Origin of the sequence: Companilactobacillus insicii (genome assembly GCF_003946015.1) — a bacterium.
GTDB lineage: Bacteria > Bacillota > Bacilli > Lactobacillales > Lactobacillaceae > Companilactobacillus > Companilactobacillus insicii.
Map to the genome: position 1 here is coordinate 1 of NZ_RHNU01000007.1, position 57671 is coordinate 57671.

Here is a 57671-nt window from a genome sequence, read left to right on the forward strand (position 1 = left end):
GCGAAAATACCTAACCAATTCCATTTAAAATGGCAAAAAAATAGTAGAAATAACCGTATATCAGTTATTTCTACTAAATATTATCTGAGATATTAGTTTTGTCCCAGACTCTTTTAAATAAACTATCAATACTTTAATTGTCTTAATTATGCAGCACCGTTACCGCCGTCAGTTACAGGTGTAGCTGCCAATGTCCATGTAATTGTTGATACATATGAAGTTGATGATTTACCACTTTGAGCAGCGTCTGCTGGAACATTCAATGTTGCATCATCTGCACCGTTGAATTGTGATCTTAATGTACCTAACTTATATGTATTTGCAGCAAAGTCCATAACATTTGGTGTATTTGAACCATCTGATTGTAGAATTGCTTGTTGTGTCATAGCCTTAGTTGATTGACCTTCTGCAGCAGCAGTTTGACCATCATTACCTAATACAGGTGTTTGGTTAAGTGTCATAACAAACTTACTGTTACTTACTGGTTTACCAGTTGTTGCATCATTTTCAGTTGTTTCGAATGGTGACAACTTAGCATTAAGAGTAAATCCTGTTGGTGCTGTACGTGTATCAAGGACTGTTAAGTATCCTGATTCATTACCATCTTCTGCTAAACCGTTACCCTTTAAGTTATCAACAAGCTTTGCTTCTGTATCACCTGCTGAAACTGCACCGAATCCAAAGTCTGGAACTTGTTTAAGTAGTAGAAGACCTGATACAACATCTACGTTTACATTTGATTCTGCAGTTGCATTTGTTGTTGTGTCCTTGTTACCATTCCAATCAGCAATTGCTAAATATCCTGATTTATTTAATGAACCTGTTGTGCTTTCAGCTTTGATTGTACCATCATCTTGTACACTAGCTGAACCTGTTGCAGCGAATGCTGTTGTTGCTGGTGCAACCAATCCTAATACCATACCTGCTGAAGCTAAGCTACCTACTAATACGTTTTTTGATAATTTCATGTTTATATCCTCCCTGATATAAAAATTATTTTTTTAAGTTCTTCTTGATTACGGTTACTATGTTATCAGATTTTTCATCTTGTACACTTCAGATTTTGTAAAGTGTATTTTCGAAATCTGAACTTTTTTGTAACTCTTAATCAGTGGTGAAACGGTGGAACTTCTTCATATAAAAAGCGAACAGACCAATCAAAATTGAAAAGCCCATAATAACATATCCATACTCGTGCGCATCTCCCGTTTGCGGATAAGATGACATGTTATTCACATTTACCGATGGGGTATAACCTACATCTTTAACTGTAGGACCTGTACTATCACCCGTGTTATCATCTGTTACTAAAACATGGGCATCTGAAGCACCCGGACTATCGTCGCTACCTTTGTTGGCAACAACGGCTTCTGATCTAGCTACGCCCCCAGAGTTATTAGTAGACTCAGCGATAACATGGTTAATACTGAATCCGCCAACAACTCCTAGAACAATTACGGCAATTGCAAAATAACCGACTATTCGCTTTTTCAATGAAAGACTTTTTCTAGTTCTTTGTCTTTTTTTCATATCGAAAAACCTCTCATCAAAATCAGTCTATTATCTCCTTACCGATTACTAGTTTATCATCTATTTTCTTCCCACAAGTTCGGATTTGTTAAGAAATTCTTACGAGAAATGAAACTATGGCTTGAGTAAGTAGTACTCAAGCAGATCATCACTATTGTCCAACAGGCTGAAATCCTGATTTACTTCGTAAATATACTTGAAATTATGTTTGACAAGTAGTTTTTGTGGGGCAATATTGTGTTTTTCTGCTGCAGCCCATAGTTCTGTCAGCTTTAAATCCTCAAAACCATACTTGATCATCAACTCAACTGCCTCACTAGCTAGATGTTGTTGACGATATTTTTCTTCTATTATAAAGCCCAGTTCTCTGGTAGATTCCAAACCACCTGTCACACCACGTTCATTTAATTCGATTATCCCAACCATCAGTGAGTTTTCTTTTAAAGATATACAATAGGAAGTTTTTAGTTTCAAATACCGATTAAAAATGTGCTTGGCTTCATTAATATCAACGGTATACTCCATCCCTGACAGTTCATGATTACGTTTATTCTTAACTAAACTATAGAAGGAATCGAAATCCTTCTCTTCAAAATTACGTATTACTACTTTATTCCCAACTAGATGCATTTGATCTTCCTCAATTAATTGATTTTGTTAACACTAATTATATCAAAGTGATATCATACAGATATGGCAGAGAAAAAGTTTTTGTTAAGACTAGACGAGGATCTCTACCAAAAAGTCGCTAAAAAAGCTGAAGCTGATAATCGAAGTGTTAATAAGTATATTGTGCATCTTTTACAACAGAACACAAAAGAAACTACCTTCGAGAACCGCCAATTTGTAGGACAAACAATCAAAGGGAGTGAAATTCTAACAGACAGTGGATTGGTTAATGTCAGCGGTATTTACTATCGCTACATAATTTCCGACTCCACTCCAGTTGATCCTGCAGGTTTATATACAATACTTGAAGCAACCGGTAATATCCTCACCTTGCAACAAATAAAATAACAAAGGATGGATCATAATGTTTGGGATAAAAATAGTTCATCAAAATCACAAAGGTCTGGTGGAGTTATTGGGTAAATACCACCACAGTGTCGATGCAGGTCTACACTTCTATATACCTATAATAGAAAGAATCTACTCAGTTAGTTTGGCAATGAACCCATTAAGACTTCCTGATTATTCTATTATTACCAAAGATAACGCCGAAGTTCGTGCTAGTTTGACATTAAATTACCACACAACTGACGCTGTGAAGTATAAATATGAAAATACCGACTCCGTAGAGTCAATGTCGCAACTAGTTCGTGGTCACTTGCGTGATATTATAGGTAGAATGAATCTGAATGAAGCTCTCGGCTCCACTTCTAAGATCAACCAAGAGCTCGCTTCCGCAATTGGAGATCTAACTAACACCTACGGTATCAATGTTGATCGTATTAATATCGATGAGTTGAAGCCATCCACTTCAATTCAAGATTCAATGGATAAGCAATTGAAAGCTGACCGTGAGCGTATTGCGGCCATTGCCAAGGCTGAAGGTGAAGCAAAAAGTATCGAACTCACTACCAAAGCTAAGAATGATGCCTTGATTGCGACAGCTGAAGCACAAGCCAAGGCAACACGCACTCGTGCAGATGCTGAAAACTATCGTATCTCACAAATGAATAAGATTCTAGATGAGGCAAAAGATGGCTACTTCGAGAACCAAAGCATTGAAGCATTCAAAGAATTAGCTAATTCTTCTACTAATACAGTTGTCGTATCAGGTAATCAAATCGGTGAACTTGGTAAGATTCCTGTCATTAAGAAAATGCTGGAGTAAGAAAATGGCTTCTACACTAAAAAAAGTGCAGAAGCCATTTTATTTACATAAATTGTTGCCTTTTTCATTCAACGGATAAAATATTATTAACTGCCAACATTAATTTTTTTAGCATTTTATTATTAACTTTACCTACAATCTGACCATTTTTAGACTTAAAATCAAAACCTGATAAATTGATTGTAGAAACATATCCATGAATTCCACTTTTTTGATCCATTATAGGGACCATTAATGGATTATCTTGAAATTTTTTAGATGCAGATGTAATTGCAAGTCCTATCACTAAACCCGTCTTTTTATTATAAATACTGTTCGACAATACAACCATCGGACGTCTTATATTTCCTGAATCTGGATTATGACCTCCATATTCATGACAAGAATGAGGCTCAAAATCTATATATGATAGAGACTTGTTCAATCTTCAATATTTTACCCTCATAATTTAAGTATTATATATTCTCTTTACCAATGGGAGTACCACCATCCATTGGTATATCCATTGCATCTTTCATTTCTTCAAAATCAATATTATCGAATTTTCCTGAAAACCACGGATTATCCTCGATGGGTTCATAATTCAAGCTACCATCTTCTTCTTTAACAACTCGTAATTTTTGATTCTCTACAAATCCGGCTTGTTTAGGAACAGTTATAATTAATGAATTACCATTTTTTCTAACTTTATATTCTCCATACATTTCTTCCAAAATATCACCTCGTCATCTATAGATAATCATTCATCAAAAACTTGTAAACTTAAACATTTTATTTTCTTATGTCCAATATATTCTTAACATCAGTACGATCAGTCTTAATGCAATTCAACTTACTATCATCTGGATAACCCATGGCAATACCCACAACCAATTCTTGATTGTCCGGTATCAACAATTCCTTCTTCAAAATATCTGGATAAGTTACCAAACTATATGCAGGAATAGTGCCAATTCCCCAGCTGGCCGCAGATAACATTAATGTCTGACCAAAGGCACCTAAATCAAACAGTGTAAATTCACTTGCCTTGTTGCTGGCAGTCAAAAATGCAATGGCTGGTGCATGGTACAAGTCGGCTCTTGCATCTTGAAATTCTTCATCAGCAGTTCCTTCTGAACCAACTGCATCCCTAACGGAATCACCCCAATGGTCAATATTAGCCAGTGATAATTCTGAACGATTAGCACGATGTGGTGTAGTTAAGTCTGGTTCACTAGGAAGATTATTCTTGTGTGCATTTTTATATTCAGCTTTAATTCGCTCTAGAACTCCATCTTTAGCCACATAAACATGCCATGGTTGTGAGTTCTGCCACGAAGGTGCATGACTTGCATCTTTAATTATTTCTTCTATTAAACTATCAGATACTTCTTCATCACTAAATGAACGAATCGATCTGCGTTTGTAAATCAAGTTTTTCCCCAAAACAATACCCTCAATCTTATTCTTAGGACTTCAATCCATTTTAAACTATAATGGAATTATTAACACGTAAACTATCGGAAAGGTGTGAATTTTTATGGACTTAGATTTCAAAGGTAACACAGTTACTACTATTGGTACTCCTATGATTGTAGGTGACCAATTCCCTGACTTCACTGTACTCGACAAGGATGGCAACAAGGTTACGCTCGACAGCTTGCTTGATAAACCACTGCTAATCAGTGTTGTACCTGACATTAACACTAGTGTATGTAGTATTCAAACAAAACACTTCAATACGGAAGTTGGTGGACATGGTGAAATCAACTTCGTAACTATCTCAAAGAATACAGTTGAGGAACAGTCACACTGGTGCGCAGCTGAAGGTGTCGAAAACATGAAGATGTTGTCAGACGTTAACCAAGACTTCGGTAAAAAATCCAACTTATTAATTCCCGATTTAGGTATTTTAGCACGTTCCGTTTGGGTTGTGGACACAAATAAACAAATTCTTTACTCAGAAATTTTAAAAGTTCAAACTAACGAGCCAAATTATGACAAAGTATTAGATCAAGTAGATCAAATGAGCTAAACAAAAAGCCGACTAGAAATAGTCGACTTTTTTTATACTCTAAATACTATTAGTTAATGTCCAAGTTAAGACCGTGGAGTAATTACCATCTTCAGCTTGTTTATCATTATTCATATCTAACAAAATACCATGACCACTATCCCACGATATGACATTAGAACCATTATTAATATCACCAGAATAAACTTCAGTATCTGTAGGGGACAAAATTTTCTCAATATTATTCTTTCCTTTATAAACTAAAACATTAGAAAGAACTTTTGAAGAATCCAAAACGTCAGTCAATGGTTTCTCCATCGAGACTTCTAGTTTAGATGGTATCGAGTCAGTTGGATAACTATTATTCTCAATATTCACTGAAAGGTCTCCCTTACGTGTTACTAAACCTGAATATTTGGTTGCTACTCCAAAATCAATGTCAGGAACTGACATCTTCATATTGATTTTGGTATGTTGCTGCCATACATAGGTAGTAACAGGATTGCCAGTTGTCGAAAATTTACTGATTATATTACTTATCGACATCAAATCACCAACTGGGTTATGATCAGTACCACCATTTGCCGGATCAACTTCTTGCCACTTATCACTTATAGCTGAATATCGATCAGAAGTTGATTCATCATTAATTGCAGTTCCTGATTTAGGATCGTGCAAAGATACACCATCATTCAAAACTGTCTTGGGACCTAAAGTAATCTTCCAGAGATCTGGATTACCACCAAACATAGACTGAATATTCTTGGCAGCAGTTGTATCAAAATGAGATAAATCTATAGATTCAAGACTTTGCATATTATTAAATACTCGATAAAAACTCGAAACCTTCTCAGTATTCCAATTGCCCAAATTCAAATTTTCAAGACCAGACCCAGAAAACGCACTTTGCATATCTGTAACGTTAGAAACATTCCAATCTTGTATAGGCAAATCATTCAACACTATCGTGCCAGCAAAAGTACTATTCATATTCGTAACATTAGAGACGTTCCAACTACTGATAGGCAAACTCTCGGCAGAAACGTCGCTAAACGTTGAATCTAAATTCTTAACATTTGACACATTCCAATTTTTGAGAAAATCAAAATTAGTGATATACGATCCGCGAAAAGCAGCTTGCATATTCTCAACTTGGGAGGTATCCCAATTACTGATATCATGGAAGTCACTTGCAGCGTTACCCGCACCTGAAAACATACTAGACATATCTTTTAAGGAACTAGTATCAATTTTATCACCAATAATTCTTTTCAAATTAGTATCACCATAAAAAAGGCCATTGAAGCTTTTTACTTTAGAAGTATCGTACTTGGATAAGTCAATGGTTCCAAAATGAGTAGATGCGAACATATTCGACATATTCTGAACTTTATTAGTTACTAGGGTCTGATAACCTTTAAGATTGTTTTCATCAAGTAATTTTGCCCCAGAAAACATACCATCAACACCTTCCAGTGATGGAGTGTGCCAATTTGACAAGTCCAGTGACGCCAAATTACTACAATTAGAAAACATACTTGACATATTAGTAACTTTAGAAACATCCCAATTAGCAATTGATGTCAAACTATTAGTGGATGCACCCTGGAACATCGAAGACATGTCAGTAACGATTGAAATATTCCAATCAGCTATACCTTTAATTTGATCAATGTTTCCTATACTATCCGCAAACATATGTGACATGCTTCCAACCTGTGAAAAATTCCAACTACTTAAATTCAATGAATTAAATGTGGCACCTTCAAAAGTGAAATTCATATTTCCTACTTGCGAAGTGTCCCAAAAAGCTATATCTTCAGGGTCCGTCTTAGTAAAGTCAACTCGACTAAAAGTATATGATAAATCGCTAACTTTTGAAGTTATAAAGTGGTCTAATCCATTTATAGTACCACCTACACCTTCGAACATAAAGCTCATATTCCCAACGCCTGCTGTATTGAAACTAGATACATCTAGATCAACTAGTGAAGTACATTCAGCAAACATACTCATCATACTTGTAACTCGGGATGTATCAAAGTTGGATAAATTTATGCTTGTTAGGGAATTGTCTCGATAAAACATACTAGACATATTATCTACACTTGATGTGTCAAAATGGGATAAATTCAAACTGGTTAGGGACGAATCGTTGGCGAACATCCCACTCATATTTGACACATTAGCGGTATCCCATTTATCCAAACCAATTATTTCTTTCAAGTCAAAGTCCATTCGAAACATCTGATAAAGACTGTGCGCATTAGAAACATCCAAATTGGTTGCGTCGATACTAGTTACATTTGACAAACCGGAAAAAAGTCCTGCATCTGAAAGATCAGTAGTGACATTCGGATAGGCCACTCCAGGATCAACGTAAACTTTCTTTACAAGGTTACTATATGTGCTCCAATTACCAATCCCACTGGCAAGAACTCCAGCATGAATCGTCAACAATCCATCACTATCAATATCCCAATTAGCGGTACCATCTACACCGCTGTGAGTTATCGTCGATTCAGAAACCGCTAGCGGCATAATATTATTATTTTTTACATCTCCCATTGTTGCAGTCGCATTTTGATTCAATACTTGCTGCATATCGGAACTAGTATCAGCTCTTGCCACCAAAAATTGACCACACAAAATAAGACTTACACTAATTAAAGTTCCTAATACTATCTGACACATGTATATTATTCTATAATTCAAACCCCTTTGCATACTATATCCCCTCAGCATAAAAACGATAATTTATATATATAAATATTATAATATCACAAATACGCTACGGTCTATCCCAATTTAGATAATCTTTTCTTACAGCAATTGGTATAAAATAAAAACTATATATTCATATCATATATAGTGTTAAAACATTTATAAAAAAATAGACCGCCAACTATATTGAGTTAGCGGTCTATAAGAAACCTTTAATCATTATCTTCTACGATGTTTGACAAATGTTACAAAATGCAAAATAGCTCCCAATAATACAAAGAAAATAATCGTAAAGCTTATATAATCAGTCCAAAAATTAGCAGGCATAACTTGCTTTAGAGGTAATTGGATTCCCATAGTAATCAGAGCCATCACGGCAATCATAAAGAATAACTGTATATATCTTTTCAAAGTCGAATCGTCCTTTCGTTTGCGTTGAGAGATTTTGTGTCCGTATTTAGCACACAACTTTAACTTACTATCAGGTATTTCTTTCATTCCAAATGTTCCTGGTAGAACTATCTCTCCAACTTTAATCACACCTGATGCAGACATTACTCGATCAATAGTCTTGAAGCTTTCATCCGTAACACCAGTTATGAAGTTCTCTAGTGTACTAACGTAACAAGATGTGATACTTAAGTAGTGCTTATCTTTGAATTGTCCTGGGATAGTGTCTCCGTTTTGTTTGAAGTAAACAAACTTTGGACGCATACAATCAAAGAAGTTCTTCAACACTCCAGACAGTTCCCGCCAATAAGTCGGTGCCGCAAAGACCCAAACGTCGCTTTCTGCTAATTTCTCAGAAAACTCATCAAGTACTGCATTCTTCTCATGATACTTATGTGGAGTAATATCATAGTCTTCCAAAAAAATAGTTTCAGTTTCCACCCCTGAATCAACGTTACTCAGAACGGCATCTAACAACTTAGCATTAATACCATGTTCTTGATGAGATGCTAGGATTCCTAATATTTTCAATATAGTATAACCTCCCTCTGCGTTACTTAATATTATAGACAAATTCATATCAGTGGCAAAATATAATTAATATTGGTATGGTTAGTTTAACGGTAACATATCAAAAGGAGGAATTATATCAATGAAAGTCCTAATAATTGGTGCCCACGGAAAAGTTGGGCATCTACTAATTGGCGAATTACAATCTAACAACATCGATTTTGTCGCTGGTCTACGTAGTCAGAAACAAATCGATGCCTTCGAAGCGAATAACATCCCTACTCAATTCATCGACTTAACTGCTTCACTTGAGGATATTCACAAGTCGATCAAGGATTCAGGCGCTGATGTTATTGTCTTCTCAGCTGGTGCCGGTGGTGCTGGATATGACATGACACTTCAAATTGACCTTGACGGTGCTGTCAAAACAATGATGGTTGCTGAATCTCTTGGAATCAAGCGTTACATTATGGTAAGTTCGATCTTCAGTGACAATCGTGATAAGTGGGATGCTTCTGGTATCAAACCATACATGATTGCTAAACACTACGCTGATGAACACCTTCGTGGAACCGATTTGGATTATACAATTATTCATCCAGGTGCCCTAACTGATGATGAAACAACTGGAAATGTTAAATTACTTAGTGACGATGAGTCAGGCAGTATTCCAAGAATCGACGTTGCCAAATCATTGGCCGCAATTATCAAGAATCCTAACACAATCGGAAAAGAATACAATATTGCTAGTGGAGATACACCAATCAACAGTGCCTTCAACTAGAATAGACAAAAGGAAGCCTCTTAATGGCTTCCTTTTTTTGCGCTAAATCAATGATACATCGGCAGCTGAAACAAATTCGTTAATTGCAACACGATAGTACTTTTGACCATTGATCATTGTATATTTATCCGTAACCCAATCAGTATCTGATTTCAATGCACGGTTTGTTATCTTATCTCCCTTGTAATCGACCAAATATCCTAATTGATTATTGTGAACATGTACAACACGTTTATCAGCTACATAAACATAGACATCACTGACTTTAACGTATTCATCGGTTGCAACACGGTAATATAGCGTTCCATTTAGCTTGTATTCTTGATCACTGAGCCAACCGGTATTTTTGCCTAAGGCTCTGTTAGTAACTAACTTGCCCTTTCTGTCGTACAAATTAACAGTCTTAGTAGTTGTTCCAACGGTTTGTTTTAATTTAGTAACAGTACCATTGTTGTCGTCAGAATTATTATCTTCATTGTTATTATTGTTACTGCTGTTTCCACCAGAACTTGAGCCACCACCACTGGTGCTGTTCTTTGTGTAGACTGCATTAACAGTTATTGGAGTTTGACCGCCATAACTATCACCAAGAACACCTGAACTATTCTTCAAACTATCAATTGCTTTTGAAAGAATCGAATTAAGATCTGTTCCAGAATTGTAATCCTTGAACGAAACAGCATCTTTATCGCCAACTTTGATGGTTGATTTATCTAGGTCAATTTTTGAATTCGATGGATCATTAATATCGGTGTATTTGTATGCAGTATCGTTAACAGGAATTGTGAATGATACATCTTTTGCATCATCATTGCCGATTTTTTGGGATACTGATATGTTTACTGGTTTTATATCTGGTACACGAACAACTGCAACCAAATTGCCATTCTCATCTTTAGTAACTATCCCTGTTTCATTAATAACCTTATCAGCAGAATACCCAGCAATTAAATGTCCTATGTTGGATAGGTTCAATTGTAGTGAAGTAAGATTGAAAGCATCATTTAATACTCCGGGATATACAGTATCAGTATCGTTAAATAGTGGATTCCCATCTTTATCGGCATATTGAATATAATAACTTGATGCTACTTCATCACCAACTGGTGTCCATGTTATATTGGAGTCTTGTGTGTTATCAGTAGTGTATTTACCTGCCATACCCTCTGGAGTTAATACGTCACTAGGATCACTAGTATTTTGCCACCCTGAGACTTTATATATTTTATTATCTTTTTTATAAGTAGTTGACAAATCATTAGCGCTCAAAACACTATGCTTCCCGAGAGTTATAGAAGTTATTCCACTATTTGCAAAATTTTCTCCAGTCGTAGCACCAGACATATCCCAACTAGATATATCTACTGACGTTAAATTAGTATCGCCTTGAAAGAATTGACTCATATTTGTCACTTTAGATGTATCTATATTGTCAAGTCCCTTAATCTCCTTTAGATTAGGCAGATCACTGAACCAGCCAATAAAATTTTTAGAAGGCTCCAATTTACCTATAACATCAATTTCAGTTATATTAGCAGAATATTTACTCCATTCAGTGGTATCAGTAGCATCCGCACTAATGTTTGAAAATGTAGTACCATCTTTACCTATTACTAGCTTCAAATGATTAGAATCATGATTGATTTTATAGACTGCCCAATCATAAGTAATCCAACCATCTGATGCTTTTTCACCATCTACTCTATCACTTTCATCATAATCATCATTCTGTGAACTAACAACAGAACTACCATTGCCGCTATCAGCCTGTACCGGTACACCTCCTGAACCTAACAAAACAATTCCACTAGCAATTGCAATGCTAGACATGACTACCCATTTCCTACCAGATTTATACAATTTCTTTTTAACAACTGTATTCGGATCACGTTTCAACTGTTCAAACCTCATCATGAATACCTCCCCAACCTAAGGAACCTTGTTTTTTAGAAAATTAAAAGAGAGTTTATGAAAACTCTCTCATAATTAACTCAATTATCGTTTTGTTTATAAATAAATGCAACAATTTGTCGTATTACCTGAATATTAAATCAATGATACATCGGCTGCAGAAACAAATTCGTCAGTTGCAACACGATAGTACTTTTGACCATTGATAATTGTGTATTTATCTGTAATCCAATCAGTATCTGATTTCAATGCACGGTTTGTTATCTTGTCTCCCTTGTAATCGACCAAATATCCCAATTGATTGTTGTGAACACGTACAACACGTTTATCAGCTACATAAACGTAGACATCACTTGCTTTAACGTATTCATCGGTCGCAACACGATAATATAATTTTCCATTTAATTTATATTCTTGATCACTTAGCCAACCAGTATTTTTACCTAAGGCTTTGTTAGTAACTAACTTGCCCTTTTTGTCGTACAAATTAACAGTCTTAGTAGTTGTACCAACAGTTTGATTCTTCTTAGTTGCTATTCCTGTTTGGTTATTATTATCTTCATTGTTATTGTTATTACTGCTGTTTCCACCAGAACTTGAACCGCCACCACTGGTGCTGTTCTTTGTGTATACTACGTTAAATGAAATTACAGTTCTGCCTGAAGCATTCTCATCATAGAACCTTCTTGTTGTCGTAGTTGTAGCTCCAGGTAAAATAACATCACGTGATACCATAGCAATATCATTATTCATAGCACTCTTCATAATGGAATTTAAATCAGTTTTAATATCTGAATGTTCTTTTACATAATCGGCAAACGTAACGATGTGTCCATAATTGTTATATATTGTTGATTTTTCCATATTCAGAGTAGCATTGGAAGGAACACTAACATCCTTATACTGATAATTAGGATCATTTACAGGTAAGTCATATGATTCATCAATGGGCTTGTCCTTACCAACATTAATAGTCACACCTATATTGGTATCTTTAACAGGATCAACTTTTACTTTTACAACTCCAATATTAGATCCATCAACTTTTTCAACCTTACCAGAAACTAGTTCAGCTGTTTTATATGTATATCCCTTTACATATCTGTCCATATCTTGCAACGTTTTAATATTTTTCTGATCAACAGTCCCACCTTTAGCAATTTCGCCTATTTTAACATTATTAATATCCGCTCCAGTTGGATAAAGAACTTTATCTGGATTATCCGATGCAACATACTCAATATAATATTTTTCAAGTTGTTGGGGATTTGCCGCTAACCAAGTAACCGCACCATCGTGAGTGCTACCTGGCTTATAATCAGCAGTTAAATCACTTGAAGATACAACATTTTTAGGATCATCACTACGAGTCCAACCGTTGGATTCATAATCAATGCCATCACTTGTAAATTTATGTGGATCTGTAATTCCATAAACTACGCTCTTTTTACCTAGAGTTAGCGATTGAATTCCACTACCACCAAAAATTGCATTTGCAGAACCAACACCAGGTACAGCCACATTAGACATATCTAATGAAGAAATATCCAATTTACTAAGCTCAGGGTCATCAGAAAACATTGTTCTAAAAGTATAAGTACCAGATGTATCAAGATTTTCCAGTCCACTTATACTAGTCAGTTTGCTGTAGCCACTAAAAAGTCCATCTTGATAAGGTGATGCTTTAATCTTACCAACAAGAACAATGGACGAAATCCTATCTGAATAATCTTTCCAAAAGCTTGGGCCATAAGTTTGTGATGTTTCTAACTCTTGTGGAGTATTCGGATTATTCGGATCGCCAATACGTAACTGCAAATTATTCTTATCACCATTTATAGCGTACAGATTCCATTCAACTCTAGAGTCATTGTTCGGATCATCTTGCGACTCACTTGTAACAAGACCGTATTTATCTTCACTAGCAGAAGTAACCTGTGAATTACCAGCACTATCACCAGAAATACCTGCAGCATTCACTGTACTTCCACCAGAACCTAACAAAATAAGCCCACTAAGTAAGGCAATGCTAGACACACATACCCATTTCTTGGCAGACTTATATCCAATTTTTTCAGTAATTGTATTTGGATCATGTTTTAATTGTTCAAATCTCATCATGAATCCCTCCTCAATAAAGAAAAAAGAAATTAAAAAAGAGCCACTAGGAGGCTCTCTTTCATACAACCCAATTATCGTTCCTTTTTATCATAATTTCAATAGCTGTTTAAACGTTATTTTAATAAAATTTCTGATGCGGCAACAAAGAGCTCTTCAAAAAACTCTTCATTAATTACTTAATTATCATTAAATTTACCCATAATTGAAACCGTAGGTTGGATATTAATAAAAGCATTCTCGTCAATTTGTAGGATTATCTTCTTTGCGAAGAATAACTCATATTTAGTCAATACCATCGTCAATGATCCAATCGGTTCTCCTGAATAGGCACCAGTTAATGTATGATCGAGTGTGATACCACGGTTGATTGACTTCATCAATTCTTTAGACATCTCATCAACCTTATGTGAGTAAACCACAACTGTGATCTTTTGTTGCTGCAAGTACATTTTATCGACAATCATATTACATACATAGATTGAAACAATACTGTACAGTGCCAATTCCCAACCAAAGACAATTCCAGCAATAGTAATAATAAAGGCGTTAACTACAAAACTAACTTGGCCAACCGTTCGCCCAGTACTCTTCTGAACTATTAGAGCAATAATATCAGTTCCTCCTGTGGAAAAACCAGCTCTGAAACAAACTCCGATACCAATACCAGTCATAATTCCACCAAAGATTGATGCCAACATTGGATCATTAGTAATTGGGTGTAGTGGTACAAAGAGGATAAAGACCGAAGCTGAAACAATTGCTATCATTGACAATATAGTAAACTTCTTACCTAGTTTAAACCACGATAACAAGACCAAAGGAACATTCAAAATTGCATACCAGAAATAAACCTGTGTATTAGTATGTGAAAATTGCTCTATTAAGTTAACGATTAACTGTGAAGCACCCATAACTCCAGCAGTATATAGCTTTGCCGGCTGCAAAAGTAATTGGATTCCTAACGCGGATGTCACCCCATAGAGTACCGCCGCAAAGATACTTTTATAATAGTTTTTGATGAATTCCATGGAATCACCCCTACTTCATTTTTCTTCTTAAATCTGATTATATATCACGCCAACACAAAAACCTACCATTATTAATGGGCTATAATAAAACTAACAACTAAATTATAGGAGGTTTCTTGTTTATGCAAAAATTAGGGTTTATTGGAACTGGTGTTATGGGTTCAGGAATTATCAACAATCTGCTGAAGGCTAACTACGCTCTTAACATTTATACTCGGACAGAATCAAAAGCTGAGCCTCTACTAAAAAAAGGTGCTAAATGGTTCAGTAGTCCACAGGAAGTAGCAGAAAATTCAGACATTATCTTCTCAATGGTTGGTTTTCCACAGGATGTCAAAGATGTCTATTTCAAAGATAATGGTATTTTTGCCGGACTAACTGAAGGCAAGATCATCGTTGATATGACGACAAGCACACCTACACTTGCCAAGGAAATCGGTGAAATGGCAGAAAAAGTACACGTCAAAGCTCTAGATGCTCCTGTATCTGGTGGAGATGTCGGTGCCCGTGATGGCAAATTAACAATTATGGTTGGTGGTTCCAAAAAAGCATTTGACGAATTAGTTCCAATTTTTGATATCATTGGTCAAACTAATCATTACTTCGGATCATACGGAGCAGGACAACACGCCAAAATGGCTAACCAAATTATGATTGCTGGAACAATGACTGGTATGACTGAAATGTTCGTCTACGCTAAGGCGGCAGGATTAGATATGAAATCAATCTTGAAGACGGTCAGCGGTGGCAGCGCCAATAACTGGAGTCTAGATAACTATGGACCACGTGTCTTGGATGGTGATTTCAAACCAGGATTCTATTCCAAACATTTCTTAAAGGATCTGCGTATTGCCTTAGATGAGAGTGAAAAGATGCATCTAGACCTACCAGCTACCAAGCAGGCAAAAGCCTTATACGAAAAATTAGTCGACGAAAAAGGCTTAGGTAATGATGGTACACAAGCATTGATTAAATTATGGTGGTAAACAAAAGAACTCGCAAATATTGCGAGTTCTTTTTAATTATCCAAAGATACCCAAAATATCAGTTTGAATAGCATTTATAGCTTTTATAATAATTACACTATCAACGTGTTCAACATATTTCCATCCTCTAGCAACATAATCTAAAGTATAAAACTGAAGAGTATCAATATAACCATTAATATTTTTCCCATCATATTTAATCAAACTAGGAACTTTAACTCTATCGTTCGCATGTGTGATTGGCATCACAGCAACTCTGTTAGTGTATTTATTATATTTAGAACTTGATACTACAAGTGCAGGTCTTACTTTCATTATCTCATTTCCGCGCTGTGGATCAAAATCGATCATTATAATATCACCTTTTTGAGGGTACACTAATTATTCAACTCACTTTCCAATATAGTTGGCCCTTCTTCACTTGGGATAACAAAATCCTTTTTATCAAAATTTGGATTATCAAAGACACTTTTTCTATTAGGTATTAGTGTTAATATACCCTCTTCATCAGAATAAATTCTATAACTTTTATTTCCATTAATTAATTCCTTTGGTAAAATAACGCCTTCAGAATTTCCAACTTTTCTAACTTTAATCTCTTTACCAGATAAATTCATCATATCGATACCTCCAATCTCGTATAACATGTTATAACATAATTTTAAGTCATAATCATTTATAGTGCTTATAAATTAAATAGAACTCGCAAATTGCGAGTTCTATTTTTGTTACGAATATTCTGGATTTAACAACGGTTTGCCATCTTTATCCACAAGCACAGTCATACCTGAACCCATATTAGTGTACATCCCTAACAAATACTGCACACCAGTGGTTTTATCAGTAATTACTTGCATCATATGTGCTCCGTTTGATTCTTCAACACTAACTTCAAAGCGTTTGTCTTTTTTGTTCTTATTAAACATATTGATCATCCTCCACAAACTTTGCCCAATTGTTATTTTCGTTACGCTGAGGTAAACATGTCAGAACTATCATGATAATTTCACCAATTATAGGAATAACAAAACTCAATATCCACCATCCACGAAGATTTCTATCATGCAAACGACGAATCGAAGCTGTCCAAATCGAAATAATATAATAACCCAATGTCATGATCATTGCGATGGACCAAACTGCACTCCAGTAGAAGTCAGTAGCTGGCATTTTGGTCACCAACCATCCAAATAATCCCATTAAAACGGCCGCAACTAGTGTCATACCAAAGAACCCCCACCAAAAATCAGCACGACTCATCCGTTTTGCACCAACAAACATATCTTGAAAATATAACTTAGTTGAATTGACCAAATTAGGTCTGTTGCTTTCATTCCAAATTTCTTTATTTTCCATTTTTTTCCTTCTTAAACACTAAATATGAATTCCAATTATAAATCCTAATATACCAATAATATACGTTAATGCAAAATATAAGAAGCAGCTAAAAAATCTTCTTTGGAACCACAATTGACTCAATTCCATATTTAACGTACCAAAAGTAGTAAATCCTCCGCAAAATCCCGTACCTAAAAATAATAATAATCCCCCGTTATGCACATGAGCTGTGAATATTCCCAAAATCAACGCTCCTATAATATTTATCAACAAAGTTATAATTGGGAAGTCTATTTTGATTTTTTGCGATAACAAAGTTAGCTCATTACGAATAAATGCACCAATGCTGGCACCAAATCCCACTAATAGAAATGTCATTAGTCCTTACTCCTTCCAGCACAGTCCATGAAGGCACGGGTTGCAGCCCAATAATTCCCAAGCAATGCACAAATAAATCCACCAACAATAGTAATTGTTAGATAAGTTATCAACAGAGTCCAATTTCCAGATTGATAAAGTTTGTATGTATCAGCCGTAAATGTGGAAAAAGTTGTGTAAGATCCCAATAATCCAGTACTCAAGGCTAGAATAATTCTTGATGATAGATGATAACGATCCTGCAAGTAATGAATTAAAAATGGCAGTATAAATGCGCCTGTCAGATTGGCTACTAACGTTCCGTACGGAAAACCATTACTAGATTTGAATAATAATCCTTCTCCATAACGGAGATTACTTCCTATAAAGGCACCAATAAATATAATTAGAAAGGTTTTTACTTTTTGCATTTTTTCACCCCAATTCTTATAGAATAGCACAAAAAAAGCTGGGACTTGTGTCCTAGCTTTTTGGGTTTTTGCAAATTATGTTTGTTGTTGAAATATCGTTCTATGGATTTTTGGTTTTCCAAAACGAGTTGCACAAAACAACTTCTTCCGCTTACTACGCTTAACAAATGCACCAACTTCGTTGGTACCTTCGTTAACCTAGGTAATGATCGGAAGTTCCCGTTTTGTTCCACTCTCTACTTCTTATCCATATCATGTCCACCGAACTCATTACGAAGTGCGGCAACAACTTTCCCTGACATTGTGTCGTTTTCTAATGAGCGGTAACGCATCATCAATGCAGCAGCGATAACTGGTGTTGGGACTTGTAGCTTCAAGGCTTCGTCCAATGTCCATTTTCCTTCACCAGATGAGTGCATTACACCTTTGATTTCGTCTAACTTAGGATCTTTAGAGAAGGCATTTTCTACTAATTCCATCAACCATCCACGGATAACTGAACCGTGTGACCAAACCTTAGCTACAGCTTCGTTATCGTATTCGAATGGGCTGTGTGATAATACGTCAAATCCTTCAGCGATAGCTTGCATTTCACCATATTCAATACCGTTATGAACCATCTTCAAATAGTGACCACTTCCGGCCTTACCTGTGTATAAGTAACCATCTTTTTCAGCAATACCCTTGAAGATAGGTTCGATATAACTGAATAATTCAGCATCGTCTCCACCAATCATGAAGTTACCATCATGATTAGCACCACTCATACCACCTGATGTACCAACATCAAAGAACTTGATACCTTTGTTCTTAAGAATTTCATTGTGCTTAAGTGAATCTTCGAAGAATGAGTTTCCACCATCAATCACAATATCATTTTGATCTAGCAATTCGCTTAATGTGTCAATCGTTGAATTTGCGGGCTTACCTGCTGGTAACATAACCCAGACGATACGTGGAGCCTCAAGGTTCTTAACTGCATCTTCCAAACTGTCAACAACAGTTGCGCCAAGTTTTTTTGCATCCTTTTTTGCATCTTCATTCAAATCGAATGCCACTACTTCATTGTTATTTCTAATTAAATTCTCAGTCAAGTTGATACCCATCTTGCCGAGTCCAATCATTGCTAATTTCAAAATAAATCCTCCTAGATTTTTTTCGCCAGTAATTAGTATACGGTAATGTTCGTATATTTGAAATATCTTTGCATACTAAAAGCGCATCCAGTTTTTTGAATGCGCTGATTTTAGTTGTGTTTCTTTTGCTTTGTCAATTCTAAAACGAGTTACACAAAACAACTCCCTCCGCTTAACTACGCTAACGAGAAGATGCCCAAACCGCATCGTCACGTTAGCTAGGTTAATGCTCAGGAGTTCCCGTTTTGTTCCACTCTCTATTTTACGAACCTATTCCACCAATGACCGCCCTTTTCATGGTCTTCATGAACTTGTTCATTGACCTTTTCTTTGATCATGGCGTCTTCATTTTTCTTATTCTCTTCTTTGTAACGATCGAATTGACTTTGAAGGCTGTCTTTTTCTTCCTTAGCATCAGCTAATCTTTGTTTCAAATCAGCAATTTCTTCGTCTTTTTTCTTATCGTTAGCTCTAATATCTTCCAGAGTCTTCTTTAACTCTTCTACTTCAACATCCTTGTTGTCAGTTTCATCTTTGGATTCACTAGCAACTGGGAAAATTTGTTTAGCGGCTGAGTCTAATGTCATCTTAGGTCTGTGACCTAATTCAACCATTTGTTTGAAATCTTCTATATTCTTTGCTGTATATAAGCGATTATTTTGACTGTTACGTTCGAAGTAATCTGTATTTCCAGTTGTGTGTGCGACGATCAATGAATACTTGCGCAACGTTGCAACGCTGATCCCCAAACCTTCCGCTGCCTTGGCAGGAGTTAAAAATTTACTGCTCTTTGCTCTACTCAAAAGTATTTCCCCCGATATGTTTCTAATATTTTAATTATAAAAATAAAGTGCCTCACTTTCAACCACCAAATATTAGTTGATGTACCGATATAGATAGTAATCGGTATATTTTGTCTTAATTATTGTTATACTAAAGACAGAATGTAACACTTTAGGTGTATAATTCTTCTTACTAAAGAAAAGGGGAAATGATATATTGTCAAGTTCCACTATAACTACTAACTTAATCATAATTCTAATTACATTCATCTTTGCCTTCTTCTTCGTGGCTGCTGAGTTTGCCTTAGTACAAACACGTCCCAGTCAACTAGAAGATGAAATTGCTAAAGGTGAAGGGAACCAGAAAAAATTAAAACGTGCGTTGATGATGGTCAACAATTTGAACGAGTACTTATCAACAACTCAAGTTGGTACTAGTATCGCTGGTATCATCTTAGGTTGGATTGGTGAAAGTACTATTGAATATTTGCTGGTCGACTTCTTCGGCATGATCCACCTATCCAATGGTAGTGGTGGTCTACATGCATTAGGTTCAATCATTGGTGTGCTTCTTCTTACCTATCTAGAAGTTGTTTTAACCGAAATCGTTCCTAAGAATGTTTCAATCGATATGCCACTGAAGATGTTGATGCTGACAGTAACACCAATGCGTATGTTCCATCTAGCCGTTTATCCATTCGTTTGGTTATTAAACGTTTCAGCTTCAGGTATCGTTAAGATGATGGGATTGAAGCCAGCTGATTCTGAGAATGAGGTCTTCTCTCAATCAGAAATCTTAAGACTATCTAAGTCAGCCGTTCAAGGCGGGGATATGGACCAAAACGACGTTGTCTTCATGCAACGTGCCTTCGAATTAAATGATAAAGTTGCCAAGGATATCATGGTTGATCGTACTAGTTTGTACGTAGTTGATATTACCGACAAGGTCAAAGATGTCTTGAAAGATTACCTACAACAAGGATTCTCCAGATTCCCTGTTGTTGCTGATAATGATAAGGATAAGGTTCTAGGTTATGTTTACGCCTACGATATTGTCCGTCAAAATCAAGTTGATGGTGAAATTGGTATCAGTCGTATCTTAAGATCTGTTAATACAGTTCCTGAAACGATGCCAATTCAAGATATCTTATCTAAGATGATCAAGAAACAAACACCTATCGTCGTAGTTGTCGATGAATACGGTGGTACTAGTGGTATTGTTACTGATAAGGATATTTATGAAGAATTATTTGGAACTGTCAAAGATGAGATCGATGATGTTTCCGATGAGTACATCGTTAAGAATGATGACGGCAGTTACAATGTTTCTGGTAAGACTACACTTTATGACTTCGAAAGATACTTTAGAACTGATATTCCTGAATTCCAAGAATCAGATATCATAACGATTGGTGGATACATAATTGAAAAATATCCAAATATCGATAAGAACTTTGAATTCACTATGCACAACTTCAAATTCAAAGTTGCGGAATTCGATCACGGATTCGTTAACTGGTTTAAAGTTTCAGTAGATAAAAGTGCTGTAACAAAACAAGATAATTTAGCTTCATTGACTGATGTTGATGATTTGAAAGAATAGAACAAAAGGGACTCGCAAATCAAGCTTGCGAGTCCCCTTTTTTGTACCTACTTAACATCCGCCACCCATAGTAACGGTATTAGCTTTTACTGCATCCCAATCAACGATATTCACAGCTCCGTCTACTAATTCACGGGCATTCTTGAATACGATCATACGAGTCTTAGGATTGATTTCTAATTGCATATCTTTTTGAATGTAATCATCAGCAATCTTCTTAAAATAAATTGGTCCTAAGTCACTATCAAGTGCAATCTCATAATCTGACTTCGGTGCATCTGCATCAATTGCAATAAATCTGAACTTTGTTACTAACGCACAATTACCTTCGTCAGAATATGGTCCCAAGCCATTGTCTAGATCTAACAATAATACCTTGCCAGCATCGACATATGGTTGTAACTTCTCTTTTACTTCTTTAGTCATTTCAATTCTTGCCATTATTTATTTGCCTTCACAACGTCGTAGTCTATAATATTGACACTATTATCAATAATTTCTTTTGAGTTCTTGAATACTAACAATTGAGTTTTAGGATTTACTTCTAACTTCAAACCATCGTCAATGAAGTCTTCGGCACTTTGCTTGTAGTAAATCTTACCAATGTCGCTATCGAGAGTGATTGTATAATCAGACATATCTTCATCGGCGCTTACTGCAATGATTCTAAACTTAGTAATCAAAGCGCAGTCACCTTCACCTGAGAAACGGCCTAAACCATCATCTAAGTCTAAGATGATATTCTTACCATCATTGACGTATGATTGCAATTTGTTCTTTGCTTCGTTTGTAAGTTCAATTTTCATGTACACGCACCTCTACTATCTATATTTGTATTTCGTGGTACTTCCCCAATCGAGTATGCTCAATATAAACAGCATGAACACGATAGATATATAACTTAGGAATATACCGTTAAGAATATTATACAGAACATCACGCAGATTGTACTCTATGTTGCTTGCGATGAGATCTTGAAGAGGATAATACGTCCCAGCTAATAATATTGCCAGTAAAATGGAAGTAACTATACCAACTGTACCAATATGATGGAAGAACATCATGCTGGATCCAACTTTTGACCATAGTCGTAAGGCTAGTAAAACAAAAACTAAACCTGATATAATCATTGTCAACTTAATAATTTTTTTGAGTGTTTGTAATTCTGACAACATTTGTTCAATTGGGCCAATGTCATCTTGGATTATTTGATCCATGATCCCTTTATTACTATTAATTGCGGAATCTATCTCTGAATCGAAGTTCAAACCATTAGCTCTCGTTTGTTTCTTTAAATTATCACCGATGGTCCTTAATATTACATCACCGATAGTTAATTTTGTATCGTCATTATATACATCGTCCACAGACGCACTAATAATCTTTTTAATATCTTTTTTGCTCAAATCAGCAGCTGATAAACTACCGACCTCTGAGTAATTATTGACCAATCGTCCGAGTTTTTGATTAGTATAACTGCGTATCAAAGACACATTAGCATCACTGCTAACGACTCTTTTGACATAATCTCGATTAAATACTGTCGACAAAGTTATTCCTAAAAAGACGATTATCATCAAACAAATTGATAATAAGACTAATGTGAATCCGTGGCGATTGTATGATAATGATTTACTCATGATTGACTACTTCTCCATAGCTAGTTTTGCAATGTCTTGTGGTTTATTCACAATCCATTCAGAATGAGCCTTGCTTAGCTCATCCTGCGTACCAAAACCATAAGTTACACCAATGGCTTTGAGATTATTCTTGTGTGCCCCCACTACGTCACTGCTACGGTCCCCAACCATAACTAAGTTGTCAGAGTTCAAATCTACTGACGTTTTGTTGATACCATATGCTATCACGTCTTCTTTTAGAGAGCGAGTTTGTTCATCATCGCTAGCTCCAAAGACATGTCTAATATATGGTTTCAAACCGATTTGATCAATAATTCTTTTAGCAAAGATTTCAGGCTTTGAAGTAGCGATAAATATTTCCTTATTGCCTTGCTTCAATTCCTTCATCATATCGATAATCCCATCATAGATTTGATATTCTTGCCAACCATCGACATCATAATAATCCTTAAAGGTCTTAAATAATTCTTGTGCCTTAGGATCATTGGGTTCTAAATGGTCGTACTTTTTGAATGAAGCATTCAATGTAGGACCGATATACTTACGCAAAGTATCGTCGTCATGTGGAACGTATCCATAAACTGTCTTATACATATACTTCAAACTCTTCATAATTCCCTTTTCGGAATTAATAATAGTTCCGTCTAAATCGAAAAATAAATTGTTCAAATTAATTTCATCCTTTTATGTTAGTGTTAAATTTAATACGTAGGAACAATTATAACATCTATCAAATATTGTCGCAGGTGTGTACATGGTAAAAGTAAAAAGGCCCGAAACATTAACAGATATTAATAGTGGATTGAGCAGCCAACAAGTCCAAAATCAAACGGCTGCCGGTCTGACTAATATTCAAATGAAAAAATTGTCACGTCCGATACCGAAGATATTAGCTGACAACTTGTTCACATTGTTTAACTTTGTCAATTTAGCAATCGCTATTTTGATTTTTTGGACTGGTTCATATCGAAACCTGTTCTTCTTAGGACCGGTAGTCGCTAATATCATAATTGGAAGTTATCAGGAAATCCGTTCCAAACTTACCGTTGATAAGATAAGTCTTGTGAACGAACAGGATTTCACTGTTATACGTAATGGTAAACAAGTAGATATTCCAATCGATGACTTGGTTGAAGACGACATTGTTCTGCTCAAGCGCGGTAATACTATCCCAGCTGATGGTATCATTCGATCCATCAATGGATTGCAGACTAATGAGTCAAGCATTACTGGTGAAGCTGATACCATTGTTAAATCAGCTGATGATGAAGTCTACTCTGGAAGCTTTGTTGTAGCTGGACAAGCTAAGGTTCAACTGACACAAGTCGGTATGAACAGTTTTATCTCACAATTGTCCAATGCTGTTGGCAAAGAAAAACGCAAAGTCAGTGTCTTAATGAAGATTATCAACAACATCATTAAGATTCTAACATATACGATTATCCCAATTGGACTTCTTTTATTTTTCCGTTCATTTCTTAAGAATGGTGACATTTCAGCTTCGATTCTGGGAACGTCGGCTTCAGTTATCGGAATGATTCCTGAAGGTTTAGTCGTTCTAACTTCAATTGCTTTAGCAACTGGTGCTTACAATCTGTCTAAGAAAAACATCCTAGTAAGATCTTTAAGTGCTATTGAGACATTAGCTCGTGTTGATACACTTTGCCTGGACAAAACTGGTACCATCACGACTGGTAAATTAACGGTTAAAGATACTTTATCCTATAACAATTACAGTCAAAATCAAGTTCAAGCAATCGCTACAAAAATTGTCGAAGTTACTCAGGAAACAAACGCCACCGCGCAAGCAATAAAAAAATTAAAAATTGCTAGTTTTGTAGAAAAATCCACTGAAGTGATTCCCTTCTCATCCGAAACTAAGTATTCAGGCTTCGTTGCTGAAAATGGCTCCAGATACATCATGGGAGCTCCTGAGTTCATTATCAAGGATGCCAGTACAACTATAACCGAAATCATAAATACGGCAGCAGAACGCGGATTTAGGGTTATAGCAGTGCTTAAAGAATCAAATGGTACCCAAACTTTGATAGGATTATTAAAAATTTCAGATGAAGTGAGAAAACAAGCACCAACAACCTTCTCATACTTAAAGAATCAAGGCATCAACCTAAAAATCATTTCCGGTGATAACCCTGTTACGGTCGCCAATGTTGCATCACAAGCTGGAATCGATACTGATAATAGTTATATTGATATGAGTACGGTCAAAGAGGGGACCGACTACAAAGAATTGGTTATGAAATACCGCGTCTTCGGGCGTGTCCGTCCCAACCAAAAAGCCGACTTAATCAAGGCCATGCAAGATAACGGATTGACTATCGGGATGACTGGTGATGGTGTCAATGATGTTCTCGCCATGCGTCAATCAGATTGTAGTATTGCCATTGCTGGTGAGAGTGACGCTGCCGAAGCAACCGCTGACTTCGTATTATTGAATCGTAACTTTGATTCTATGATTTATATGCTTAATGAAGGACGTCGAGTTATTAACAACGTCGAGCGTGTTGCTTCGTTATACTTGATCAAGACGATTTATTCAGTTGTTCTATCGATTATGTTCATAATTCTAGGAACTGGCTATCCATTTGAGCCATCACAACTGACACCGGTTAATGCCTTAACCGTTGGTATTCCAACATTCATTCTAGCGTTGGAGCCAAACTATACGCCACCAGCCGGACGATTCATGCGAAACGTCATGGAGATTGCCTTACCATCAGCCATCGTGAATATTCTAATGATAAGCATCGTCTACTTCTTAGGTAACTACATAGGATTGAAGTATCATACAACCTCAACCCTATCAGTCTTTGCGATTGGAATTATTGGCTATTGTGCTCTGATATCGATTAGTAATCCATTGATAATTCGTAAGAAAGTTATGATAGGAATATCGTTTGTGCTATTCTTATTAGCATTTATGTTTACTGACAAAGCATTTGGCCTACAAAGTATTTTGATTTGGCAGTACAGTTACATGTACGTTGCTATCTTCTTGATTTCTTGGCCATTGTTTATGTTTATGCGTGAAGTATTGGGACGTAGAGTCTTTAGTAAGATTAATTGGAAATGAAAAAAGAGTGACTCGTCGGTCACTCTTTAATTTTGAGGTGAATTACAATGTTACTACAAGAAAAAATTGATGTTACAAATTTTTCTAACAACGAACAAATCGTTGTCGACTTCATAAATCAAAATCAAGAAAATATAAATAGTTACTCAACTACACAAATTGCTAAAGAAACTTACACGTCCCCATCCGTATTGATTAGAATAGCTAAAAAACTAGGATTTAATGGATGGTTGGAATTAAAAAAAGCTTACGTAGAAGAATTAACATATCTACATAGGCATTTTAAAAATATTGATGCTAATCTTCCATTCTCAAAAGAAGATTCTTTGATAAGCATTTCCAACAAACTTGCACAATTAAAAATTGAAAGTATACAAGATACATTATCACTTGTAGATTCCCCAAATCTATCACAAGCAATAAAGCTACTGGATCAGTCAAAGAAAATTGAAGTTTTTGGATTATCGAACATAATCTTTTTAGCTGAAGAATTCGTACATAAGATGCGACATCTTGGCTCTAACACAGAAATATTTCCAATCCAAAACATCATGTTTCAAGAAGCAGCAATGATGGGCTCACAAGATTGTGCCATTTTTATTTCTTATTCTGGTGAATCAGATCCATTATTTACTGTTACTGACATATTGAAACAAAATCATGTTCCAATAATTGCTATTACAAGTATTGGTGACAATCGACTTTCCAAATTATCAGACGTATCATTGCGAGTCACGACACGAGAACATTCATATACAAAAATTGCAGGATTCTCATCATTAGAATCAATTTCGTTAATTTTAGATATTCTATATTCAGGATATTTTGCAAAGAACTTTAATAATAACTATGATTTCAAAATTGGATTATCTAAAAAAACTGAATTCAGAAATATAGATAATCACATTATTCAGGACGATTAATTATTCCTCTATCAATATAACTTTGAACCGCTTCTTCAACAGTTTCCAATGGCGTATGGTTGGGTGAATATTCCAGCAATTTTTTTGCATTATCAATACTGTATTGTCCACTTCTAGCAATATGGTAATACGTGTGTTCTACCTCTGCATCATTATCAATGTATTCTGACCATTCTTTCCAAGGTAAGAAGTCAATATCTGGTGTCTGGCCAAAGAACCTATACATTGCCGATGCATATCCATACAGTGTCCATGAAGTTTCTGCCACTGCATGGAATGATTCACCAATTGCTTGATTACGATGCTGGATAGCTCGAACAAACATTTGAGCTACATCATCAGCATGAACATGATGAAGTGTCTCCATACCAAGGTTAGGTAGATAAATTTTCTTTCCGTCAGCAATCCGCTGAAACACATCGGTATTATTGTTACCTAGTGGATTAATAATTGTCCAACCCGGACCAGAAATCTGACCAGGCATAATAATTGTTGCCGGGAATCCATTCTTACGGTACTCATCTTTTAAGAATAACTCACCTGCATACTTGTTTTTACCATACTCATCTAAAGGGTGCTTAACGCAATTAGGGTCCGCTGGCAAAGCCTCTGCACGTCCATGTGCCCATACTGAAGAGCAGAATAAGTAGTGAGTTAAGTTGGTGCCTTTTAGGGCAGCAACTATTTTTTTAGTATCTTCAATTTTAAAACTAATTAAGTCGATAACGATATCCGCATTAACTTCAGCAACCCTTTGAGCAAAGTCTGTATCCTTAACACGATCCAAATGCAAGTGTTTAACATGTTGCCAAGCACTGTCACTTTTTGTATAGGGTTCATGGTTACCACGACTTACCGCAATAACTTCATTTCCCAATTTAACCAATTTAGGGACTAAATATGATCCTATATGACCACATCCGCCTAACACGATAATTTTCATAAATTAAATCCTCCTTGAACGTGAAAATATATTATCACTTATAATGGACATATGATTTACTATTAGAAGGATTAGAAAAGCTTTTACAAAAAAAGGCTTATTTTCGTTATTAATTGTAAAAAAAACAATAGTGACCACTTGGTCGCTATTGTTGATTGTACCTATTTAGCATTTAATTTATTTTTAAGAGCTTCTATTAGTATCTCCGATAAATCAATATTCCTTTCTTCTGCCATCATTGCAAGTTCAGAAGATATTGTTGTATTTATATTTACCATTGGTACTCTAACATTTTTCGATATCTCATTAAGATCAGCACTTACAAAAGTAACTGCACAATCAGGATTCTCATTCTCTATAGTTTTTAGATCAGATGGCACCGGTAATTCTTCTCTGTCGTATAACATCAATCCCATAGCTTCTGATGCCATATATACCGCTTCTGCCAAACCTGTTCCTTCACTAATTGCCCCAGGGACATCTGGAAATGTCACAGTATAAATATTTTTACTATTATCTCTGTCATCCAAAATTGCTGGATACGCAACTATTCTACGCTCATCATTATTTAAATCTTCCCACCATTCATCTACTGTACTATATTTTTTCAAATCAGATCTAAATGAATCTTTTCTCGCCTGTTCATTTTTCTTCTCTTGATTATCCATATTTAGACATCCTCTTTTTTTATGTGGTAGTGATGCAGTGATAGTGTATCTGATATGGAGTTTTTTTAATAGCAAAAGGACCACGAACATTTTGAGTTCGTGGTCCTTGCTTCATGATGGAGGATTTATTGATTTTTATTTTTATATATTTTTTGAAACGAGTTCCGAAAGGGCAAACCTCTGCGCATTTTTGCGGCAAATACTGAAACGAGTTCCGAAAGACAAATGCCTCCGCTTAGCTACGCTTAAGAAAGGATGCACAAACCGCATCAATTCTTAAGCTAGGCTATGCTCAGCATTTACCCGTCTTTCTCCACTCTCTATCCGACGGTTCCTTCCATCTCATAACTAATCAAACGGTTTAATTCAACGGCATATTCCATTGGTAATTCCTTCGTAAATGGTTCCACAAATCCCATAATAATCATTTCTGTGGCCTTTGCTTCACTTAATCCACGAGACATTAGGTAATACAATTGTTCCTCTGAAACTTTCGAAACTTTGGCCTCATGCTCCATCGAAACATTACCATTCAAAATTTCATTATATGGAACAGTATCAGAACTGGAATCTTCATCCATAATGATAGTGTCACATTCAACGTGAGCCTTTGATCCATCAGAGTTTCTTTCGAATCTAACGGTACCACGATAATCAACCGCACCACCGTCTTTTGAAATCGACTTCGAAACAATTGATGAAGATGTATTCTTAGCATTGTGAATCATACGTGCACCAGCATCCTGATCGACACCTTTTCCGGCAACAGCAATTGATAACATTGTACCTTTAGCACCTTCACCATCAAGGTAAACACTAGGATACTTCATTGTGATCTTAGAACCTAAGTTACCATCGACCCATTCAACTGTAGCGTTCTCCATAGCTTGGGCACGTTTTGTCTCAAGACTGTAAACATTGTTCGACCAATTTTGAATAGTCGTATAACGCACGTAAGCATCCTTTTGAGAGAAGACTTCAACAACAGCTGCATGCAAACTGTCACTTTGATAGTTTGGAGCTGTACATCCCTCAACATATTGAATACTTGCACCTTCATCAACAATGATCAAAGTACGTTCGAATTGTCCACTATTTTCAGCGTTCAATCTGAAGTATGACTGGATAGGAATATCCAAGTGAACACCCTTTGGAACATAGATGAATGATCCACCAGACCAAACAGCACCGTTCAAGGCCGCAAACTTATTGTCATTAGGATGTACTAATTTACCGAACCACTTTCTGAATAACTCTGGATATTCACGCAAAGCAGTATCAGTATCAGTAAAGATAATGCCAAACTTAGCGAATTCATCACGCATATTGTGATAAACAACTTCTGACTCATATTGTGCTGACGAACCAGCCAAGTATTGACGCTCGGCTTGAGGAACACCTAATCGATCAAACGTGTTCTTCAATTCTTCTGGAACATCGTCCCAATCACGATACTTCTTATCAGTTGCCTTTTGATAGTAAAGCATATTCTTCAAATCAAGTCCTGAAAGATCTGGTCCGAAGGCAGGCATTGGCATTTTTTTGTAAATTTCATAACTCTTAAGGCGAAAATCAAGCATCCATTGAGGTTCGTTCTTTTCCTTAGAAATAGCACGAACAACTTCCTCAGTTAAGCCTCTACCAGTTGAGAAAACTGGTTCAACATCATCATGGAAGCCAAAATCGTAATCATCATTCAAACCAAGGTCCTTAACTGATGATACGGCCTCTTCATTATTCTTAGTATTTTCTGTTTCTGGCATATTTTTCACTTCCTATGATTTATTTGTTCAAGGCTTTGTGCAAAGCCTTCCATGCTAAAGTCGCACATTTGATACGAGCTGGGAACTTAGAAACACCTTGCAACGTAGCGGCATCTTCCAAGATATCTGTATCAACGTCATCGCCAATAATCATGTTAGAAAAAGTCTGAACCATCTCTTCAGCCTCATCGGTAGTCTTACCAATAACTGCATCAGTCATCATGCTGGCCGATGCTTGGCTGATAGTGCAACCATAACCGCTAAAGGCAGCATCTTGAATCTTGCCGTCTTCAACTTTTAAATCAAGCTTTAATACATCCCCACAAGTGGGATTTTTTAATTCAATATCATTTGTCTTATCAGACAATTCACCGTGATGATGAGGATTATCTGAATGATCCAAAATAACCTGTCTGTATAAATTATCCATTCTAGATAGTGCCATCTTTAAAGAACTCCTTTGTTGCAATAATTGCATCAACTAATTTATCGGCATCTTCCAGTGAATTATAGAAATAGAAACTAGCACGAGCGGTTGCTGAAAGCCCCAAGTAAGTCATTAATGGTTGCGCACAATGATGTCCGGCACGAACCGCAACACCTTCCATGTCCAATCCTGTAGCCAAATCATGGGGATGCAATCCTTTAAGATTAAAGGAAATAACCGCTGTATGTTTCTTAGGATCTTTTGGTCCGTAAACTTCTAGATCATCAATGGCTAGAAGCTTTGGCAAAACATAATCGACGATTTGTTGTTCATAATCAGCGATCTTTTGCATACCGATACCATTCAAGTAATCAATCGCATATCCTAGTGAAATTGCCCCAGCAATATTAGGTGTTCCTGCCTCAAATTTCCAAGGAAGTTCATTCCAAGTAGTATCGTATTTCTTAACGAATTCGATCATCTCGCCACCGTATTCAACTGGTGTCATATCATTAAGTAATTCTTCCTTACCATACAAGACACCAATACCTGTCTCAGCAAGCATCTTATGTCCTGAGAAAGCAAAGAAATCGCAATCTAAATCTTGAACATCAATTGGCATATGTGGTGTTGATTGAGCTCCATCGACAACCATAACAGCACCATGTTTGTGTGCTAATTCAGCTAGTTTCTTAACGGGATTGATAACGCCTAATACATTTGAAACATGGGCAACAGAAACAATCTTGGTCTTATCAGTAATAAGTTCCTCAGCTTGTTTCATATCTAACTCACCATCATCAGTTAAGTTGATGTATTTTAACTTTGCATTTTTTTTGATAGCTAATTGTTGCCAAGGAATCAAGTTACTATGATGTTCCAAAATGGAAATCACAATTTCGTCACCTTCATGAATATTCTCACCATAACTCTGAGCAATCATATTCAATGAGTCTGTTGTTCCCTTGGTATAAATTATTTCTTTTGCGGACTTAGCATTAATAAAAGCACGAATCTTTTCACGAGCAGCTTCAAACATTTCTGTCGAACGTTCAGCTAATGTATGAACACCACGATGAACGTTGGCATTATCTTCGTAATAGAATTTATCCATTGCTTCGATAACTGCCTTTGGCTTTTGTGTTGTAGCTGCATTATCTAGGTAAACTAGGTCTTCATCGTTTACTTTTTGATGTAGGATTGGAAAATCATTGTTGTCCATTGATTAACTTCCTTTCGATCATTTGTGTCAAACGATCACGTACTTCTTCTTCAGGTATTTCAGTGATAACACTGCTCAAGAATCCTCTAATAACCAATCGTTGAGCTGTTGCTTCATCAATACCACGGCTCATTAGATAGTACATTTGTTCTTTATTAACACGTCCAACACTGGCTGCATGTCCAGCTGTAACATCGTTCTCATCAATCAACAAGATTGGATTAGCATCACCACGTGCATGTCTAGATAACATCAAAACACGACTTTCTTGTTGAGCATCTGAACCTCTAGCACCCTTAACAATGTGTCCAACACCGTTGAATGTTAACGTTGAAGATTCAAGGATAACACCGTGTTGCAAAATATGACCGATCGTATGACGACCGTAATTTGTAACCTTCGTATCAATTCCTTGGACTTGTTCACCAGTTGTAATAGCAACGACCTTGGCTTCAGTATGAGAGCCGTCACCTAATAGATCGGTTCCAAAATCACCAATAACGTTTCCATCATTCATGAATCCAATAGCCCAATCAATACGAGCATTGGCACCTGTAATACCGCGTCTACTTAAATAACTAGTCGTTGATTCACTAAGTTGATCAAGTGCTGAATAATGAACGTGTGCATTGTCTCCAGTAATAACTTCAGCGACAATATTGGCTTTGTTTTCTTCGGAATCACCATTTGTTATGAAGTTCTCCAAGTAAGTGACTTCAGAATTGTCTTCAGCAACTACCAAAACGTGTTGATTAAAGTCACGTTTGATATTGTTATCTTGAACAAAAGTTGCTTGAATAGAATCCTTAACTTGAACATTACGAGGGATGTATAAGAAAATCCCACCGTTCATCATAACAGCGTGAATTGCTGTAAGTTTGTTGTCATCTGCTTTGACAACTTTAGTCATATAATATTTTTGAATAAGTTCAGGATAATCTCTAACAGCTGTAAAAATGTCAGTCAGAATAACACCTTTGTCAGCTAATTCAGGTTGTAGATGCAAGTCGAGTGTCTTTCCACCTGCTTGAATAATGTAATTCTTCGATGTAGCTGGAGCATAGCCTGTAGCAACACTAGTAACATTGAAGTCAGTTGGGCGATCCAATCTCCAACTACGATAATTGATTTTTTCATATTTAGGTAATGACAAATCTGAAGACTTTTCTAGATTGTCAGTTCTAATCTTCGTGAACCAATCTGGCTCATTGTTTTGGTGAGAGAATTGAACGACATCGTCCATGTATTTGTCTTGTAAACTTGGTCGCATATTCAATTCCTCCTATATTTCATCTGTCAATTTAACATCAAGATTTAAGTCGTCACGAATTCCTGCATAACCTTCATCTTCTAGTTTCTTAGCAAGATCAGGTCCACCACTCTTAACGATACGTCCATCCATCATGATGTGTACTTGGTCAGGTACGATGTAATTCAATAGACGTTGATAGTGAGTAATGATAAGTGACCCAAAGTTGTCTCCACGCATTGAATTGACACCACGTGAAACGACCTTCAAGGCATCAATATCAAGTCCAGAGTCAATTTCATCCAAAATAGCAAACTTAGGTTGAATCATAAGTAGTTGCAAGATTTCATTACGTTTCTTTTCACCACCAGAAAAGCCTTCATTTAGATATCGACCTGACATTTCATCTGTCATATCCAAAATATCTTGTTTTTCATCCAACATCTTGATAAATTTTCTAACTGGAATTTGGTCATCTGGATCACGACGTGCATTGATAGCAGCACGCATGAATTCAATATTTGTAACACCAGGAATTTCAGCTGGATATTGCATTGCTAAGAACAATCCGGCACGAGCACGTTCATCAACGGGCATATCCAAGATACTCTTGCCATCAAGTAATACATCCCCTTGAGTTACTTTGTAGGCAGAGTTACCCATGATGGCAGCTGATAATGTTGACTTACCAGTTCCGTTAGGACCCATGATAGCGTGGATCTCACCAGTACTCATTTTTAAATTAACGCCTTTTAGAATTTCTTGGCCTTTACCATTCTCTTCATCTGTAACTGAAACATGTAGATCTTTGACTTCTAATGTAGACATAATCTAACCTCCATTGTGATGTCTTTATTATAGTATTTTATAGGCATAATTTTAATGCCTTTTAGATATAAATTTCACTTTCGATAGTAATATTTTTGAATACGCTTAACCTGCTGATGGATAAGGAAAAGTCAAGGGTGAATTTTAACCATTTTTAAAGTGTTTTTCATCCCCCAATATTACAATCAACAAGTTAAGTGTATCACGATAAGCACAAAAAAAAGCTAGGTTAAACCCTAGCTTTTGGAATATTTATATATAATTTTAATTCCTATTGTATATAAGAACTATAGAATAGTGACGTCAGATGCCATTACCCATTCGTTTGTGGCTACACGATACATCTTGTGACCATTGATACGAGCAGCCTTGTCAACTTTCCATGCACTATTTGTTGCAAGAGCACGGTCATTTACAAGAGTACCTTTGGAATCGTAAACCTTAGTGTGTGCCTTACCGTTAGTCTGAGCGATTTTTGACATTGGTGTATATAGATATGAATCAGATGCCTTAACGTATTCATTTGTGGCTACACGGTAATACTTAACACCATCAACATAAATCTTCTTATCAGTAATCCAATTTGAATTACTTGAAAGAACGACATCATCTAATAACTTACCTTTGCTTGAATACAAATCAGTGTATCCACTATTTGGATAAGTTGTTAATGTTCCCATGAAGTCTGAAGAATTAGGAGCTACTTCAATTGACTTATTAGGATTGTCTTTGTTGATAGTCATTTGAATATCATCAGCATTGATGAAACTATAGCCATCTGGAGCTGTCAAAGTAACATCGTCCCCATCTGCACCTTCACCAGTTGTGATGCCGATAGTTCTACCTGTTTCTTGATCTAGGAATGTGATTACATATGAAACGTTCCTCTTAGATACATATACAGTACGTTCGTAACCATCTTTTTTGAGGGTAAATCCTCTATCAACAACATTTGATAATTCATAACCCTCTGGAGCTTTTAGAGAAATATATGAACCATATGTTCCTGTTTGATCTTTATCAGTCTTTACAGTTTTACCGGTAGCTTCATCCACATAATTTACTGTGTACTTCAATGATGCTGGAACTACGTCAATATCAACCGTTCTCTTAGCATCTGTAAATGTATAAGGAGAATCTGTACTCTTTGCAAGAGTGTATCCTGTTGGAGCTTTTACATCGACTGTAGTATTTGGTTCTGTAGCATCAGCTTTTGAAGCTGGCTGTTCTGTTTCCCCTTCTTCTACCTGTGAATCAGTAGTTTTATCAGTATCACTACTCTTGTTTGCTGATTCTTCAGTAGAAGGAGCATCAGGTTTAACCAAGTTATTATCAGTTGTACCGAACTGTGTCCCGACAATATTCTTATCATATGTGAAGTTAATTGTATAAGGTAATGATGTAACGCCTGTTCCGTCAGGATCAACAACTTGAATTGTTGCTGGATTATCATCATCAAATGTCAATGCATTGCCAGTTGATGAATCTTTCAACAAGTTACCATTATCATCAATTGCTTGAGCAGAATACTTAACTGAATAAGTTCCAGCTTTAGCTGCATTAAAATCAGCTGCAGTTCCATATTTATTTTCAGTTGTTCCATCAACAGCAGTAGTTGTAACTAAGAATTTTTGACCATGTTTATTATTAATAACCACTTTTCCTGATACTCCGGCTGTATCTCCAGCCGTAATTTTATAATTATCTAACTGTGTCCAATCAGGTTCACCAAACACATTAACCGTTCTATTAACAGCATCACCAGTAGTGTAATTGTCTCTTGGTGTGTATGTAACAGTATATGAACCAGGATCTTGAATATCGCTAGTTGACATATCTGTTAACAATGTTGCTGAATTCTTAACGCCTTTTGCATCAGTACCATTAGTCGTTGTAGCAGTAACGTCCTTGTTAACAACTTTAGATGCGAAGTCCGTTTGTGCAGGTGCTGTCTTAGTTGTAAAGTTCATAACCTGAGAAGCATTATCCTTGCCGAATGAAACTGTTGGCTTAGCATAGTTGTATTGCACATTAACTGCCTTAGTTTTATCGCCATTAGTGAATGTAACCTTTGTGGCGAATCCAAATTTGTTACTTTCAACGACAGTCATCGGAATTTGTGTAGTATCTGTCTTAGAAGTAGTAATATTCAATTCATTTGCCAAATCGGTATTAAAATCTGAGCCGCTCTTACCAAAAATTGGAGCCACTGACATAGTTGCATTGTTCTTCAAATCAGCGAATGTTGTTGCAGTTCCCTTAGCTGCTGTCGGTGTAGAAGTTGTTGCCTCCGTTAGCGCTCTAGTAGCAGTAATTGTTGGAGCTGCTTTTTCTTTTGCTTGAACTATTAAAGGGCTAGCGCCTAGCACAGTACTTGAAAGCATGATACTGGTCAAGGCTAGTGTTTTGATTTTACCCATAAATAATTCCCCCTGTTTAATGTTTTATTTGATAATTTCTTTAAAAAATAACTACACTTCTATTTTATCAATTTTTTAACAAAAATGTTGTACTTTTCATTCAAAAATCAAGTTATTTTTATTATCTTTAAATAAATTTTAATTTTTATACAAAGACTATTAATTTATCTATTCAACACAAAAACGAGGTCACTCACGTGATCTCGCTTTTTACAATGTATTCGAAAGAGTCCAATTAATCTTTGTCTCATATTGGCCAGGAGCTGGTTCACCAGCCAAATTCAATAGAATTCCATCATTGTCTCCCCAGCTACCAGCAATATTAACATCTTCGGAACTATTATCGTTATTAGATGCAATTGGTGTTTTATCTTGCATAGAATATGAGTTATTATCTTTATCCACAAAAATCAAATTACCTGGAAGTGTAAAAATATTTTTAGCGGCATCTTCAGTAGTCATAGGACCAGCTGTGGCCGACAATTTCCACGCGGACTTAACACTGTCAACATCAAGTGTCCATTTACCATTACGTTTTACAATCCTATTCTCAGCGGACTTATTCACCGCATCAAACTTATAATTCGTGTTGCTTGTCAATGTAACGGACTTCGAGATATAAGTTAAAGTACCACTGACTACATTGGATTTACGTCCATAAAGGTCCTCTGCGTAGAACTCGATTGGCTGCTTAGATCCTACTCCAGAATCCTGACTGTCATCGGAATATCCGGCAGAATCCTCTAGATCACTCTTAGAAATACCTGCGGTAGTTTCCTTTGAAGTGACAGGATCATCAGTAGCACTATCATTAATAGCATCTAATGGAGTTCTTGCGTATTCGCTATTATTAGGCTTATTAGCATATAAGAACATAGCCTTGTCTGTATCTGCTAAAGAGTTAACTTTATAGTTACCATCGTACTTTAGACTCAATGGAACGTTTAAAGTATCACTAGTACTCATCATATTCAAATCGTTATTAGTTAACGACAAATTCAAATCAACATCCGGAACATTTACTACATAACTAGTTCTGACCGAATGTCCCCCTGCATCTGTCAGCAAGACATTAATCGTATTCTTTCCTACTCTGAGTCCTGCAACACTATTACTCTTTATTGCATCATTCCACTCGTCATAAGTCATACTAGAATCTCGATTATATCCCACGGGATCGACATCAAAGCTGAACTTTCTAGATGTATCGCCGGTCTGATAACCATCCGTGTATGTCACTGTCTGAGTACTTTGAGCCTTACCCACAAGTTCAGAATTTATGACATATCTAATAGTTAAACTAGTTCCTTCAAGTGCAGAACCATCAGTATGCTTATAAGTACCAGTCAATTTAACTGGCAAACTATCCTCGACGGTTCTTTCTTTTTGATCAGGTGTCACAGATAATGCCTTATCACCGACAATAACTTCATAATCAACAGTATTAGAAACATTACCGTACTTATCGGTTACTTTCACATAAATATCGTGAACACCATTTGATAACGAACTTGCATTACGTAAGATCGTCATTTCACCTGGTTTATTGCTGTCAGATAAAGTTCCGACCTTTTCAAAACCAGAGTCATCTAAAGCACTACCGTCTACTCTAGTGTATACTGTCATATCACTATTGTTAAAATCAGTCTTGGTATGTGCATCGTCATTTGTAAAATACGTTACTAACCCTGTAAGCGTGAAATCATCAGTATTAGCAACACTTTGACTATCAGTACCACCAGTTGCTTCTAGATGTGGCTTATACTTCGCATCTCTAATAGTAAAACTTGGAGTACTCATGCTTCCCTTATACAAGGTCGAATCCGTAACGTCGACATTTGTCGAATTGACTACGGTATCAGTATCTACATCATTAGCAGTCATGTAATATACGATCTTTGCACTCTTGTATTGGTCAGCAGAACTGGAAGAATTATTATTACCAAGTGGATTCTTAAATGTATAAGTATACGGTGAAGATCCATCAGCTACTTGTTTGTAACTCTTAGTATCACCTTGATAATTAGTATAATTACCAATTACTGAATTAGTTCCATCCATCTTTCTCAGTGACAAGTTATCAGGTTGAGGAATCGTCAAAGTAATTTGATTTAGATCCTGTACACCTTCATCATAACTAACATTGTATTGATACTGCAATTTGTCTCCTTCTTGAACAGTATCACCATCTGTTATGAATCGACTCTGAGATTCGTCGTATACTTGAGCCTTATTAGTGATCATAAAGTCTTGAATATTAACGTCATATTCCAACTCATTAGAACTAATAATTTCTCCACTATCTAAAGTGGCGGATGCTTTAACTTTAATAGTGTGCTTTCCTCCATCAAGCTTCTCAATTGGGATTGAAAAGACACCATTACTTGTTCCAGTATCTTGGGTTGTTACAGGTGCTTGATTATCAATCTGATATGTATACCAAACAGTCTTATTATCAACAACTGCTGTGTTAGTTCCATATTTTATCTCACCTTTTAAATCAACCTCTTTACCGGAAGGATAAGTTCCATCTCCTGAAGTTTTCTTTAGGACCAATGTATCAGCTGGTTTAACGATATCAAAAGATGGAATCTGAGTATCAGATTTATAGTTGGGACCTTCAAAACTAGCATGTGCTGAAGGGACATTCAAGCTCGTTCCAGATGTGATTGGGTTAGCAGTCGTATTTATTTCAATTCTTGCTGTCTTCCAATATTTTGCATCATCATCAGTCATACCCATATTCTCAATCTTTACTGATGCGGACTTATTATCTGTTGATAGATCCTCTTGGGAAATTGCTACTTCCTTAGTTGTTTCCTTTTTAGTAGCATTGTCAATTCCGGTGTAGTAAATGGTACCGATATTTCCATCATCATTTTTGACAGTTAGATTATCAGGGATATCTACATCAGCAGTAACATCCTTAGATGGTTGCTTACCACTGTCATAACGCATCATGTAGTTCAATCCGATGTTATCTCCTGGATGGACTTTGGTTGTCTCATTCATTGCTTGAGCATCGGTATCCATTAGAGAAGTATCTGATCCAACTCTAGCGTGAATATCTTTATCAACCGCATAAGAATTAAGAGTGGCTTCAACTATAGATGGCATCGTTTCAAAGACTATCGCATTAGTTGTATTATCATTTGTACCAGAACCGGTAGAACCTGTAAAACCAAAACGTAACTTACCGTCTTTAACAGTACCAAATTCACTTAAATCTACCGGTATGGTGGCAAAAGAAGCATTCCCCGGCAATGGTTTAATTGTTGTACCATAGACTGACTTATCATTAAATGCATAGTCAATAGTAGCCGTATTTGAGTCTGCAGAAGTTGGAGGATTATAAGTTATTGTTACGTGTTTCCATTTTTCTGCTGGTTCTGTGCTACTACCAAACGATGTAAAGTTAAGATCATTACCATTAAAGGATAAATTAGAACCAAAATTATGATTCAGTCCCATAACAGATTTTCCTGAAAGGAACCCCCAACTATATTCAGGTTTATTAGGACTAATTTGTTCATAACTGGTTGCACGAGCGGGATAATTCCAAGCTATATGTGAACCAATAATTGGATTAGGTAGAGTAGGATTGCTTCCCGGATATCCTAACGAATCAAATGAATTTCCTGGATCAACTTTACTACTGTTAGTCCTAGTATCAAATTCCAAAGCCCAACTGTTTTGAATTGCCTGTAACTGAATGGGCGTTGTATTATCAGTTGGCAAAGGAGTAGGATCATTAGTAACATATTTACTAAGGTCCGATCCCCAAACACCTAAGGTTTCCCCTTTATTAACCTTACCATTCAGAGTTGATATTGCATTTACACCTCTACTATCATTTTGTAAAACAAATGCTATCCCATCAGCTGGGCCACCAATAGTAAGGTTAGCTCCAAAATACAACCACATTGATAGGGTTTGCTTCTTATTAATATCAATATAGTTATCTCCATCACTCCAAACTGCACTAGTCTGATTTCTATTATCAGTTAGGATAACAATGTTATTTGCAGTATCAGGATTGTATGTATAAACATAATTTTTTTCTCCAGTTGGAAATGTAGCAGGATGACTGAAATACTTATCTAACGCCAACCCATAAGGCGCTTTTTGGATAGCCTCTTTATCAGTTATTGATGGTAGATCCGCTTTTGAATTTATTTGCATGTGATTAAATACAATTAAAATTGAAAAGAATATTACAGTTAATATTCCTAAAAAAGTTAGTTTCCTCTTATCACCCACAGCAGGCACCCCCTGTATTATTTTGTAATCCCATATGTTAATAAACATTATATATCATAATGTTTATGCAATCGTTTTAATAAATGTAATTATATCTTGTCTAACTTGATTATAATATGTTTATACAAATGTTTCCAGCTCATGTTTAAAATAATCGGCGTAAACGCGCAAAAAAAACAACTTCTTCCGCATAACAAAAAATAGCCTAGCATTTACTACGTAAATACTAGACTATTTTACGTTATGCTCAGAAGCTAAACGTGTTTTTTGCGCACTCTTCAAATCAATCAATACTATCTGTTAAATCCCACTTGATACTTCCACTATATGATCCAGATGCGGCATTTGGATCTACTTGTAGCAAAATACCTTGGTTAGGTTTCCAAACATTAGATATGCTGTAACTATTAGTTGCATCTTTATCGCTTTGACTCAGAGTAACTGGTTGATTCATAGTTGACAATTGATCATTATTCTTAGGATCAACATAAACTAGTTCACCTGCTAACGTATGATTATTAACTAAATCTGTCGTAGTTAATTCTCCTGCACTAGCGGTCAACTTATAAGGTGAGTCAATCGTATTAACAGCTACATTCCATTCACTAGTTCTCTTAACCAACCTTGCTTCAGGACTCTGGTTAAATGAACCGAATGAATAATCACTCTTATATGTTAAATTAGCGGACTTATAAATCATCTTTACATTATAAGTTAATTTATTCGACTCACGCCCATATGGATCGGTAACTGTAAATGTCACTGTGTGCATGGGAGCAGTTTGACCAGTAATTCCTAATGCAGCTTGCGTTAATGTCTTAGTAACATCATATGAAATGGTACTTGTATCGTCAGTGGACTTAGGAAGATCGGCTATATCATTTCCATCAACTGTCACATGCATGGTTAAATCTGACGGTGCAAAACTAAGGTTATTTTCATATGTGGCATTTATTGGGAAGCTGATATTATCATCTGTACCCATAGCCGTTATATTGCCATCATTTCCATCGCCATATGATAGGATTGGATTCTTATCTTGAACATTTATAACGTATGTTAATTTATTCGAAACGTGTCCATTTTGATCCTTGAAAGCAACCTTAACAGTATTTTGACCTATTCTTAATCCATCTTTACTACCCTCAGCAGCATCTATGTTCAAATGAACTTCTGATGTAGGCCAGCCTGTAACTTCATTCAAAGTTTTAGGTGTAATCGTAATAGGATCTCCATTATTGTAACTAGGATTTGAAATACTATACGAAGCTGTCAACGGAGTAACATCTGTCGAAGAACCACCAACATAATTAATATCAATTGTGGGTAGTTCAACACTTGTATTATTCAAAACTATAATCGGAGATGTGTCCCCAGATGCTGCCAACGAAATATCTTGTACATTGACTGTATAAGTCAACATATTGGAAGCAATCGTGTCTTTTATTCCGCTAGAAGAAACATAATTATTATCGACCACTTGGACGGTAATCTTATGAGTTCCTACATCCTCGCTACTAAATGGTATAGAAAAGTTACCATTGCTGCTATTTGTATCTTTTTGAACAGTACTACTGTTACCGTCAACAGATACATAAATATTCATATCATCATTATCAATCGTACTTTGCTTGTCAAACTTCATAGTACCAGTCAAATTTGTAGTTTTACCAACTGACAACTTAACAGGATCTGTTGATGTCTTAGTAATTGTTAAATTATCTTGTGGTGCTTCAATTTGAAATTTCGGTGCTTCGTCATGACCTATGTAATTGTCACTTTCAAAAGTAACTGGTGATACGCCAACTGTCATGCCAGAGCTGCCATCAGGAACATTATTAGCCGTAGCATTTAACTCCACTCTTGCAGTTGATTGTGTCGTATTCAATTGTTGCTTAAGTGTACAGTTCAATTGTGTTCCATCAGAATTAATATCTGAATAAGGAATATCCTCATGGTCGCCATTTTCATAAACGACTTGACCTACGTTGCCATTGCTGTCTTTTGTAAAGGTAACATTAGATGGTAAATAAATCTTATCGCTAAGCGGCATCATATCTTTTTTACCGGAATTGTAACGAACCATGTAATTGAATTGAAGATTATCCTTTGGATGTACAACTTTAGTATCACTTAGAGCCTGTACATCACTAGGCATTGGATCAGTCTTTGAGCTTACTTTGCTTTTCGTAGTTTTATCGACAATATAGGCGTTTGTATCAGCATCCACAATTGATGGCATGGTTTCAAATACAGCAATACCAGTTTGAGAGTGATCTAGATCAGCACCATTAGCTCCTGTAAGTCCAAATAGTAATGGATCACCTTTCTTTACACCTAAATTTGATAATTTCAAAGGAACAGTCGTATCAAGATAATGTTGACCACTCAACAAGTTCTGTGAAAAACCAGTTAGTGAGGTGTCATTATATATATATTCCAGCTTTGCATCATCAGGATCTGAATCTGTAGGTGGAGTATAAATAACCTTCAAATGGTGCCATGCTAACTGAGCACTATTAGCGTAAGATAATGAATCTTCATTAATATCATTATGAACCATTTCATAATATTTCTTACTGCTAGTAGGAGCTGCAATATTCAAATAAGTTGATGCAAGACCTGGATATGCCCAGGCAGTATGCTCATCAACAATTTTTCTGTTTTCACCATTATAGAATTGAAAACTATCTAGCGAGTTGCCTGCTGTACCTTTGTGATTTTGAACGACATTTTCATAATCAGAATATCCATTTATAGTTGAATCGAATTCTAGTGCCCAACTATTTTTAATTGCTGAATTAGCAACGTCTGCTGGGGTTGCTTTATTTGGCACATCACTACCCCATACACCTAATGTCTGACCGCCAGCAATTGAATTGCCACTCATAGATATTGCAGATGTACCTCTGGGATCATTTTGCAATACTAACGCTAGACCCTGAGTATGATAGAGCGAAACACCAAAGTATAACCACAAAGAAAATGTTTGCTTTTTACCAGTATCAATGTAGTTTCCTAGAGCTTTATTGCTCCATACTGACGAAACCTGATTATACTGTCCTCTTTGTGTGAGCTTTAACGAGCTTCCGTTTGATACAACAGCACCATTACCACTATGGGCGCCTTGAACAAACATATCATTATTGCTTAAGGTTCCTAACGGCATACCCTTAGGCGCATAATTTATACCATCAGAATCTGAGTACATACTTGCTTGTACATTTGTAGTATTTATATTTATTAAAACAAAGAATGAAATAATTGAAGCAATAATAAATAAAATGAATTTCTTCATAATTATCCCCCCATAATCACTCTGACTTTTCACCTCCATTATGTCACGTATATTTGTATATACAAGTCAGATATTAAAAAAATTATTTAACAAAAATAAAGAGTTTGGTACAAAACTATTATTATCTTTAAACATGCAGCATAAACGCGCAAAAAAACACGTTTAGCTTCTGAGCATAACGTGTTTTTTTGCGCTCTCTTAACATCTAAATAGAATTAGATAAATTCCAATTTATTTGTCCCACATATGCCCCATTAATCGGATTTGGTTGAAGGTCTAATAACACTCCAGTCGTATTCTTCCATTGACCAGCAATGTCATAATCTAGCGTTTCTTTGTCTTTATTCTCAGCAATTGCAACTTCTGACGACATTGGATGCTTACTGCCATCCTTATAGACATAAACTAGATCACCATTCAAAGCACTTTTAGTATTAGTTACATCATTTTGAGCAAACAACTTAGAAGCATTGGCGGATAAATACCAATCAGATTCAGTACTGCTAACTCCTAGTTTCCATTTGCCACTACGATGAACCAGCATCTTTTCACCACTATTATTCACTGAATCAAACGAATACGCCGGATCATAATTGAGCGAAACAGAATTAGACAATAATTTAACATTATAATCGATCACATTAGACTTTCCACCATCACCATCGGTTACATATACACGAAGTACATACGAAATCTTATCATCCGTAATTCCTAATTTTTCAGCACTAAAAATCTGTGTCCAATCTAATTCATCCAGTCCTGTACGATCGTCTTGGATTTTGCTAGTAACTTCTTCACCATCATTTACTTGCATATGCCAAGTTAAATCGGAACTATCAAATGCATGTGCATCCTCGTAATGAACAGTTGCAGGCAGGTTAACCTTATCTTCTGACTTAACAACTGAGATATTACTATTATTAGTAGTAAGAACTGGATTTTTTTGATGGATATTAACTTCATATTCCAGTATCTGCTCTGATGAAATAAGACCAGTAGTCATTGCATAGACTTGTATCTTATGAATTCCAGCAGGCACCGCATCTGCTTCACTACCAGTATTCAACGTAATATTAAACTTACCATCTGGACTAGCGGTATCTTGCCCATAGTGTAAGTCGCCACCATCGATTCGATAAAACTGATATACATCATTATTACTTAATGGAACCTCTTTATCATTTTCAGTCAAAGTCATTGTTCCATTTAAAGATAATGTATTTCCAATATCTACTGAAACTGTGGATTTTGTTTTTGCAATATTCAATTTTTTTGTTTTAGGAATAATATAAAAATCAGGTGTCGTGACATCCCCCTTGTACAGATCACCCTCAATCACCCCGTGGGCGGCTGGAACTAATGTCTTGGCATTATTCTCAGCTCGTGCCTTACCGTATACATAAATTGATGCGGCACGAATATTTTCATCAAACTCTTTTGAATATTCATAGGTCAAAACACCATCTTTCACTTGATCTGCAGTTATCTTTTCAACCGTTCCCCCAGAATAATTAACTTGACCAATAACTCCACTCTTTGGATATTCAATGTGCTCAGGCAGGTTTATCTTTGCACTTACATTTTTTAAGTTCTTCTTTCCCGTTCGATAAATCAAATTATACCCAATCTTCATATCGTCACCATCACGCACTGCGCTATCACCAGAAGTGATCTCACGTTCCGCTTGAGTCACGTCAAAGACATTAGCATTGGTTGTCGCATTAACTAGCGATGGCATAGTTTCAAAAATCGCCATATTGACCGAAGCCTCTGCACCTGTAGCACCAGTAAAACCATAACGTAGCTTATCAGGTATGGAACCATCATCATTGGCTAATTGATTCAAATCAAGATCAATTTTGTGGCTAAACATTCGATTTTCGGGAACAGTACGGCTAGTTCCGTCAGTTAACTTATCATTGAATATGTAAGTTAACGATGCCTTACCGTCGTTCTTTTCTGGTGGAGAATACTCTAAAGTCAAGTGATGCCAGGCATATTCTGGCTTACTATTTCTTGTTAATCTCAGAGAGTTCTCGATATCCAAATGATTAAGTAAGAAGATTGAACTACCTGGAGCATAATCAGACATGTACGCTCCAGGATTACTTGGATAATTCCAAGCAACGTGCTGATTTTTCTTGTTTTCATCTGCATAAATAAATGCATCAAATGCACTCATTGCTCCAGCAATCTCAGTTCTATTTAAGAATGTATCAAATTCTAAAGCCCAGCTTTTAGGAATAGCTCTAGATGCAATAACTGAACTCTGTTCATTATCAGGTTCATTATCGGTTCCCCATACACCCAGTGTTTCCCCTCCGTGAGCATAGCCATCCTTATCAATATCAACGGCATCTGGACCACCATTTTGCAGAACAACCGCAATTCCATCGGCGGGATTATTGGCATAACCAAAATACAGCCACATTGATAGTGTCTGTTTGATATTGGTATCTAAATAGTTATCCTTCTTATCATCACTCCAAATCGTACTCAATTGATTAACATCGTCCGTCAATAAAACCGCATCAGTGGTAGGATTCTGCGGATTAGGTCGTTCAATGATACGAGCACTATTCTTACGTAAATTGGTCTTACCCAACATTGGAACATAAGTAAAATAGTTTTTGGCGTCTTCCTTGTCAGTTAATGACAGCCCCTTTTGTGCAGCGGCTTGGGCGGCTGCATCCTCCTCTTTAGTTGCTTCAACCTGATTAATATTAAAATAAAATAATAATAAAACCGAAAGCATAGAAAAAATAATTAGTGGTAGTTTTCTATTGCTCAAAAGTATATATCCTCCTAAACATTTACTTCTTAAAAGGATACTAAAAATACTATATTTATATAATTCAATGTAGACAATAAAATATATCTAAACTTGAACACTATAATTATGCGATATAAAACCTAAAAAATCGTTGCTATAACAGCAACGATTTTATTTATATTCTATTAAGAATTTGGTCCATCAACTAATGTCCAATCAATTTGACCTGTATAAGTACCAGATGATGTATCTGGAGCAATATTCAAAAGAATCCCTGTATTTTCGGTCCAATCATCAGTCACATCAGTTATCTTCGTATCATTACTTACTTCAGAATCTGAATCGATCAATACTGGACTACTTTCCATTGAATACTCATTTGCACCTTCACGATAAACCATCGTACCGGTCAAAGGTAACCCTGTAATCTTATTCATTAACGGAGATGATTGAGCAGTCAAGCTCCAAGCTGTCTTAGCACTCGTAACTTTCAAATTCCAATCGCCAGTACGCTTAAGTAATCTACTTTCAGGTGATTGATTTATTGTTTGGAAGCTATATGACTTATTACTTTCAAGTGTAAGTTCTTTAGTAGTTACGTTAATTGCAATTGTATATATTTCAGACTTCCTACCTGATCCATCTGTGGCAAAAACGGTCAATGTATGTTTACCTTCTCCTAAACCCGTACCCGTTATTTTATAATACGAAGTATAGGATGTTGGATTACTATCGGATGTTTTAGGCTTATCATAAATAACCGTTTTACCATCAACTTGATAAGTAATTACTGTTGACGCTGGATCAAGTGACGATCCATCATCATAACTAACCGTACCTGCAAACAAAATAGAGTCTTCAGGAGAAATAGTATAACTATTCTCATTATCAGATTTCAAATCTAATTTTTTATCTGAAACAGTAATATTGTACGTCACGTGATTAGACATAACGTGCATAGCATCAGAAACATAAACTTCCACTGTGTGTGTACCCACACCAAGCGTGTCTGCACTATATTTCAAACCATAACTGGTGGCTTTAGCTGTCGAATCCACTGACAAGGTCGAATCAGGTTGCTTAGTACCATCGACGATGGTATGAACCGTCAAGCTGCTACTGCCAAATGCTGAACCCTTTTCGTAGCTAATAGTACCAGCCATACTGACACTACTTCCAAGCTTTGCGGTTTTCTTCAAATCATCGCTATTAGCAATTTTTAAAGTGTCTTTAATGGGATTTATAGTAAACAAAGGACTCATAACATCGCCCGTATAATGTGAACTTCTATACGATGTATGTGCTTGTTTTACTTCTACAGCATTAGTAGCTGAACCCATATTGGCAACTCCATTAAGATGTACCTTTATACTTGAATTACTACTGCTAAGTCCAGTTAAGGTCAGATTGATAGTTCCATCTGAATTCAAATCAGTAGCCTTAATGTCTTGTGAATCACCATTACCATATTCAATTGAACCAATATTTCCAGAGCTATCAGCTTTAAAATCAACATTCTTAGGTACATTAAGTTTAGTTGTAATATCTCCAGTTCCATCTAAACCAGAATTATAAATCAAATTGTAATCAAATCTGAGCTTATCGCCATTATTAACATTATGATCCTGTTTAGGATATCTATCACCATCAGGAATATCACGTTCTTGCGTCACATCATATAGATTAGTTGATGCACTCACATCAGCAACAGCTGGAATGGACTCAAAGATGACTGCATTCGTAGTAGGTGTACTTTCACTAGAACTCGTAATTCCCCAACGAACCTTAGTCTGACCAGTAGCAAGATGCAACTTACCTATATCCAAATCAATGATCTTATGAGTCATATCATTAGCTCCGTCACCTCTTTGATCCCACTCATGATACGGTCTAACTGTTCCATCATAATCCTTATCATCAAAGATATATTGTAGATGGGCAGTCGTACTACCTGAAGTTGGAGCAACGTACTTTATAGTCACATGGTGCCATGCGTTCTCCGGTGTATCCGTATAAGTTGAAGTTGTAATTCCAGGTGCTGCTAAATATGTATTAGGAATCGGATTATTGTGATTCATTCCGTAGTACATCCAGAGACCACTCACATGATCAACATAAGTCCCACTTTCTCCCGGATAATTCCAAGCAATATGTGGTCCTGACACCTGAGGAGAATTAGAAGAATCCTTTTCAGCATCAAAATAATCATCTACTGGATTACCTAATATTGCTCCACCAGTTGGTATTGTAGTATTCATATAGCTATCAAACTCAAGCGCTATACTATTTTTTATAGCACCACTGGCAATTTTAGAAGTACTCGATACAATATCTGTACCAGTACCGTCGCCACCCCAAACACCAAGGGTTTCGCCGCCCTTGGGCTTTCTTATGGTACCACCAAGTAAATCCAATGAATTTGTTGCATACGTAGAAATAGCATCCTTACCACGTGCATCATTTTGGATAACGAATGCCATCCCATCACCTGATGTTCCTTCTTTACCACTGAAGTACATCCACATTGAAAATGTCTGATCTTTAGTTACATCAAAATAATTATAATTTTTACCGCTAGAATCAGTCATCTTACCCCAAATCGATCCGATTTGATTACCACCAGAATTAGTAGTCATTTCAACTACATCAGTTGGGTTAGTAGTACCTTTAGGAACAATCTGCGTAGCATTAGGGATAGTCTTGCTAGTATCGTAAGTATAATTAGAAGGTTTCTCAAAATAATCACTCAAATCCATTCCCGGTGGTGCTGCCTTCAAAACATCTGAAACGCTAGGAATGGCTGCTTCAACAATATTATTCATTGAAGGTAGCATAAATAAACCTAATAACATAATCACGAATATCCCCAAGTATATTCGTAAACGTCTTATCCTCATTGTAAACACCGCCTCATATTAATTCGGAATCCTTCCCCCATGAAGTCATCCGGACTAGTGAAAAAAGTCGTTATATTAATTATATTATCACAATAACCAAAATATATTTCTATTATTAGAAACATATAATGTTAATCGTTTATAACCGGTGTTATGCAAAAAATCGGTTCTTTCTAAAATTTGGTTATAGAATCGAATATTAAAAAGACTAGATATTTTTTCTTGTTATAAATCCAGAAAAATATCTAGCCTTTTGATTATCGAATAATATAGCACTTATTTATTTAGTCACATCATATAAAAACTAACAAACATATTAGTCTCTGTGTGCAAGTAATATTTGTTGCAGTGAAGGTGGCGTTATAGCTTTAGCTATTACACCACGGAACGAGTTTTGAAATTCGCGTTTTTTGCGAAGTTCAAAATCGAGCTTGGAGACCTTGGCTCCAAGCGGTTCCCACAGTATCAATATTTCTTGTGCCCAGAGACGGCAATCGAGAAAGAACCAAAATTCTTTGCCTTAACACTAAAAAGTCGAACATATTAGTCTCACTCTCAAGAATCTACACTATTCGTTAATGTCCACGTTATCGTTCCGTGATAATTTCCACCCGATGCATTGGGTAGAATTTTTAATAAAATACCAGAATCCGGCTTCCAACCGCTAGAAATATCAAATATACGATCTTCATCACTCAAAGTATCATCCTTATCTACCAAGACCTGATTATCCTCAAGTGACTTTTCCACATCACCACTTCTAAATATTAGTCCTCCAGCCAATTCCTTATTTCCATCGATTAAATGTGTTGCTTTTGCTTTCAAACTCCAAATGGAATTCAAGCTTTCTACTTTAAGATTCCAGTAACCTGAACGTTTGACTATTCTAGTTTCAGGACTCTGATTGATATCTTGAAATCTGTAATCAGGGTAACTATTTAACCTTAGTACTGACGAATCTCTTGTCACCGACAGGTCATAAGTAACATGATTAGATACTCTATGCTTAGAATCTGATACGTAGAGTTCTATCGTATGATCACCTAATCCTAACAACGAAGCTTTTTTTACAATATTATAAGTCGCTTTTGTGGCACCTTTGGTGACCTTAAAATCAGAGAATGGTTGTTCAACCCCATCAACGATTGCATACAATTTAATTTTGTCACTATCAAAAGCCGAGCCTTTTTCGTATTCTATTGATCCATCCAGCTCAAAGCACTGACTATGTTGAACCACCGTCTTAAAACTAGCTTCTCTAGTAATTTTTAATTTATCTTCAACAGGATTGATAGTGAATTCTGGACTCATAAGATCACCACTATAATGAGGGCTTTTGAAGGAAGCGTGTTCTTGTTTTACATTCGTTACAGTAGAAGATACATCGCTACCAATATTAGCTGTACCAAATAATTTGATATGAATATTACTATTCTTACTCCCTAAGCTATCCAACTTCAGAGTAACAAAACTTATCTTTTCCCCTTTGTCATTTGTTCCTTCAGAAACTTCATCAGAAGTGATATTGACAATCTTGTTCGAATAAATCGCTTGGCCAATAACGCCCTTATCATCAGGTTTGAAATCAACATATGTCGGTAAAACAATTTTGGTATCAATTGCACCTGTTTCAGCTAATCCTGAATTGTAGTTTAAAGAATAATCAAACTCCAGCTTATCACCATTATTAACATTAACATCGGCTTGACTATTTTGATCGTAATCCAAAATCTCCCGTTCTTGGGTAAAGTCATACAAACTGGACGACGCAGTTATGTTAGCAACCGCAGGAATGGATTCAAATACAATCGCATTATTTGTACTTTTGGTTCCCGGAGAACCCGTGGCACTAGTGAATCCCCAACGTAATCGCTCTTGACCAGGTTTGAGATTAAACTTGCTGATGTCAATCTCCACATTCTTTCGTTGATCCCATTCGTTGTACTTACGAATAGATCCATCATAATTCTTATCATTAAAAATATAACTAATATGAGCTTTGGTACTGCCTTCAACAGGTGGTATATATTTGAATAAGAAATGATGCCATACTTCTTTAATATCATCATTACCAGACATTACCAGATTTTGAATCACATTGTTGTGTGTCATGTAGTAGGAAAAATTTATGATCCCCATCTTCTGATGGTAAACTCCAGAATCTCCAGGATAATTCCAAGCGATGTGCTGACCTTTAGCAAGAAAACTCTTGCCATCTTCACTCTTTTGACCATCAAAAAAATCACCTTGGCTAAAAAAGCCTTCTGTCTCATTATGGTGAGTATCAAATTCCAAGGCAAAACTGTTTTGTATCGCACTAGCAGCCAATCTATCAACAGTAGGCGAACCCATACCACCCCAGACTCCAATTGTCTGTCCGCTTTTTGGGTTCTTCTTACCTAAAGAATCATATGTTTTGGAAATAGCATTTATTCCATCCGGGTCATTTTGAATAACAAATGCTATACCATCACCTGACTTACTATAATCATCCCCAAAGTACATCCAAGTAGAAAAGGTTTGTTCCTTTGTTACATCAAAATAATTATAAGGTGTATCCGGTGCATCAGCGGTTGCCATTCTTCCCCAGATAGATGCTAATTGATTGGAACCATTAGTCATCTGTACAACATCAGTCTTGTTGCCCATCACGCCTTGCTTTATTGTAACCATACTGTTAATAGTATTGCTGGTATCTCCAAAGTAAGTTTTCGGTGCCTCAAAATAATTCTCCAAATTCATTCCTGACGGTGCAGCCTTGAGAACATCAGATATGCTGGGGGTTGCAGCAAATGTGGTAGTTTGTCCCTCAGTAAAGAAAAGAAGAAAAAGTGAAGCAACGATTAATAATCCATAGTTCCTTCTCAATTGCTTATTCATAATTATCTATATCCTCGTGAAATTCTTATATATCTATATATAAATGTTACTTCTTATGGCAGCTGATTTATACAAAAAATCCAAACGAAGTTATTGTATTTTGACATAATAAAAAAGATACTTCATCAGAAGTATCTTAATTAATAGATATAAATTTACAATGTATTACTTAGGCACCAATCAATTGTTCCGGTATAAATACCACCAACTGGATTAGGTAGAACATTCAAGAGAATACCTTCATCAGATTCCCAACTTCCACTAATATCTCGATCATACGTTAGTTCTTCTTTTTGATGATCAATCAAAACGTAGGAATCCATATTTTGAATATCCTTATTTGAATCTACAAAAACAACGTTTCCGTTCAAAGTACCAACACTATTACCAGACGTATCCTTACCAACCATATCTTCAGCTTTGGCCGATAAAGTCCAATCAGACTCAATGCTGCTAACGTTTAGCTTCCAATCTCCTGCACGTCTGACCAACCTAGATTCACCACTAGTATTGATTGACTTAAATGAATAATTCTTATTAGAAATCAAGCTAGCTGATTTTGTAACGTAATTCAAAGTATACGTGATTACATTTGAATCCCTGTCACGCTCATTCTTAACATAAACTTCAATTTGATACTTTCCCGCTTCAGTAATTCCTAAACTATCAATCGAGAAAGTTTGAACGAAGTCTTGCGCAGTAACTCCGGAGAAACTCTCTTGAATTGGCGCACTAATGTTATCTTTGATAACTTCTGTCCCATCTTCACTTAAAACTTTCATATGCCATGTTAAATTCGTACTATTAAAAATCAAACTATCATTATACGTAACATGGGCCGGCATACTAACAGTCCCCACTGATTGTATTGCCGTTAAATCTGGATTATTAGTCGATAAAACTGGATCAACACTTGTCACATCGACGTCATAAGTTAACACATTAGAAGAAATACCATTTTGGTCCACGACTTGAATATTAACTGTATGATGACCAACAGACAATTTATTTTCATCAGAATAATCTATTGAAAATACACCATCTTTACTTGCGGTGTCCTTAGTAATAATCGGATCACCATTATCGATTGTCAGTAATATCGACATATTTTCATTCTTTATAACTGTGGAATCATCATATGACATTGTTCCCGCAAAATTAACTGAATCACCTATTGATACAGTCTGGTTTTGTGGTGAAGTAGACTTGATAGACAAGTGACGTGGCTCAGATACTATATAAAAGTTAGGAGTGTTCACATCATCCTTGTACAGATCACCTTTAATTAAGGCATGTGCACTAGCAACCGTAGTTTTACTAGAACCATCTGCAATTTTTGTAATACCTGTTACTTCGATTTTGGCTCCATTAAGTCCATTATTTAAGCCACGGCCTAATTTGTGACTCAATACACCAGCATTAACTTCACTAGCAGGAATCGGTTCAGTCTTTCCATCTGAATAAACAACATTACCGATATTTCCAGTCGTATTGTAAATAATATTCTTAGGTAAGTTAATCGTGGCTACAGTATTGAGCAGGTCATTTTGACCAGATAAGTAATTCACATTATAACTGAACTTTATCAAATTGTTATTATAACTTTTGGCGTCACCTTCTTTAATCTCACGATTACCTTGAGATACGTTATAAACTTTTACCTCTGAGCTAGCGTTTACTAGCGATGGCATCGTTTCAAAAACCGCCATATTTAACGACGCATTATCACCTGTCGAACCGGTTAGTCCATAACGTAGTTTGGTATCCGTAACTCCATTCTCATCTTTAGCGAAGTTAAAGTTACTTAATTCCAGCGGAACAGTCTTAGAAAAGGGTTGATCATTTGGAGTCGTCAACATTGAGCCAGGCTCACCGTTAGTCTTCTTATCATTAAAGGTATAAGTTAAGGTCGCTACGGTACCAGTTACTGGTGGCTTATAATCTATGGACAAATGATGCCACGAATTGTCACCGGTCGTACCATTAGTTAAGTTCAAGAATTCCTTAGTATCCTTATGAACCATTTTATAGACACTCCCATTGGTCCAATCGTATTGATAAGTACTCATTTTGGCAGGATAATTCCAGGCAATATGTTGATTACCATCAATTGTGGATTCAAAATCATAATCAAAATAACTTCCTTTACCTGCAGTAGTAGTTCGATTTAAAAAAGTATCAAACTCTAATGCCCATGAATTCTGAATAGCACCCTCAGCTATTTCTGTAGAATTTTGATTCTGATTGGTAATAACATCCGGTCCCCATACTCCAAGGGTCTCACCAGGCTTTGGAACTCCCCTAGACTTGGAGATTGCATCGGGGCCACCATTTTGGAAGACTAACGCGATCCCATCAGCTGGATTAACAGTATGTCCAAAATACAACCACATAGATAATTTCTGCGGTATAGCAGTATCAATATAATTTCCCTTATCGTTATCACTCCAAATAGAACTCAATTGTTTAATATCATTCGTCAGTTGCACAGCATCAGAGTCCGGATACTTTGGATTTTGCCCCCTAATTATCTTAGCGTTATTGGGTACACTATCAGAAAACTTATCAACATAAGTGAAATAAGAATTGCTAGCATCGTTGTTAGTTAACGACAATCCTTGTGGCGTTGCTGCACGCCCCTCTATATCGGATAAAAGATCTCCGTGTACATCAGTAGTAGAAAATTTCATAAAAACAAGTAAACCAAATAGAATAGTGCCTAATATAGGCACTATCGAATTTTTATTATTCCTCATTGGGTTCCCTCCCATTGCAAAAAACATATTTATATTTTATGTGGTAAAAATATGCTCTCTATTACAATATCGTAAATTATTTTATAATTGGTTTCATAAAATGTAATAAAGAATTACAAAAGATGACATTTTTTAATTAAAATATGATTTATAAATAAAGTTATGTTTGGAAATATTTATATAAATATATATTTTTAAAACATAAATAAAATATTTTATATAATAAGAAGAAACTCAATATATGTGATTTTGACATAATTATAAAATTTATAGCGTAAACGCAAGATCAATCACAACTTCTTCCGTTTAACACAAATACCCCCACATTTACTTACGTAAATGTGAGGGCATTTGTTTAAACGTGCTTTATCACGCTCTATATTAAATACTATCAACCAAATTCCAATCAATAGTACCTGCAAATGTACCTGAAACTGTGGACGAATGAAGATCCAACAAGACTCCCTTATTGTCACTCCAATCAGAAACATCAGTCTTCTTAAGTTCTGGGCTACCAGAATCATCAGAGGCAATTTCTTGGCCATCCAATACATGAGATTGACCATTATTATCAACAAATACCAAATTACCATCTAACTTAGTCTTGGTATTGTCTTCATTAGTCTTATAAAAGTCACTACCAGTAGCTGACAAACTCCAATTAGTCTTATAACTCTCAACGTTTAAATTCCACTTACCATTACGTTGAACAATGCCATTAGTAGTTCCATACATCTCTGTGGTCTTGAAACTGTAATCTCCCGAATTTAGTTGCAAGAGTTTATCAAGATAATTAAAAGTATAGTTTAGAACATTAGACTTACGGCCATACACATCAGTGGCTAAAACATTCATATTATACTTTTGAGTACTAGAAGGCGTGATATTCCAATCATTCAAATCTCCAGTCAAGTTCATATCCTGAGAACCACTGACACTTATCTGTGATAATGTCGAAGATGCAACTTTGTTGATATTATTTGAATCAACTGAGAATTTGAAATTATCTCTCCTATATTCATAATTATCCGGCATGCTGATTGTAGCAGGAACTTCAAAATCAGAATCCAAAAATGTCTTATCTGACTCATCAGTCTTCAACTCTGGCGTAGCCTCTGGAACATTGACTGTATAAGTTACTGGTTTGGCCTCATGTTTACCTGGATCAACGATCCTAAGCGTTACAATATTAGTTCCTAATTTTAATAAGCCCTTTTCATAGCTGGAATTTGAAACATAATCATCATAAGTAACTGATTGTGCTGTTCCAGAATTCATGTCATAAGCATAAGGTTTCAAGTCAATCGAGAATTTACCATTTGAATCGACCGTCGTATCGAACTCTTTTTCATCCGACTTAGTCAAATCAGAATAAGTAACCGTAGCATATATCTTAGTAGTACCACTTTCAATTGAAGAACCATTACTATGAGTCAATGTACCTGATAATGGGACGGGTTCATCATCCGAGACATCAACCGTTGAATTGTCCGCTTTCGCATTCAAAGTAACATCATTAACAGTTACATGGTATGTCAAAGTATTAGATGTATTGTAATTCTTATCCATAGCGTAAACAGTTATGTCGTGTTTACCAGGCTTCAATAATGATTCATTCCCCTGATATGGGATTGATAATATGAATGGAATTGTAAGTCCTTGATTGTCATCTGTATAAGCTCCAACAATAGGATCATGACCATCAATGCTACTGTAATACTTAACATCAGTATCATGGATCACGCTATTGTCACTATAATTGTTTGTACCTGTTAATTGGATATTTTTTCCACCATCAACATCTATCGTATCTTTGTTAGTATTCAAAACCATTTTTTTAGAGGGAGAAATTGTGAATGCAGCTGTATTAATATCACCCTTGTACAAATCACCAGCCAAGACTGAGTGAGTTGTTGCTACATCAGTAGCTACATCAGATCCATTTGATTGTGATATTTTAGCATTCGCAAATATTTTGATTTTTGCTGAATTGAGGGAATTATTCAGACTTTTAGATAAAGTATGTTTTACAACACCATTATTATTTTCACTAGCAGGGATATCTTCTGTTGTACCATCCGCATATTCAATTTGGCCAATGTTGCCATC

The 57671-nt window shown here is 36.0% G+C and carries 46 protein-coding genes (1 of these 46 running past the window's edge); 8 read left to right on the forward strand and 38 right to left on the reverse strand.

Annotated elements, in window-relative coordinates:
* Positions 1–146: 146 nt before the first annotated feature.
* From EKM79_RS03390 to EKM79_RS03400, 3 genes are all read right to left on the reverse strand, one after another.
* Positions 147–968: a WxL domain-containing protein gene (locus EKM79_RS03390; RefSeq protein ID WP_125565897.1), complete on the reverse strand. Its 822-nt coding sequence runs from the start codon at positions 966–968 to the stop codon at positions 147–149.
* A 136-nt stretch (positions 969–1104) separates the two neighbouring features.
* Positions 1105–1530 (reverse strand): LPXTG cell wall anchor domain-containing protein, encoded by a 426-nt coding sequence (locus EKM79_RS03395; RefSeq protein WP_125565899.1) that lies wholly within the window; start codon positions 1528–1530, stop codon positions 1105–1107.
* A gap of 114 nt (positions 1531–1644) precedes the next feature.
* On the reverse strand, positions 1645–2160 hold the full coding sequence (locus EKM79_RS03400) for a GNAT family N-acetyltransferase (protein ID WP_125565901.1): 516 nt from the start codon (positions 2158–2160) through the stop codon (positions 1645–1647).
* A gap of 63 nt (positions 2161–2223) precedes the next feature.
* On the opposite strand from EKM79_RS03400, the gene EKM79_RS03405 reads away from it, so the two are divergent.
* Both EKM79_RS03405 and EKM79_RS03410 read left to right on the forward strand, forming a co-directional pair.
* Positions 2224–2547, forward strand: a complete 324-nt coding sequence (locus EKM79_RS03405; protein ID WP_125565903.1) for a type II toxin-antitoxin system antitoxin — start codon at positions 2224–2226, stop codon at positions 2545–2547.
* A 16-nt stretch (positions 2548–2563) separates the two neighbouring features.
* Positions 2564–3367: an SPFH domain-containing protein gene (locus EKM79_RS03410; protein ID WP_125565905.1), complete on the forward strand. Its 804-nt coding sequence runs from the start codon at positions 2564–2566 to the stop codon at positions 3365–3367.
* 64 nt (positions 3368–3431) lie between these two features.
* On the opposite strand, the gene EKM79_RS03415 is transcribed toward EKM79_RS03410, so the two are convergent.
* The 3 genes from EKM79_RS03415 to EKM79_RS03425 are packed head-to-tail and all read right to left on the reverse strand — an operon-like array spanning position 3432 to position 4780.
* Positions 3432–3791, reverse strand: coding sequence for a type II toxin-antitoxin system PemK/MazF family toxin (locus EKM79_RS03415; protein WP_125565906.1), 360 nt, complete (start codon positions 3789–3791; stop codon positions 3432–3434).
* A 31-nt stretch (positions 3792–3822) separates the two neighbouring features.
* Positions 3823–4080: an AbrB/MazE/SpoVT family DNA-binding domain-containing protein gene (locus EKM79_RS03420; RefSeq protein ID WP_125565908.1), complete on the reverse strand. Its 258-nt coding sequence runs from the start codon at positions 4078–4080 to the stop codon at positions 3823–3825.
* A gap of 58 nt (positions 4081–4138) precedes the next feature.
* Positions 4139–4780 (reverse strand): nitroreductase, encoded by a 642-nt coding sequence (locus EKM79_RS03425; RefSeq protein WP_164505989.1) that lies wholly within the window; start codon positions 4778–4780, stop codon positions 4139–4141.
* A gap of 106 nt (positions 4781–4886) precedes the next feature.
* On the opposite strand from EKM79_RS03425, the gene tpx reads away from it, so the two are divergent.
* A complete protein-coding gene (gene tpx / locus EKM79_RS03430) occupies positions 4887–5381 on the forward strand; it encodes a thiol peroxidase (protein ID WP_125565911.1) in 495 nt (164 codons plus the stop codon).
* A 39-nt stretch (positions 5382–5420) separates the two neighbouring features.
* Here tpx and EKM79_RS03435 read toward each other — a convergent pair whose 3' ends face one another.
* A complete protein-coding gene (locus tag EKM79_RS03435) occupies positions 5421–8087 on the reverse strand; it encodes a BspA family leucine-rich repeat surface protein (protein WP_164505990.1) in 2667 nt (888 codons plus the stop codon).
* 216 nt (positions 8088–8303) lie between these two features.
* Complete coding sequence (locus EKM79_RS03440; RefSeq protein ID WP_125565915.1) at positions 8304–9065, reverse strand: flavodoxin family protein; 762 nt, start codon at positions 9063–9065, stop codon at positions 8304–8306.
* A 121-nt stretch (positions 9066–9186) separates the two neighbouring features.
* Here EKM79_RS03440 and EKM79_RS03445 point away from each other — a divergent pair, with 121 nt between their 5' ends.
* Positions 9187–9828: an SDR family oxidoreductase gene (locus tag EKM79_RS03445; RefSeq protein ID WP_125565917.1), complete on the forward strand. Its 642-nt coding sequence runs from the start codon at positions 9187–9189 to the stop codon at positions 9826–9828.
* A gap of 42 nt (positions 9829–9870) precedes the next feature.
* Here EKM79_RS03445 and EKM79_RS03450 read toward each other — a convergent pair whose 3' ends face one another.
* The 3 genes from EKM79_RS03450 to EKM79_RS03460 form a co-directional block, all read right to left on the reverse strand.
* Positions 9871–11742: an SLAP domain-containing protein gene (locus EKM79_RS03450; protein WP_125565919.1), complete on the reverse strand. Its 1872-nt coding sequence runs from the start codon at positions 11740–11742 to the stop codon at positions 9871–9873.
* 132 nt (positions 11743–11874) lie between these two features.
* A complete protein-coding gene (locus tag EKM79_RS03455) occupies positions 11875–13860 on the reverse strand; it encodes an SLAP domain-containing protein (protein ID WP_125565921.1) in 1986 nt (661 codons plus the stop codon).
* 176 nt (positions 13861–14036) lie between these two features.
* Positions 14037–14888, reverse strand: a complete 852-nt coding sequence (locus tag EKM79_RS03460; RefSeq protein ID WP_125565923.1) for a YitT family protein — start codon at positions 14886–14888, stop codon at positions 14037–14039.
* 122 nt (positions 14889–15010) lie between these two features.
* Between EKM79_RS03460 and EKM79_RS03465 the strand changes: the two genes are divergently transcribed.
* Positions 15011–15874: an NAD(P)-dependent oxidoreductase gene (locus EKM79_RS03465; RefSeq protein ID WP_125565925.1), complete on the forward strand. Its 864-nt coding sequence runs from the start codon at positions 15011–15013 to the stop codon at positions 15872–15874.
* A 36-nt stretch (positions 15875–15910) separates the two neighbouring features.
* On the opposite strand, the gene EKM79_RS03470 is transcribed toward EKM79_RS03465, so the two are convergent.
* The 8 genes from EKM79_RS03470 to EKM79_RS03505 form a co-directional block, all read right to left on the reverse strand.
* Positions 15911–16252, reverse strand: coding sequence for a type II toxin-antitoxin system PemK/MazF family toxin (locus tag EKM79_RS03470; RefSeq protein WP_281273202.1), 342 nt, complete (start codon positions 16250–16252; stop codon positions 15911–15913).
* Positions 16252–16494 carry an AbrB/MazE/SpoVT family DNA-binding domain-containing protein gene (locus EKM79_RS03475; RefSeq protein WP_125565929.1) on the reverse strand — a complete coding sequence of 81 codons (243 nt, stop codon included), beginning with the start codon at positions 16492–16494 and terminating at the stop codon, positions 16252–16254. The genes EKM79_RS03470 and EKM79_RS03475 overlap by 1 nt, the downstream gene beginning before the upstream one ends.
* A 108-nt stretch (positions 16495–16602) precedes the next feature.
* Entirely contained in the window at positions 16603–16800 is a 198-nt protein-coding gene (locus tag EKM79_RS03480; protein WP_125565931.1) for a DUF6440 family protein, read from the reverse strand.
* On the reverse strand, positions 16793–17230 hold the full coding sequence (locus tag EKM79_RS03485; RefSeq protein WP_125565933.1) for a DUF805 domain-containing protein: 438 nt from the start codon (positions 17228–17230) through the stop codon (positions 16793–16795). The genes EKM79_RS03480 and EKM79_RS03485 overlap by 8 nt, the downstream gene beginning before the upstream one ends.
* 18 nt (positions 17231–17248) lie before the next feature.
* Positions 17249–17590 (reverse strand): CrcB family protein, encoded by a 342-nt coding sequence (locus tag EKM79_RS03490; protein ID WP_125565935.1) that lies wholly within the window; start codon positions 17588–17590, stop codon positions 17249–17251.
* Positions 17590–18000 (reverse strand): fluoride efflux transporter CrcB, encoded by a 411-nt coding sequence (crcB, locus tag EKM79_RS03495; RefSeq protein WP_125565937.1) that lies wholly within the window; start codon positions 17998–18000, stop codon positions 17590–17592. Before crcB ends, EKM79_RS03490 begins: the two co-directional genes overlap by 1 nt.
* 236 nt (positions 18001–18236) lie before the next feature.
* Positions 18237–19136 (reverse strand): phosphogluconate dehydrogenase (NAD(+)-dependent, decarboxylating), encoded by a 900-nt coding sequence (gene gnd, locus EKM79_RS03500; protein ID WP_125565939.1) that lies wholly within the window; start codon positions 19134–19136, stop codon positions 18237–18239.
* A 257-nt stretch (positions 19137–19393) separates the two neighbouring features.
* Positions 19394–19939 carry a MerR family transcriptional regulator gene (locus tag EKM79_RS03505; protein WP_125565941.1) on the reverse strand — a complete coding sequence of 182 codons (546 nt, stop codon included), beginning with the start codon at positions 19937–19939 and terminating at the stop codon, positions 19394–19396.
* 196 nt (positions 19940–20135) lie between these two features.
* Here EKM79_RS03505 and EKM79_RS03510 point away from each other — a divergent pair, with 196 nt between their 5' ends.
* Positions 20136–21521, forward strand: a complete 1386-nt coding sequence (locus EKM79_RS03510) for a hemolysin family protein (protein ID WP_125565942.1) — start codon at positions 20136–20138, stop codon at positions 21519–21521.
* A 51-nt stretch (positions 21522–21572) separates the two neighbouring features.
* Here EKM79_RS03510 and EKM79_RS03515 read toward each other — a convergent pair whose 3' ends face one another.
* The 4 genes from EKM79_RS03515 to EKM79_RS03530 are packed head-to-tail and all read right to left on the reverse strand — an operon-like array spanning position 21573 to position 23830.
* Positions 21573–21962 carry an iron-sulfur cluster biosynthesis family protein gene (locus tag EKM79_RS03515; RefSeq protein ID WP_125565944.1) on the reverse strand — a complete coding sequence of 130 codons (390 nt, stop codon included), beginning with the start codon at positions 21960–21962 and terminating at the stop codon, positions 21573–21575.
* A complete protein-coding gene (locus tag EKM79_RS03520) occupies positions 21962–22327 on the reverse strand; it encodes an iron-sulfur cluster biosynthesis family protein (RefSeq protein WP_125565946.1) in 366 nt (121 codons plus the stop codon). Before EKM79_RS03520 ends, EKM79_RS03515 begins: the two co-directional genes overlap by 1 nt.
* A 15-nt stretch (positions 22328–22342) precedes the next feature.
* Positions 22343–23161: a hypothetical protein gene (locus tag EKM79_RS03525; protein ID WP_125565948.1), complete on the reverse strand. Its 819-nt coding sequence runs from the start codon at positions 23159–23161 to the stop codon at positions 22343–22345.
* Between the two features lie 6 nt (positions 23162–23167).
* The gene (locus EKM79_RS03530; protein WP_125565950.1) at positions 23168–23830 is read right to left on the reverse strand and encodes an HAD hydrolase-like protein; all 663 of its coding nucleotides are present in this window, start codon (positions 23828–23830) and stop codon (positions 23168–23170) included.
* Between the two features lie 85 nt (positions 23831–23915).
* Here EKM79_RS03530 and EKM79_RS03535 point away from each other — a divergent pair, with 85 nt between their 5' ends.
* Together EKM79_RS03535 and EKM79_RS03540 are read left to right on the forward strand one after the other, a co-directional pair.
* Positions 23916–26255, forward strand: coding sequence for an HAD-IC family P-type ATPase (locus EKM79_RS03535; RefSeq protein ID WP_125565952.1), 2340 nt, complete (start codon positions 23916–23918; stop codon positions 26253–26255).
* 47 nt (positions 26256–26302) lie between these two features.
* Positions 26303–27178: a MurR/RpiR family transcriptional regulator gene (locus EKM79_RS03540; protein WP_125565954.1), complete on the forward strand. Its 876-nt coding sequence runs from the start codon at positions 26303–26305 to the stop codon at positions 27176–27178.
* Here EKM79_RS03540 and EKM79_RS03545 read toward each other — a convergent pair.
* The 15 genes from EKM79_RS03545 to EKM79_RS03615 all read right to left on the reverse strand — a co-directional run.
* Positions 27162–28121 (reverse strand): NAD-dependent epimerase/dehydratase family protein, encoded by a 960-nt coding sequence (locus tag EKM79_RS03545; RefSeq protein WP_125565956.1) that lies wholly within the window; start codon positions 28119–28121, stop codon positions 27162–27164. The genes EKM79_RS03540 and EKM79_RS03545 overlap by 17 nt on opposite strands.
* A gap of 161 nt (positions 28122–28282) precedes the next feature.
* The gene (locus tag EKM79_RS03550; RefSeq protein WP_125565957.1) at positions 28283–28789 is read right to left on the reverse strand and encodes a type II toxin-antitoxin system HicB family antitoxin; all 507 of its coding nucleotides are present in this window, start codon (positions 28787–28789) and stop codon (positions 28283–28285) included.
* Positions 28790–29109: 320 nt separating this feature from the next.
* Positions 29110–30552, reverse strand: a complete 1443-nt coding sequence (gene sufB / locus EKM79_RS03555; RefSeq protein ID WP_125565959.1) for a Fe-S cluster assembly protein SufB — start codon at positions 30550–30552, stop codon at positions 29110–29112.
* Between the two features lie 19 nt (positions 30553–30571).
* On the reverse strand, positions 30572–30997 hold the full coding sequence (gene sufU, locus EKM79_RS03560; RefSeq protein ID WP_125565961.1) for a Fe-S cluster assembly sulfur transfer protein SufU: 426 nt from the start codon (positions 30995–30997) through the stop codon (positions 30572–30574).
* Positions 30984–32201: a cysteine desulfurase gene (locus EKM79_RS03565; RefSeq protein ID WP_125565963.1), complete on the reverse strand. Its 1218-nt coding sequence runs from the start codon at positions 32199–32201 to the stop codon at positions 30984–30986. The genes sufU and EKM79_RS03565 overlap by 14 nt, the downstream gene beginning before the upstream one ends.
* On the reverse strand, positions 32188–33471 hold the full coding sequence (gene sufD, locus EKM79_RS03570) for a Fe-S cluster assembly protein SufD (protein WP_125565965.1): 1284 nt from the start codon (positions 33469–33471) through the stop codon (positions 32188–32190). Before sufD ends, EKM79_RS03565 begins: the two co-directional genes overlap by 14 nt.
* Positions 33472–33483: 12 nt before the next feature.
* Entirely contained in the window at positions 33484–34278 is a 795-nt protein-coding gene (sufC, locus tag EKM79_RS03575; protein WP_125565967.1) for a Fe-S cluster assembly ATPase SufC, read from the reverse strand.
* Between the two features lie 287 nt (positions 34279–34565).
* Positions 34566–36698, reverse strand: coding sequence for an SLAP domain-containing protein (locus tag EKM79_RS03580; RefSeq protein WP_125565969.1), 2133 nt, complete (start codon positions 36696–36698; stop codon positions 34566–34568).
* 210 nt (positions 36699–36908) lie between these two features.
* Entirely contained in the window at positions 36909–40958 is a 4050-nt protein-coding gene (locus tag EKM79_RS03585) for an L-type lectin family protein (protein ID WP_125565971.1), read from the reverse strand.
* 283 nt (positions 40959–41241) lie between these two features.
* Positions 41242–44256 carry a hypothetical protein gene (locus EKM79_RS03590; RefSeq protein WP_125565973.1) on the reverse strand — a complete coding sequence of 1005 codons (3015 nt, stop codon included), beginning with the start codon at positions 44254–44256 and terminating at the stop codon, positions 41242–41244.
* Positions 44257–44461: 205 nt separating this feature from the next.
* Positions 44462–47047, reverse strand: a complete 2586-nt coding sequence (locus tag EKM79_RS03595; protein ID WP_125565976.1) for an L-type lectin family protein — start codon at positions 47045–47047, stop codon at positions 44462–44464.
* A gap of 167 nt (positions 47048–47214) precedes the next feature.
* The gene (locus EKM79_RS03600) at positions 47215–49926 is read right to left on the reverse strand and encodes an L-type lectin family protein (protein ID WP_125565978.1); all 2712 of its coding nucleotides are present in this window, start codon (positions 49924–49926) and stop codon (positions 47215–47217) included.
* 555 nt (positions 49927–50481) lie between these two features.
* Positions 50482–52806, reverse strand: a complete 2325-nt coding sequence (locus EKM79_RS03605; RefSeq protein WP_125565980.1) for an L-type lectin family protein — start codon at positions 52804–52806, stop codon at positions 50482–50484.
* A gap of 155 nt (positions 52807–52961) precedes the next feature.
* Complete coding sequence (locus EKM79_RS03610; protein ID WP_125565982.1) at positions 52962–55562, reverse strand: hypothetical protein; 2601 nt, start codon at positions 55560–55562, stop codon at positions 52962–52964.
* Positions 55563–55943: 381 nt separating this feature from the next.
* A protein-coding gene (locus EKM79_RS03615) for an L-type lectin family protein (RefSeq protein WP_125565984.1) crosses the window boundary here: on the reverse strand, positions 55944–57671 show its 3' portion. It continues 1308 nt past the right edge of the window; the window shows 1728 of its 3036 coding nt (coding positions 1309–3036); its start codon lies beyond the right edge, outside the window; it ends in the stop codon at positions 55944–55946.

Excerpts from the sequence above, each read along its gene's own strand:
- EKM79_RS03390 (WP_125565897.1), bottom strand. The coding sequence starts at position 968 with ATGAAATTATCAAAAAACGTATTAGTAGGTAGCTTAGCTTCAGCAGGT.
- EKM79_RS03395 (WP_125565899.1), bottom strand. The coding sequence starts at position 1,530 with ATGAAAAAAAGACAAAGAACTAGAAAAAGTCTTTCATTGAAAAAGCGA.
- EKM79_RS03400 (WP_125565901.1), bottom strand. The coding sequence starts at position 2,160 with ATGCATCTAGTTGGGAATAAAGTAGTAATACGTAATTTTGAAGAGAAG.
- EKM79_RS03405 (WP_125565903.1), top strand. The coding sequence starts at position 2,224 with ATGGCAGAGAAAAAGTTTTTGTTAAGACTAGACGAGGATCTCTACCAA.
- EKM79_RS03410 (WP_125565905.1), top strand. The coding sequence starts at position 2,564 with ATGTTTGGGATAAAAATAGTTCATCAAAATCACAAAGGTCTGGTGGAG.
- tpx (WP_125565911.1), top strand. The coding sequence starts at position 4,887 with ATGGACTTAGATTTCAAAGGTAACACAGTTACTACTATTGGTACTCCT.
- EKM79_RS03435 (WP_164505990.1), bottom strand. The coding sequence starts at position 8,087 with ATGCAAAGGGGTTTGAATTATAGAATAATATACATGTGTCAGATAGTA.
- EKM79_RS03445 (WP_125565917.1), top strand. The coding sequence starts at position 9,187 with ATGAAAGTCCTAATAATTGGTGCCCACGGAAAAGTTGGGCATCTACTA.
- EKM79_RS03450 (WP_125565919.1), bottom strand. The coding sequence starts at position 11,742 with ATGATGAGGTTTGAACAGTTGAAACGTGATCCGAATACAGTTGTTAAA.
- EKM79_RS03455 (WP_125565921.1), bottom strand. The coding sequence starts at position 13,860 with ATGATGAGATTTGAACAATTAAAACATGATCCAAATACAATTACTGAA.
- EKM79_RS03460 (WP_125565923.1), bottom strand. The coding sequence starts at position 14,888 with ATGGAATTCATCAAAAACTATTATAAAAGTATCTTTGCGGCGGTACTC.
- EKM79_RS03465 (WP_125565925.1), top strand. The coding sequence starts at position 15,011 with ATGCAAAAATTAGGGTTTATTGGAACTGGTGTTATGGGTTCAGGAATT.
- EKM79_RS03475 (WP_125565929.1), bottom strand. The coding sequence starts at position 16,494 with ATGATGAATTTATCTGGTAAAGAGATTAAAGTTAGAAAAGTTGGAAAT.
- EKM79_RS03480 (WP_125565931.1), bottom strand. The coding sequence starts at position 16,800 with ATGTTTAATAAGAACAAAAAAGACAAACGCTTTGAAGTTAGTGTTGAA.
- EKM79_RS03485 (WP_125565933.1), bottom strand. The coding sequence starts at position 17,230 with ATGGAAAATAAAGAAATTTGGAATGAAAGCAACAGACCTAATTTGGTC.
- EKM79_RS03490 (WP_125565935.1), bottom strand. The coding sequence starts at position 17,590 with ATGACATTTCTATTAGTGGGATTTGGTGCCAGCATTGGTGCATTTATT.
- crcB (WP_125565937.1), bottom strand. The coding sequence starts at position 18,000 with ATGCAAAAAGTAAAAACCTTTCTAATTATATTTATTGGTGCCTTTATA.
- EKM79_RS03515 (WP_125565944.1), bottom strand. The coding sequence starts at position 21,962 with ATGGCAAGAATTGAAATGACTAAAGAAGTAAAAGAGAAGTTACAACCA.
- EKM79_RS03520 (WP_125565946.1), bottom strand. The coding sequence starts at position 22,327 with ATGAAAATTGAACTTACAAACGAAGCAAAGAACAAATTGCAATCATAC.
- EKM79_RS03525 (WP_125565948.1), bottom strand. The coding sequence starts at position 23,161 with ATGAGTAAATCATTATCATACAATCGCCACGGATTCACATTAGTCTTA.
- EKM79_RS03535 (WP_125565952.1), top strand. The coding sequence starts at position 23,916 with ATGGTAAAAGTAAAAAGGCCCGAAACATTAACAGATATTAATAGTGGA.
- EKM79_RS03540 (WP_125565954.1), top strand. The coding sequence starts at position 26,303 with ATGTTACTACAAGAAAAAATTGATGTTACAAATTTTTCTAACAACGAA.
- EKM79_RS03545 (WP_125565956.1), bottom strand. The coding sequence starts at position 28,121 with ATGAAAATTATCGTGTTAGGCGGATGTGGTCATATAGGATCATATTTA.
- EKM79_RS03550 (WP_125565957.1), bottom strand. The coding sequence starts at position 28,789 with ATGGATAATCAAGAGAAGAAAAATGAACAGGCGAGAAAAGATTCATTT.
- sufB (WP_125565959.1), bottom strand. The coding sequence starts at position 30,552 with ATGCCAGAAACAGAAAATACTAAGAATAATGAAGAGGCCGTATCATCA.
- sufU (WP_125565961.1), bottom strand. The coding sequence starts at position 30,997 with ATGGCACTATCTAGAATGGATAATTTATACAGACAGGTTATTTTGGAT.
- EKM79_RS03565 (WP_125565963.1), bottom strand. The coding sequence starts at position 32,201 with ATGGACAACAATGATTTTCCAATCCTACATCAAAAAGTAAACGATGAA.
- sufD (WP_125565965.1), bottom strand. The coding sequence starts at position 33,471 with ATGCGACCAAGTTTACAAGACAAATACATGGACGATGTCGTTCAATTC.
- sufC (WP_125565967.1), bottom strand. The coding sequence starts at position 34,278 with ATGTCTACATTAGAAGTCAAAGATCTACATGTTTCAGTTACAGATGAA.
- EKM79_RS03580 (WP_125565969.1), bottom strand. The coding sequence starts at position 36,698 with ATGGGTAAAATCAAAACACTAGCCTTGACCAGTATCATGCTTTCAAGT.
- EKM79_RS03590 (WP_125565973.1), bottom strand. The coding sequence starts at position 44,256 with ATGAAGAAATTCATTTTATTTATTATTGCTTCAATTATTTCATTCTTT.
- EKM79_RS03600 (WP_125565978.1), bottom strand. The coding sequence starts at position 49,926 with ATGAGGATAAGACGTTTACGAATATACTTGGGGATATTCGTGATTATG.
- EKM79_RS03605 (WP_125565980.1), bottom strand. The coding sequence starts at position 52,806 with ATGAATAAGCAATTGAGAAGGAACTATGGATTATTAATCGTTGCTTCA.
- EKM79_RS03610 (WP_125565982.1), bottom strand. The coding sequence starts at position 55,562 with ATGAGGAATAATAAAAATTCGATAGTGCCTATATTAGGCACTATTCTA.